Here is a 57,671-nt window from a genome sequence, read left to right as displayed (position 1 = left end):
AGACTTTGTACAATAATTACATCAAGACCAACTTGACAAAGCACATACAACAAACAATTAAAGCCCTTTTGATTTATGAAAATTAGCCCACTATTTGTCTTTGGGATTTTGTGTTGGGGAACTTCCACGGTAACCGCTCAAGAAAAAACACATCTTAAGCTAGAAGATGCGGTACAATTGGCTTGGACCAAGAGTAACGAAATTTCACTTGCTACGACCAAAGTAGCTACCAAAAAATACGAACTGCAAGCCAGTAAGAACAATCAATATCCTGATTTAAAAGTATCGGGACAATACCAGCACCTAACTAGTGCCAAAATTGATATGAAATCTAATTCAGGTGGAAGCGGCCTAGCAGCTGGTCCTGTAGATCGATTAATGCTTGGTCAAGTTACGGCCAGTGTTCCTGTTTTCGCAGGATTCAAAATTCAAAATAATATTGATTTACACGATAATTTATACTTAGCCGAAACAGCAAATTCAGTTCAATCTAAAGAAGAGATTGCTCTAAAAGTCGTTAATTATTATGCTAGTTTGTACAAAGCACAAAAGACGATAGAAATCCTCAAAGAAAATCAAAAACGTGCCAAACAACGCGTAGTTGATTTTATTGATTTGGAGAAAAACGGCATTATTCCTCGCAATGATTTATTGAAATCACAACTGCAAGTTTCTAAAATACAACTCGCCATAGACGAAGCAACCAACAATTTGAATATCGTTAATTTCTATTTGGTTAATCTTCTAAAATTGGATACCAATACACAAATTGAAATCGTTGAACAAGATTTTGTCAATTTTCAAATGAATAATGTGCCTACGAATGAACAACCTGCTTTGCAAAACAGGAAAGATTTAGAAGCCCTACGTTTTCAAGGAAAAGCCAGTCAATCGAGTATAAAAATTGCTAAAAGTGCCTACTTCCCTACTATTGCAATTTTGGGAGGTTATACCGCATTGGATTTGCATAACGTAGTAACAGTGCAAAACGCAATGAACATTGGTGTAGGCATTTCGTATGATTTAACCAGTATACTCAAAAACGGAGTTATGGTAAAAGTAGCCGAAAGCAAAGCCTTAGAGGTTCAAAATACTGAAGCGATTTTGACAGATTATATCAAAGTGCAAGTACAAAAAGCCATTGAGGATTATCAATTGGCCATCAAACAAGATATTGTATATGCAGAGGCAATAGATCAAGCCACTGAAAATTACCGAATAGTAAAAGATAAATACGATAACGGACTTTCTAACACCAACGATTTATTGGAAGCTGATGTGGATCAACTGACTGCCAAAATCAATAAAGCTTTAGGCAAAGCCAATATCATTCAAAAATATTACGAATTACTATCGGTAACCGGCCAATTAACCCAAACCTTCAACCCATCAAAAATATAAGTACCAGTCCCATGGAAAAGAAAAAAACAAATATAAAGTTCCTAATTATCTCAGTTTCATTGCTAGTACTAGGCAGCATTTATGGTATTTACAAATACAACCATGCACAATCTCATGAAGAAACTGATGATGCTCAAATAGAGAAAAACATGACACCTATTATTCCTAGAGTAGCAGGTTATATTAGCAAAGTATATGTAAAGGATAATGATTTTGTAAAAAAAGGAGATACTTTATTTACAATAGATAAAAAAGATTTTCAAGTTAAAATTGAAGAGGCCAAAGCAGCATTGATTGGTGCTGAAGGTGGTTTTGAAGTAGCCAAAGCGGATATCGGAAGCGCTTTAGCTAGTATTTCGGTTTCTGAAGCCAATGTGCTTTCTGCAGGGGGCAACATCGAATCGGCAAAAATTAGATTAGGAAGAGCTACAAGTGATTTTATTCGTTATGAAAATCTTTATAAAAATCATACAATTACCAAACAACAATATGAACAAGCTTTGGCTACTAAACAAGAAGCTGAAAGCCAATTGAGAGTATTACAACAACAACAACGCGCTAGTGCTTTTCAGAAATCAGTAATTGAAGCCAAATCTAAAGTTTCAAACAAGCAAACTGAAGTAGCTGCTGCCAACATCAAAAGAGCACAAGCCGTTCTAGATGCTGCCAAACTGAATTTAACTTATACTGTGGTTACTGCTGCCATCGATGGGCAAGTGTCTAAAATAGACATTCAACCCGGACAATTGGTACAAGCTGGACAATCCTTGTTTTATATTATCAATAACGATGAAGCATGGGTTGTAGCGAATTTTAAAGAAACTCAATTGAACAAAATGGTGATTGGTCAAAAAGTAACTATGAAAGTTGATGCTTACCCTGATTATGAATTTGTAGGGGCTATTACTTCATTTTCGCCTGCAACAGGTTCTCGATTCTCTTTGCTACCTCCAGACAATGCAACTGGAAATTTTGTAAAAACCATTCAACGTTTGCCTGTGAAAATTAGTTTAGACAAAACCAATGATGCCAATAAAATTAAACTATTGCGTCCAGGAATGAATGTCGAAGTTGATGTTCATTTGAAATAATTCAGTAAACAGTACTTAGTACCTAGTTGTTAGTACTTAGCAGTTAGCAGTTTGACTACTGAGGACTATTTACTAAGAACTATCTACTATGTACTAAGGACTAATCGCTAAGGACTAAGACTAAAAGCTAATCACTAAAAAAACTAAGAACTACAAAAATGGTACAAACAGAAGCGGACGATTTAGTTGAGTACGGTTTTAGACGCGTAATAATTACCATTACTTGTGTGCTATGTGCGATGCTTGAAGTAGTTGACACGACGATTGTCAACGTTGCGCTCAACAATATGCGAGGTAGTTTGGGAGCTACACTTACGGATGTGGCTTGGGTAATTACAGCTTATGCCATTGCCAACGTAATTATCATCCCAATGACCAGTTGGTTGTCGCAACAATTTGGGCGACGCAACTATTTTGCGGTATCCATTATTATATTTACTGTTTCCTCCTTTTTATGTGGAAATGCAACCAATATATGGGAATTGGTGGCTTTTCGTTTCATTCAAGGATTGGGTGGTGGAGCTCTTTTGGTAACCGCACAAACGATTGTTACTGAGAGTTACCCATTAGCCAAACGAGGTATGGCACAGGCTATTTATGGTATGGGCGTAATTGTGGGACCAACCTTAGGACCACCGCTAGGAGGTTATATTGTTGACCGATTCTCGTGGCCGTTTATCTTTTACATCAATATACCTATTGGGATTATTGCAGCATTGCTTACGCTTTCCTTTATAAAAAGTCCAAAATACGGTGTTAAATTAAAGGCGAATCAAGTCGATTGGTTAGGTATCTTTTTTCTATCGGCTTTTATAGGTTCCTTACAATTTGTTTTGGAACATGGACAACAAGACGATTGGTTCAACGACCCAGTAATTGTTACTTTGAGTGTCGTTTCTTTCTTTGGGTTATTATTTTTTATTTGGAGAGAACTCACCTACGAACATCCGATAGTTAATCTTAGAGTACTTAAAGACTCCAATTTAAGAATTGGAACCATTATGTGTTTTATTCTTGGATTTGGTTTATATGGTTCTACATTTATTATTCCTATTTATACCCAATCGATTTTAGGATGGAGTGCTACCGATGCGGGATTGTTATTAATTCCAAGTTCGATAACCACGGGTATTATGATGCCTTTTATTGGTAAAATGATTCAAAAAGGAATCCCACAAACGTATTTGGTTGCTGCAGGATTTTTTGTCTTTTTTGCTTTTACGTATTGGATGCACTTAGTCATCACCCCAGATTCTGGAGAAGAGCACATGTATTGGGCGTTAATTTTGAGAGGTGTCGGATTAGGACTTTTGTTTGTTCCTATCACTACCCTATCGCTTTCCACCTTAACAGGGAAACATATTGGCGAAGGAGCAGCCTTTACCGGAATGATGCGTCAATTGGGAGGTTCTTTTGGAATTGCTATCATCACCACTTATATCGCTCGTATCAATCAAGAACACCGAGTAAATATGATTGGTTATTTAGACAATACCTCCTTCGAAGTACAACAGCGAGTGCACCAATTGCAAATGGGTTTTATGTCTAAAGGATATGCTATGAACGAAGCCTTAGCAAAAGCCTATAAAACTCTTGAAATGATGGTAACACAACAAGCCGCGGTACTTACTTTTTCGGATATATTTTTGTATTTGGGGTATTTGTTCTTGTTTTGCATTCCGTTCATTCTTTTAGTCAAAAAAGGAAAAAACAAAATCAATCCCGCCGATGCGATGCATTAACAAAAAAGCCGATTTCTAGTACTGAAATCGGCTTTTTGGTTTATAAATCACGAGAACTTTCACAAGATTTTGTATTAGTGTTCTTTTTTTACTTTTCTAGTTAGCATATAAATAATGGTAAAACCGGCCAATCCTAAAACAAACCAAAGACTATACGTTGAAGTATCTTCTAAATAAGTGGAAATGCTATTTGATTTTCCAGTATATCGCTCAATCGCCCAAGCCATTGAAACAATTCCAGCAAATGTTGCTCCAAAAATTCGTATCCATTTGTAAATTCTATAAGTGCTCAAAATCAACAACCAAGGCATTACAATAACTATTACGAATAGTTGCATCATCTCAATTCCAATATTAAAACCTAATAAGCTTAGTATTAATTTATTGGTATCTAAATTCAAGTCAGTCAGTATGGTAGCAAAAGCTAGTCCGTGAATTAATCCAAAACCGGATGCTACAAATATTTCTTTATTAGGAAAAATTGGTTTTACCGCGTGAATAGCAGTAAATAAAATAGATAAAGCAATGCATACTTCAACGAGTTTTGCATTGAGATGAATTAAACCAAAAGCGCCAATAATTAGGGTTATAGAATGACCAATAGTAAATGCGGTTGCAATTTTTAAAATTCTGATTAAAGCATATTTTATACCTCCTGAACGAATCCAATTGTTATTTATTGAAAGTAAGGGAGCTGAAAGAAGCAAAACCAGCAAAAAAAGCAAATGATCGGTTCCCTCGCTAATATGTTTCATTCCTAAGTTTACCATACTTTTAAACCCATTCCAATTGGAGCCCTTTGCAAGGTTCACCTTAAAAGGACTTACTTTGAGTGTATTAATATCCACATTAATTGCCCCAATTTCAGTGTTGTCTTCTTCAATTTTACCATTCTCCCAATCTTGACGGATAATAACTAATGCGCGATGTGTAACAACTTGATGAAGTATGGCATCATAGTGTATGCTAAATTCTCTCAAATTGTTGGTCTTTTTGGGGGTAATAACCAATTGAACTATTAACTCTTCATATTTCCCAGTGGCTTCTTGCTCGGTTTTTAACACATTCATTTTATCAATGTGAACATCCCATTTATCACCCGATTTTCCTTGAATACTAAAATGTGACAGAATGTATTTTGATAATTCTCCTTCGTGATTTTTCAATAAATGAGTTGTGTTTATTGTAACATCAAAAGGCACCACAAATTGTAACTCTTTTAATGGAAGTTGCAACTCACAATGAATAGTCTTTGATTTTACATCAAGTAGCATAACAGAGCTTGGCATTGGATGAGAAAAAGCTATAGTACTCAATATAAACAACATAAAAAGTGAAAATATTTTTTTCATTGATTTTAAAAATTATATTTTACTAGTAACCTAGCATTAAAAGGTGTTCCTGGAGTGTAATGGATTTCTTCTACACTTTGGGTTTCGTTTTGCAAACGGCTCTCCGTAAGAAATTGGGTTTCTTTCCATTTTGTGTTGAAAATATTATCAATAGTAATCCCAATTACTATTTTTTTAAATTGATGATTAACCGAAAAATCGGTTACAACATATCCTTTTGCTAATACCGAATTATCTTCATTGGCTGGTCTGTCTCCTAAATAACGAGTCCGCAAACTCCCTGAGAAATTTTTCAAATTCTTTACAGAAATCCCGTTTACGAAGGTACTCACTGGTGCTAAGGGCAAATAATTATTTCCTCTCGGTTCATCAATCGCTCTTGCGTGGGTATAGGTAAAATCGGTGTTCCAAAACAACCAGTTGTTGATTTGATAACGTAGTCCAATATCAAAACCTTTTCTTGCAGTTTTACCACTAGGTTCTACCACGGCTTCGTCGCCAACATAAACAAATTCTTGTTGCAAATACAAGTACCAAAGTGCAGTATTAATCATCATTTTTGGAGAAGGTTTCCAAACCAATCCCAAATCTGCACCATAAGCATCTGGTAAAATTTCTTTGCCTTTTTGGGCAACTACAACTCGTGTATCGTTGCTATGAAAGCCTTTTCCCAACTTTAAAAAATAGCTTATGTTAGAATTTTGAGCATACAAAAAGTTCAGTTTTGGACTCATAATTGCTTTTGTTTCGCTTAAAGTCGCATAGTTTATAGCTAGTTTATCTACATAATTAAACTTAAAATAATCCAATCGCAAACCTGCGTTAATCAACCATTTTCCTTTAGAATAATCCAAACTTGAATAACCAAAAAAGTTGGTTTGATTGCTATCGCCCAAACTTAAATAATTTAAAACAGTTTGTCGGTTTACTGTATGCGACAATTCAACATCTTTATTGTTGTCATTTCGTAAACCTCCAGCCAATTTAAAAAGGAAACTTTCGTTCAATTTTTCATTGTATTCCGATTGAAATCCTACAATCGTTCTGTTTTCCTTTTGTTTAATTTGATCCCCATTTACAGGATCATTTAAGAAAAAAGTGAAGTTAGAAAACAATTCAAAATCATATTTATTAATGTAAGCAGAAGACTTTATAAACGAATTTTCATCTATTTTTTTATCGTATTGAATGTTAATATTGCTTCTGCTCGTGTTTCCTCCTTCGGTACTATCAATAGCTCCAAAGTGAGAAATCGTGCCATCTTTTACAGCTCTTTCAGGAATTTGTCCACTTGCGTCCCATTTACTGGTAAAATGCGATAGTGAAAAGGAAATTTTATCTTTTTCTGAAAATTTTGCGGTATATTTTCCAAATAAATTAATACGGTTGAAGTTTTGCGGAGCATCAAAATAGTTATCCGTAATCATGTATTCACTTGCAAAATAAGCCGATTGGTTTTCTTTATTTAATAAATTGAAGACTCCTGTTGTTCTGAGCGTATTAAATTGTCCCAACTCCAATGAAACCGCACTTTTGTCAAAAGTATCTTTGGTATGAAAAGCAACATAACCTGCGGTTGTAAAATCTCCTTTGTCGGCGAAATAAGGACCTTTGTCAAAATCTATTTTATCTACCGTTTCTGGAATTAAGAAATGTAAATCTGCGTAACCTTGTCCGTGAGCGTGGGAAACCATGTTTACAGGCATTCCATCCACAGATATATTGATGTCAGTTCCGTGATCAATATCGAAACCACGCAAGAAAATTTGCTCGGCTTTTCCTCCACCTGCATGTTGCCCAATGAATAATCCTGGAACTTTTCGCAATAAATCTTGCGAAGTAGCCACAGGTTGCAATTCTAAATCTACTTCTGAAAAAGAGCTGAGATGCTTAAAATCTTTTGTAATAACTACTTCTTCGAGTTGAAAAGATTTTTTGAGAAGCATAATTTTTATTTCATTTTCGTTCCCTAATTTAATTCTTTGTGAAATATAATTTGGGTGAGAAAAAATAATACTGTCATTCATTTTTACATTTTCAAATATAAAATTCCCTTGTATGTCTGAATGAACGTGATTTGCATTGGCTTCATTTTTTATCAATACATTATAAATAGGATAATTATCTTGATCAACAATTTTACCTTTTATGGTTTGAGAATAGACTATTGACGTTGTAAAAAAAACTAAAATGTAAAAAATGTTTCTCATAAATAGTAACGATAATAAAGTAAACAAATCCTATTTTGACGATATTTTGCTTCTTCGGATTTTATTTTTAAACATAAATAAAAAAAGCCAATAACCGTAAAAAATAGCAATTATTGGCTTTTCGTATATTGTTAATCTATTAACTTTTAGTTGTTGCGTAATCATTTATTCGATCTCTCCATATAGAGTGATAATGAACTCCGCTAACTATAACTCCACCTTGTGCACTGTATTCTATCCAAACGTGTGGTCCTGCTATTCTGAAATAATCTCCTCTAGCAGTCATAGCAGATGTTCCGCTGTATAAAATATAAGTATTATCAATTTCTGAGGTGTAAGTTGCCATAATGGCCGCAGCATTGGTATCATCTACATCATTTACATAGGTTTTTATGGCATTCAAAACCAATGTTTTTTGTGCAGAAGTTAATCCACTACAAACCAATCCCGAGTTTGTAGTAGGAAAGCTCCAATTGGCAGTTGGTCCGCAAACTAAATCAGAAAAAGTAGAGCTAGATTTTGCCATTGCCAATTCTGTAGAGCTTAATACTGCTAAAATAGCCACAAACGCATCTCTTTCTTGGTTAATTGGGGAATAAGAAGTTCCGTTTGCGGAGAATGTTGTAGGTTCTACTGCTGCAAAACTTGGAGTCGCAGAAACAAAAGTCCCATTGGTAAAAGTACTTTGAATGGTCTTGTGATGGCCTGTAAACATAATTTCAAATGTTCCCGTTGAAGAAGGTGTTCCAAAAAATGCTAAATAATAATTACCCGAACCATAAGTACTTCCTCCTCCATTAGCATACAAATAATCATCTGCCAATAGCAATTGCTGTACCTCATCATATCCTTCGTTTGAAGTAGTTCCGCTAATTTGTTTTACAATAGCCTTGGCGAGCGCTACTTGCGTGGTGGTTAAATCACCCAACCTTAAACCTATTCTTGCAGACATTGAAGCGGGAAGATTAGACCACGTTTTAATGTTAGCATACGTGTAACTTAATTGCAAAGCTGCTTGTTGAGTGGTAGTTAATGAGGCTTTAAATTGATCACACAAACATACCAATTTTGCTATTCCTGATAACGATGTACAAGTGCTAGGATCACTTGCCACTACAGCCGAAACCCCAATTGTTCCTACAGAAGAAGAACTTCCACTAGTTGTGCTTCCAGTAGTGCTACTATTTCCGTTACTAGTGCTGGTACTGCTACTGTTGTTACTGTCATTAGTACAAGAGTAAATTAAAAACCCTATTAGTAGTGCAAAAAGGATAACTGATAACTTTTTTGATTTTTCCATAATAATTGATTTAAATTAATTTTTGATTTTCTTTAAAGATGCTTTTTAGCTCATCAATTTTTAGGCAGGGCAAACAAATAATTTTACTTGAATTTTGTTTTCTAAGCCTTTTCTATCACTATTGATGAACTATATTCATAAGAAGCATCATTTAAATAATGGGCAATTATACAACTAATGAAAATCCTTGGGAGATATATGTGGCGAAACCATTTTTTTTGTAGGTCAAAATAGTATGTTTCAGCAAAAAACACTTCTATTAGGTTTCAATTTGATAGTAAGAGTTGTGAAACGAAAGAAATTTTCATCTATCCAAAACCCTTAATCGAAGGTATTTTTAAAGTTTAAAATAGAAGCAAATAGCAATATAGAACTCTTATTGACTTAACAGTTGTCTTTTATTGATAACCTATTCATCTTCGCTTTTGGGGTGGTACTTCAACTAAATTTTTCTAATTTTTGCATAAAATCATTCTCATAAGTAGTACCTATGGGTAGTGCAATGTCACCAAGTTTAACTATTTTGTTTCTATACGAAGTAATTCTCTTTAAGGAAATCACATTAGAGCGGTGAATTCTACAGAAATTCTTTTGAGGCAATTTTTCTAGTATATCTTTAATAGTAATTCTTATCATTAATGGCTTTTGATTTTCAAGATAGATTTTAACGTAATTGTCTTGCCCTTCTAGATAAATAATATCATCAAAGACAACTTTTACTAAACCATAATCGGTTTTAAAATAAATAAAGTTCCCATCATTTTCTTGAGATGTTTTTTTTCTGTCTACAACTCTATCAATAGATGTTTTAAATCGTTCAAAACTAAATGGCTTTAGTAAATAATCAAATGCCCCTATTTCGTAGCTCTCTACAGCATATTCTTTATAAGCAGTTGTAAAAATCACTAATGAGTCTTGCGGCAAATCTTTATAAAAATCAACGCCTGATTTAGCAGGCATATTGATGTCTAAAAAAATTAAATCGATTGGATTGTTTTCTAAAAAATATCTTGCTTCACTAGTTTTTAGGAAGACTTTTTTCAATTCTATAGTATCTAATTTAGAACAAAATACTTCAATTATTTCGAGAGATGGCAACTCGTCATCTATTGCAATTGCGGTAATCATTTGAGTACTATTTTAAGGTTTACTGTAAACGTTTCTTTGTTTTCAGTGATTTGTAATGAATGTTTTTGAGGATAAAAAAGAACCAACCTTTCTTTAGTGTTTTTAATACCAATATTACTAGATTCTATATTATTAGTAGCTACAATTCTATTAAAAACTAACAAATCTAATTCAGTATTGTTGAGTGCAATATTAATTTCAATTTCGGATTTTTCATCAGGATTTACGCCATATTTGAAGGCATTTTCTATAAAAGTGAATAAAATAAGTGGAGCTATTTTTTTATTAGAAAAGTCACCGCTTGAAGTAAATTTAATCAACACCGAATTTCTTAATCTCGATTTTTGCAATTCGATATAATTATCAATGTAATGAATCTCCTTTTCTAATAACACCTCATCTTGATACGAATCTTGGAGTAAATAACGCATAAAATCGGCAAGAATAAGCACTGTATCTGCGGTTTTGTCTTCTTTTTTTATTGCAGAAGCATAAATACTATTGAGTGTATTGAATAAAAAATGAGGATGAATCTGCAACTTTAGATGAGATAGTTCGGTTTGTAACTTTTCGTTTTTAATTTTTTGATTTTGTAGTTTTTCTCTCCAAAATGTGGAGAAAAAAATACTTCCTACAAATAAATAAACCAGATGGTCTACATCAGAAAAAAAATGCTGAAATTTTCTAAATACAGTTTCAGTATGAATGGGAGGTTTTGCTGGAAATAGTGGCGCTTTTGAAATATTAGGCCCCAATAATATCGCTGGCAAAAATAAAATCAATACTAATCCTAACCCAATTGTACAACCATACAGGACGTGTTTTTTTTGAAAAAGAAGCTTAGGAATGAGCAGCGAATAATTAATATAAAAAAAAATTAAAATTAGCGCATTACCCAACATACTATAGAACATTTCTCTAGTATTGCCGTTCTCTGAAAACTCTGTTGGTCTGGAGGGAAGCACAATAGGCAATAGTATAAAGCCCATACAAATTATAACAAGAAGTACTTTGTTTTTTTTAGTCATCATCAAACAACTTCATTTAATAAACTGCTATTTATTTTTAAATGTAAATATATCTCATAATGATTGATTTAAAATTAAAATGTTGTGGAATGCTGAAATTGTGTGGTGAAATTATTTTAACTATAAAATTGCCGATGCGATGTAGTAACGAAAAAGCCGATTTCTTGTACTGAAATCGACTTTTTGGTTTTGTCCCCAATAATTAATTTGAATTTACAGTTAATAATAACTCACTATCAAAAATTGCAGCTGGCGAAATTACTATTTCGTTCTTTGGAATCTTATCTCCATAACGTTCATTCATTTTTTTCTTAACTGCTTCGTGTGTCAAGTCAAAATTACTCAGTTTTTCTAATTTCCCAATTTCAATCCCTATAGCTCTTTGATAAACTTTCCAAATAAGTTCTGAACAATATATTTTATCATCTGACCATTCAAAAGTTAGATCATAATCTTTTCCTATAAACTGTTCCCCTTCTCTTTTCATTTTTTGAAGCGACTTATCTGTCAATATCTGGTCAGCATTTTTAAGTCGCTTGATTACATAATGTCCGTTTTCACCTCTAGCAATCCATTTGGTAAGTGGTGTTGTCGTAACTGGTTGAATTGCTTCAAAAACATAAAATTGTCCTTTGTCTCTGTAAACTATTCCACAATGCGAATATTTTGAGTTTGTAGCAAGTTGAATTGCCTTACTTTGTCCTGAAAGTGAAGTTTGAAAAATTATATCACCATTTTTTATACCGTCTTTGTCAACAATTTGTTGTACTTCCGCTTTCGTTGTGTCGAGTATATGTTTCGGATCGTAAAATTTTTGCTTGGTGTAAAGTCCACTGAAAATTAGCAGTCCTAAAAGTCCAAGAATGACTATTCGTTTTTTCATTTTCTTTTGCCTTTTCTGTACTGTCCGCTTCGTACTATCTAATTAGTGATGTTTTTTTATTCGCTCTTAACACGCGTGGAGTGCAGCATATCAAATTTCCAGCCTTTGTCGGTTAAAATGGCTGTGGTGCTTTCTAGCCAATGCAATTTTCGAATGATTTTATCATCAATGAAAATGGTTGCATAGTTGTGATAAGCCACCCAAGCGGTTTTTTTGGTTACTTTGACGTCTATGATTTCAATTTTGTTTACTCGTTTTGGAATGGGCAATTCGAGTTTGGCTTTATTCAAATAAGTTGCGATGGTATCGTTATTCCAAACTTCACCGTGTTCCAAAAGCAAGAAATCTTTGGTATAATATTGCTCAATGTTTTTAGCTTCTAATTTTGACCAGATTTCGTCAAACGATTCTTGTATTAAATTTTGAAACTGTTTTTTGTGGGCTTCCATTGCACCTTGAGCGAATGCTATCGTAGTAAAAAATAGCATCAAAAGTAGGGTAGTATCTTTTTTCATTGTTGTTGAGATTATAGTATTGCGTTTATTTTTAATGGAGTTAGAACTAAATTATGTCCTGTTTTAGTATTTGCAAAAATCTTCAAAATAAAAAACTATGTTTAAATTAAGCAATTACCCCAAATCATAGGAGTAGCTGTTAGCAATAATTATTTATACACTTTTAGACCTAATGACCTAGCATAATTATTCAAGCCTTCATCAAAGGATATTAAATAGTCAATTTTTTTAGATTCGGATGCTATAATTTCTTTTATGATTTCATCAACAAAACTCACATCATTATATTCATTAATAGTTTTCTCAAAGAAACTACTCAGAGCGATATCTTTATAAGGGTTATCATCATATTTTATAAAATTCGGTTTTGATAGTAATTTTTGAAAATGTAAAGCATCATTCTTTCTGGAAAACTTGGAATTTAAAAATTCATATAAACTTGGAAATGGTATTATAATTTCTTCATCCTCAACAAACTCAGTTATAAAAGTAATATCATCGTTAATCTCAATGTGCTTTTCAGGGTTGTATAAAGCAATCCAAAAACAAGTGTCAATTATAATTTTCATTATATGTCCAAGTCAAGATGATCGAATAGATTATTTTGAGCATAACCTGTCCATGGAGATTGTTTGCTTTTCCCAAATAAAAATCCAGCTTTTAGTTTATTCACTTCAAAACTATTCCAAATCATATAAATTCTATCATTTGAACCTACTTTTATTTTATCTTTTAGTTCATTTCTTACTGATTTAATAAAATCAATATCCGTTTTTATTGTTGGTTTACAAGGATACTCCTTAATAATTCCAATTCCGTATCCTCTTTCTTCGGCATTATTTTCATCCAGCCATTTGAATAATCCTTCATAATCACCCTTCATTCCAAAATCGTAGGATATAAAAATTGTCTTTTTCATTTTATGTTTTTTATTTTATTTATGTTTCTTTGATATAATTGAACCTATCGTTGATAGCAATAAAGCGGTTTTGGTACTAAATTAAGCCCTATTTTCGAATTTGCCAAATCATCCTAAATACAAAACCATCTTTCCATTAAGCTTATTGCCCACCCGAGGCTGCAAGCCGAAGAGACGAAGTAAATCAATTATTGTAGATTGTACTTGCTGGCTTTTATTCACTATTTTTTTTACTTTTAAACTTTAGGTAATCTTCTCTGAGGTATTCGTTACAGTCTTGTATTAGTACTTTTCCATTTTTCAAGAAATAATATGCCGAATCTTTTCCTATTTCTTTATAAACCGAATCACCCACATCTATTTGGTAATAAATCTCGTTTGGAATTCTAATCTCGTTGTAATCATTCAAAATCATAAATCTTGGAGCTCTTGTATAATCTCCATCTTCTTTTTTAGCAGTTATTTTACCTTTGAATTCTGTTTGTTTGCTTTCTAGGTATTTTTCTCTTTTATAGTCTAATGAGTTGTTTTGATATATAGTTATAATCACAAGAATTATAGCGATTGGAACAAAAACATAAGCTAAGTTTTTCCTAATTTCAGTTTCTTGCTTTTCTAATTCTTGCTCTGATTTATTCATAGTTTATTACACTTTCCAATCCTAGTTCTTTTGTGTCTATTTTTAAAGATAATGGAGATTTGATCATTTTCAAAATACTTTCATTAATGTTAGTACAAGAAATTACACCTAAGTTATTTTCGATAGCAATTTCTATGAACTTACAAAAATCTGTAAAGTATTTTTTTGTGTCTTCATTAGTAGAATATAAGTTTCCTTTCTCTAACCACAAAAGCTTCAAATCTTCATTTGTCACCAAATTTATGAGTCCCGTACAATTTGAACGAGAACTATAAAATATACTTCCCAAATTGCTATCCGTAAAATTAGATATAATTTCTCCTGCAACAGAATTTGGATTAGCACTAACACATCCTGTAAATATGGTTCTACCTAAAATTAAATGAGGATTAAAAGCAGCACATTCTGAAAAAATCATTAACGTTAAAATAAGGTTGATATCTTCTATTATTTGCCCATTTGCTTTTTGAAAATCTTCTTCGTCTTGATAACGTTTTTTTATAAAAACAGAATATTCTTCGCTTGTTCCCTTTTTCCGTGTCTGAATATTGTATAAGGTTTTGTGTGATTTAAAGTCTTCGTCTAAATGTTGGCTAAATTTTAATATTTCAGCAATTCGTTCATCATTTTTATCATTTCCGTAGGCTATATATTTTCCCAAATCTGAATTAAAATATTCCCTAATTAATTGTCCATTCCTTCTAAAGTCAGTAACAATTTTTGAATAGAATTTTTTATCGTCAAAGTGATGTAAAGTATTCCAATCGCCCATTTTAATGATTTTAGAGGTTTGTTTTGGTATCATTGCCACCAATGTCCCAGCGCTTGGCGAGTTTGCAAGCTTCGGAACCGATTATTTTCTGTTAAAGCTAAAATTTCTTGCGAAATATAAACGTAAATTTACTATAAAATTGGCAATATTGCTAAACGCAAGTTAGCAGTAATATTTTTTATATTTCCACACCTAATTCTATTCTTTCAAATTCAATCCAAAAATTGATAATATCTGCAAACGAAACTACTTCGAATATGTTTCGACTATTATAATCAATTAAATTTATGTTTTTCCAAATAGGTTGATTTTGAATGTTAATTGTAATATTAATTTTCGAATGTCCAAAGCTATTTCTTAACTGACGAGCAAATTGACACAAGTTATTGGCGTTATCTAAGCCTCCATATTTACTATGAATTATTTTTTTAACTTTCTTTTCCCACCAATTAAGAAACTGTTTTTCAATAACTGTGGCTAATTGCTCATGTTCATAAGTAAGATTAATGATTTTGTGTTTAACTTTTATTTCATCATCTTCATTCTCTACAATCTTTTGCCGTTGAATTTCATATGATTTATCATTATTTGAAAAATCTATTATGTTAGAATTTACAGCAACATTAAATTCAGAAATAGTACATTGTAAGAGTTGTATTCCATTAAATTCTTGATTGTTTTTTGAAAATATTTCAATACTTACCAATTCAGCTTGCTTTATTATTGTTTTAAGTTCTTTGTAGAATGTATTATCTTCTCTTACGAATATTTGTTCAATTGGATTTATATGGTTCAGCATAAGTTGAATTTATTGGATAGTTGTGTATGTATGTATGTATGTATGTATGTATGTATGTATGTATGTATGTATGTATGTATGTATGTATGTATGTATGTATGTATGTATGTATGTATGTATGTATGTATGTATGTATGTATGTATGTATGTATGACAGTAGCCTAACTTTTTCTTCTCCCAAATATATTCTTTTCCTTACTAAAAACATAAAAATTTTCTGAATATTGTCTGCTAAGCTTTGTGGATTTGATTCCTTGAACTCCTGTGATTGCTTGCGTGAGGGATAGGAATAAACTACCGAAGTAGTATGGATAGCCCGACCGCAGCCAGACAAAGGGGCGAATAACACGTTTGCTATTTGCCCCTTTGGGTGGATGGGGTCACGCCCTAATCATTAGAAAACAGATTATGAAACGCATTGTAATGCTGGATTGAAATCCAGCCCTACACTATCAGTCGAGTCTACGACTCTTTTTTACAGCAGTTGTAGTTCCATCGGAACGGATTGATTTTGTAGCAATGGATTTCAATCCGTTGATGGGATAAGATTATGAGCTATTTATTTACATCTGTGTTTAGCGATGCTTTTATCGGGTAAAAACTAGTTGGTTGCCTTTGGATAAATTGGCATCAAAGACATAGCCGTCGTAATTGAAGCCTTTCAAATCGTCGAGGGTTTCGGCTTGGGTGTCGAGGATGTAACGTACCATCATTCCGCGGGCTTTTTTGGCAAAAAAACTAATCATTTTTAGTTTTCCGTCTTTGTAATCTTTGAACTCGGGCGTGATTACGGGCACTTTGAGCGCCTTGGCATCTACGGCAGAAAAATATTCGTTGCTCGCCAAATTGACAAACAGTTCGTCTTTTTTGAGTTCCTTGTTCAACGCTTGGGTCAAGGTGGTTTTCCAGAATTGGTATAAATTTTGGCTCTCGCCTACTGGCATTTTGGTTCCCATTTCTAAACGATATGGTTGAATCAAATCTAAGGGTTTGAGCAATCCATACAAACCCGAAAGGATGCGCAGGCGGTCTTGCAACAAGGGCAATTGGCCTTCGGAGAGCGTGTAAGCGTCTAAACCGGTGTATACATCGCCATCGAAAGCGTACACCGCAGGACGGGCATTGCTGGGTTTGAATGGGGTTTTCCAGTCCTTGTTGCGTTGCCAATTCAAGTCGGCCAATTTATCCGAAATCGACATCAGGCTAGCTAGTTCTTTGGGTGTTTTGAGTTGCAATTCGGCGTGCACGATTTTGGATTGCTTTAAAAAAGCAGGCTGCGTAAAGGTTTCAACGGGTAATTCTTTCTCGAAATTTAAGGACTTGGCTGGCGATATAACAATTTTCATATATGACTTTTCTTTGTCTTCAAAAATACAATTTGCATTTTAGATTTCCGAAGCCTAGCATTGATTTGTTTAATAACCGTATAACATTTGCTAATCCACAGGATTGAAATCTAGTCATTGTAAAAAATGAATTCAAAACTTAGTAAAAGCAAAATCATCATTGAATGGAAAGGAATCGAACCGGACGATTTACTTTTCAAATAGTTAACATTGACTAGCCACGGATGTAACAGATTAAAACGGATTTTTAATCATCGAAATGGTAGAATCTGTATTTTTGGGGCATTCAATATAAAAGCTATGGATTATTTCTTGATTTGTTTGGTGGCGTTTTTGGGTTCGGGATTGACTTTGTTCTCGGGTTTTGGTTTGGGAACCTTGCTAGTGCCAGTTTTTGGGTTCTTTTTCCCAATCGAAATGGCCATCTTATTGACCGCTATCGTGCATTTTTTGAATAATATTTTCAAACTGTTTTTGTTGGGACAAAAAGCCAACAAACAAGCCTTGCTGGCTTTTGGAATTCCGGCTATTCTTTTTGCTTTTGTGGGGGCATATCTGCTTTCTTTTTTAAATACTATTCCGCCAATTGGCAGTTACACGCTCGGGAGCCATACGTTTACGCTTTTGCCAATCAAACTTTGCATTGGTCTTATTTTGCTGTTTTTTGCTTTGTTTGAAATTATTCCAAGTTGGTCGCAACTTACTTTTGATAAAAAATACTTGCCGTTGGGCGGAGTGTTGAGTGGCTTTTTTGGAGGATTATCGGGGATGCAAGGCGCTTTGCGTGCCGCTTTCTTGATTAGAGCGGGACTAACGAAAGAATCTTACATCGGAACAGGAGTTGTTATTGCTTGTTTGATTGACCTCTCTCGAATGGGTGTCTATGTACAAAACTGGTCACAAAACGCCCAAAATATTGCTTATCCCTTGGTGATTTGTGCCACGCTTTCGGCTTTTTTGGGGGCTTTTATTGGCAATAGACTGTTAGAAAAAGTGACCTTAAAGAGTATACAATTACTAGTTGCGCTGCTACTTATGGTGTTTGCTGTGCTGTTGGGCTTGGGAATTTTGTAGTTTGAAAAATGGCTTTGTCTACCCTTATTTTAGCCACGGATGAAACGGATTAGAACGGATTTTATATTTCAAAAAAACATCCCTAAAACAGCTATACTTTCTGCTAATTCGTGTACTTCGTATTTCCCTTTTCAAAAGTAAATCCTTGGTATTTTAACGAATACGGCTGAAAACTGAGCTTTTTTAACTACTTTTGCACCCCAAATCGACTAAATCTAAAAAGTATGAATAAATTTTCGCTCTTTTTACTTCTTTTAAGTACTGCATTTGGAACGGCTCAAAACGCTGAAACTTATTTTGATAAAATCCGAAATAACGAAGCCCAACTCACGGCTTTCTTTTCTCAAATGCCCAAAGGAGGCGATTTGCACCACCACTACTCTGGCTCTGTTTATGCTGAACCGCTGATAGCCTACGCCATCAAAAATAATTTTTACCTAAATTTAGAGACTTTAGAAGTACAACCCCAACGAGGTACCGATGGAATTTGGGAATCCTTTGAAATGATTCAGAAAAATGGAGCATTACCCCTATACCAACAAAAAATCATCGAAAAATGGTCTATCAAAGACTTTAACGGCATAAGTTACCCTTCTGACAAACAGTTTTTTGAATCCTTCGGAAAATTTGAAGCGACCATCAAAGGCACTTTTGAACAAGGACTTTTGGAGCTGAAAAATCGCGCCATCAAAGAACAAGTAAGTTATATCGAAACGCAATTATCAACGATTCCGTGTGATATGAATACCGAGGATTTGACTCCTTATAACGAAGAACTTCGAAGCTTGGTTGCGAAAAAAGACGAAAAAGCCGTTTTCAAAGCACTGGACCAATTGTTTGCTACTTTCAACAAAAGAGAGGCTGCAAAATACGCTGCTAATTTCAACACAAACTTTGTAGCCAAAATGCATAACGACCTCAAGATTGATGACGCTCAATTCACGATGCGTTATCAAAATTTTGTGTTGCGCTTTATGGAGCCGGTAGACTTGTTTAAGAATTTAGTAATCGCTTTTATTTCTGCTGATAACAGTTCGCTAATTGATGGCGTGAATATCGTTTCGCCAGAAGATGGCGCTACAGCAATGAAAGATTATGAATTGCACATGTTGCTATATAAATACTGTCACACCAAATTTCCAAAGGTAAAATACAGCATGCACGCAGGCGAATTAACGCTTGGATTGGTGCAACCCGAAGAACTAACTTGGCACATCAACTCTGCTGTATACACTGCTGGTGCGAACAGAATTGGTCACGGAGTAGATTTGGCTTACGAAAAAAACAACTACGAGTTATTGCGCTATATGGCGAAAAACAAAATCGCGATAGAAATCAATTTGACTAGCAACGAATTTATTCTGAAAGTAAAAGAGAACCGCCATCCGTTTAGTTTGTACAAAGAATTTGGTGTTCCCATCGTAATTAGTACGGACGATGCTGGTATTTTACGTACCAATCTTACTGAACAATATGTGCTTTTGGCCAAAAGATACCCACAAGTAAGCTACAAAGACATCAAGGAATATGTGTACAACAGCATCCGATTTGCCTTTATCGAAGAGTCTAAAGTAAAAGAACAATTACTAGACGATTTGGATCGCCGATTTAAAAAATTCGAAGCACAATTTACCCCGCAATAAACTCCCGTTATTAGAAGAGTTATGGTAAAGTAACTACTATACTTTTTTAAAAATCCATAAAGAAAATACAATAAATAGAAGATTTTATTTAATTTTAGAAACTATTACTTTCTAAAATCAAATAAATTTATGGAAAACCAAAAAACAATCTTTCGCTTAAGTGTGTTTCTTTTAAGCTTTTGTTTACTTCCCTCTCTTTCAATTGAAGCGCAAAATACTGCTAAGAAAATGGACAAAACAGCCGTTTCTTCTGGCAACACTGCATACTTCAATGGATTAAAATGGCGTAACATTGGTCCGTTTAGAGCAGGTCGCTCTTTGGCAGTTGCGGGTCATGCTGATCAACCTTTAACATATTACTTTGGGGCTACAGGTGGTGGCGTTTGGAAAACCACTGATGGAGGAAACGAATGGTTAGCCGTTTCTGATAGCACTTTTACTTCTTCCTCTGTAGGAGCAATTACAGTCGCACCTTCAGACCCAAATGTGGTGTATGTTGGGATGGGAGAAGCTGATATGCGTTCTAATATCTCCTTTGGCGACGGTATGTACAAATCTGTAAATGCCGGTAAAAACTGGAGTAAAATCGGACTCGACAAAGCCGATGCTATTGGAAACATCGAAGTGCATCCTAGCAATCCTGATATTGTTTTTGTAGCCGCTATGGGTAATCCATTTCATTCCAATCCAGAGCGTGGCATTTACCGCAGTACCGATGGTGGAAAAAACTGGAAACTAGTACTGTCCAAAAATGACAAAACTGGCGGAATGGTGGTCCGTATCGATGTGAACAATCCAAGAGTGATTTATGCGACACTTTGGGAAGCTTACAGAAATGGGCATTCCATGTCTTCTGGAGGAACCGAATCTGGTCTTTTCAAATCTACCGATGGAGGCGACACTTGGACCAACTTAAGTACCAAACCTGGAATGCCAGTAGGGCTTTTGGGTAAAATTGGAATCGCTGTCTCACCTGTAAACTCCAACCGATTGTATGCCTTGGTAGAAAACGACAAAGGTGGACTGTACCGTTCTGATGATGCAGGAGAACATTGGTCACTCATCAACGAAGACAAAAACTTATGGCAACGTCCATGGTACTATATGAATTTACAAGCCGACCCAAAAAATGAAGACGGTTTGATTGTGCTGAATGTAGACGCTTGGAAATCTTCCGATGGTGGTAAAAACTTCAAAAAAATCCCTGTTCAACATGGCGATACGCACGATGTGTGGATTAATCCGAAAAACCCAGAAAACTTTATTATTGGAGATGATGGAGGGGCTGAAATCACCTTTAACGGTGGTGTCAATTTTTCGGATATTGACATTCCAACGAGTCAATTTTACCACGTATCCTTAGATAATGATTTCCCGTATAACATTTATGGTGCTCAACAAGACAATTCCTCTGTTAGAATTCCTTCAAGAACCACTGGTTCTAGTATTGACAGAGAAGATTGGTTTCCAGTTGCGGGTGGAGAAGCAGGATACATTCAAGCCGATCCTACCAATTCCGACCTTACTTATGGCGGTGAATATGATGGACAGTTGAGTAAATACAATTCGAGAACCAAACAAGGACAAGATATTTCACCTTATCCAGAATCCAACATTGGTTCACCAGCAAAAGCCAAAAAACACCGTTTTCAATGGACTTACCCTATCGTTTTTTCTCCGCATAATCCCAAAAGAATGTATGTGACCTCACAATATGTATTGGTTACGGAAGACGAAGGCCATTCCTTTACTGCCATAAGTCCAGACTTAACTCGAAATGACCCAAAAACCACTGGAGACACTGGAGGTCCAATTACCAAAGACCAAACAGGAGCCGAAGTCTATGCTACTATTTTTACTTTTTCAGAAGCGCCAACGGAACAAGGGGTGCTTTGGACAGGCTCTGACGATGGTTACATTCATGTTTCTAAAAACAATGGAGCAAGCTGGGACAAAGTCAACATTCCGACTTCAATGTTACCTGAATTCTCTTTGATAAGCATCATTCACACTTCGGAACATACCAAAGGGAAAGCCTATGTCGCTGCCAACAAATACATGTATGGCGACCGTGCTCCTTACCTTTTCAAAACCACTGATTACGGAAAAACTTGGAAGAAAATCACCGCTGGAATTCCTGCTGATGAATATTGCAGAGTGCTACGCGAAGACCCTAACAAACCAGGACTTTTGTACGCTGGAACCGAGAGAGGTATTTATGTTTCCTTCAACGATGGGGATTCTTGGGAAAAACTGAACTTGAATTTACCGCTTACACCTATTCGTGATTTACAAATTCACAAACGCGATAAAGATTTGGTGGTGGCGACACACGGACGTGCTTTCTGGGTTTTGGATGACATTACGCCTTTACACGAAATAATGGACAAAAAGGTAACTAGCGAAAAACACCTTTTCCAACCCAGAACTGCCTACAGAACACAAGGGCGTCAAAGCAATACCCAATCATCTGGAACCAATGCTCCAAATGGGGTAATCGTACGTTTCTATCAAAAAACGAAAGCAGCCAAAGAATTAGAACTCGAATTCTTGAACGACAAAAACGAAAGCATCATCAAGTATTCTTCGGTTAAAAACACCAAAGGCGAACCACAAAAAGTAGCCAAAGAATTCCACCAAGACACTGAGAAAGAAAAAGCAGGTTACGTACCTAACAAAGCTGGAATGAATGTATTTGTTTGGAATATGCGCTATCCAAATGCTACCGAAGTGGAAGGCACGAATGTAATGTGGGCTGGTTCTGGCGTGGGTGCCAAAGTACTTCCGGGCACTTACAAAGTTCGTTTTATCGAAGACAAAAAAATCATCGGTGAGCAAACCTTTGAAATCAAAAAAGACCCAAGAGCAGAAGGAACCGATGCCGACTTGAAAGAACAATTCGAATTCCATCAAAAAGTCAACAAAAAAGTAAATGAAGCACATTTGGCTATCAATAAAATCCGCAAGATTAAAGGACAAATCAATAGTTATGTTGGCGCCGTGAAAGATTCGGTTATGGTCAAAGAAATGAAAAAAATGACCGAACCTACCATCAAATCTTTAGAAGAACTAGAAGCTACTTTGATGCAGCCCAAAGCCAAAGCCCCACAAGATGTTTTGGCCTACCCTATTATGCTAAACGATAAAATGGCGGGATTGGGTTCGAACGTTTCCTCGGGAGACACCAAACCAACCAAAGGTGCTTATGAAGTATACGACGATTTGGCTAAAAAAATTGATATAGCCGTAGCAAAAGTCAATGAAATTGCCACGGTCAAAGTACCCGAATTCAATGCCTTCATCCAACAAAAGCAGATTCCTGCCATAGTGATTGAGGATAAAAAATAAAGCATCCATAACAATGCAAGCCGTTTCTGAAAAGAAGCGGCTTTTTTTATTCCCAAAAAAAGCATCCAAAAAAAATACAACAAAGTTTGTTAATTGATTTTTAGTATAATCAATTGCATTCCTCTTTAGCGGGATGACATAATGATAAAAGATATAAAGGCTTTAGCCGAAACTAGGGTACTATTTTGGCTAAAGCCTATTACTAAACTCATTGTAAAGAATGGACTAAAGCCCATTCCTATTGAATATTTCAGCATTCCACTCTTTGCGCCTCTGCGGCTTTGCGAGACCAATTTCACTTTTTTATTCCCAAAAAAAGCATCCAAAAAAAATACAACAAAGTTTGTTAATTGATTTTTAGTATAACCAATTGCATCCCGCTAAAGCGGGATGACATAATGATAAAAAATATAAAGGCTTTAGCCGAAACTAGAATACTATTTTGGCTAAAGCCTATTACTAAACTCATTGTAAAGAATGGACTAAAGCCCATTCCCATTGAATTATTTACAATCCTGCTCTTTGCGCCTCTGCGCCTTCAATGTCATTAAGTTAAGAGGAAAAAGAAAAAATAGCACGCAGATTCAACAGATTTTAACTGATTTTTCTGCGTAAATCTGCGAAATCTGCGTGAAAACAAAAAGAGTAATTCCTTAACTTAAAGACATTGTCTGCGCCTTTGCGAGACCAATTTCAAACCGAGATACCGAGACACCAACTGTCTTTTCAAAACTTTACCTCTAACCCGCACTCAGCTATCAAATTGTCATAAAAAAAACAATTACTACAAAAATTCATAAATACTACAAATTAAGTCGATTCCGTTTCAAATTATCATCAAATTCACGGCTACTTTCTCGCTTAAATTTTATAGTTTTATAAAGACAAAAAACAAAGCTTTTTTACTTCTCTAAATGTGTTTTTTATGAAAATAGCCCTTTACAGTAATGAATTTCCTCCGCACATTTATGGTGGTGCGGGAGTACATATCGATTTTTTAAGCCAAGAACTGGCTAAACTCGCCCAAGTAGAAGTCCGTTGTTTTGGGGCACAATCCGAAACCACCCAAAATATGCACGTGCAAGGCATCACCTCCAGCTTGACCAAGATGGAAGACCCAAGCAATGCGCACATCAAAATGTTTCATAACCTGAGCAAAAATGTCGAGATGGCACAAGCCACGCCCGAGGCCGACATTGTGCACTGCCACACTTGGTACACCCATTTGGCGGGCGTATTTACACGCGAACTGCTACAAGTACCGCTCATTTTGACCACCCACAGTCTCGAAACCCACCGCCCTTGGAAGGTCGAGCAACTCGGCAATGGTTATTTCCTGTCGCGCTGGTTAGAGCAACACGCCTATACCTCTGCCGATGGAGTGATTGCGGTAAGCGAACAAATGAAAACCGATGTCATCGAAGCCTATGGCGTAGCGCCCGAAAAAGTTACGGTGATTCACAACGGCATCGACCCCGATTTTTACCAACCCACTTTTGACGACGCCTTGTTGACCGAATTAGGCATCGACCCCAACATTCCGTTTGTGCTGTTTGTGGGTCGTATCACACGTCAAAAAGGCATTTCGCAACTCATCGCTGCGGCACAACATTTCAATGCCAATTGCCAAATCGTATTGTGTGCAGGCGCCCCAGACACCCCCGAAATCGCCGCCGAAACCGAACAACTCATCGCCGAGCTAAAAGCCACCCGCGAAGGCGTCATCCTCATCTCCGAAATGCTCCCAAGAGAAAAAGTAAAAGTGCTCTACAGCCACGCCCGCGTTTTCGCCTGCCCCTCGCTATACGAACCCTTTGGTATCATCAATCTCGAGGCGATGTCCTGCGAAACACCCGTAGTAGGAAGCGCCGTAGGAGGCATACCCGAAATCATCGTCGAAGGACAAACCGGATTTTTGGTACCCCTCGCCCCCGTTTCCCGAACCGATTTTAACCCCGCCAATCCTCAAGCCTTCCAACAAGATTTTGCCACCAAAGTCAATCTCTTGCTCGACAACGAAGCCTTGGCCAACCAAATGGGAAAAGCCGGTCGCCAACGCGTACTTCAACAATTTAGTTGGGCATCTATCGCCAAAACCACCTTGGCCTATTACCAAGAAGTCATTGACCGTTTCGAAAAAGAAAAAGCATAATTGGGGCGTGACCCCAGCACCACAAAGGGGCAAATAGCAAAGGTGTTATTCGCCCCTTTGCGTTCCTGCGGTCGGGCTATCCATACTACTTCGGTAGTTTATTCCTATCCCTCACGCAAATCACAGGAGTTAACAGACCACCACAACAAACCGGAATCGAAAAATTAGCTATGAATATTTCAGAAAAAGTGTGTCTTTTTTGCAGGAAAAAGAATATATTTGAGAAATAAAAAAGTCTGATTATTGTTTGACATATGACTCTAATTTAGATGTGATTGGTATGATTTTATCAGACCTATATGCTAGTTATGCGTAATGCGACACAAAAAACGAAAAAACCAGTATGGAAATTACATTTTCGTATATAAGAAATAGAATTAGAGAACACCGAAAGGAAGATTTAATAGATAATTGTTACAGATTACTAAATCACTATCGAGATGAATTTGGGCCGATTTGGTTTATATTTCTTTTAATGAAATGGACATATTTATATGGTGGTGAAAAACATCCTTTAAAAGCTTTAACTGCTCAGAAATTCAATGTTATTCTACAAAATATCACAGACTTTAATTCTGAACATATAAGCAATTATATAAAGAGTGGCAGATTAGATATAGCAATGCATATATTTTATTCGCAACAATTCTATTTACAAAAAATAGTCCGAAAAGAGGTGTTTTCAATACAATTAAATCTTTATGAAACTTTAGGTGGAAAATATGATATAGGGAAATCTTTTAAAGAAAAAACTGGTCTTTCTATTTTTGATTTTCTGTACATAATGCAAATAATTTGGTTGTACGTAAATTCAAGAAAACACGATGACTTAAACTTGAATTTTGAAGATTATTTAGAAATAGATATTTTAAACGTTTGCGCAGAATTAACAAGCAATGAAAAAATATCAAATTTCCTTGAATTGGTTGTTCTTGACCCTATGCAATCTCAGAAGAAAATAAATGAATACAAACGAAATGTTAAGGTAGAAAATCTACAGCATTTAGAAACAACTTTTTTTACAATTTATCCTTTTCAACTATACAATGATAAAGTACGTTTGGTGCACGAAAGGGTCTTAAATCATAGTATAAACTATTTTATTTATGATTATCTAAAATCTAATGATGAAAATTTCACAACGGAGTTTGGAAATAGATTTGAAAAATATATTCAATTAGGAATAATGGAAAGTAAGTTTTCTTTCATCAATGAAAACCAATTGAAAAAAAAGTTAGGAATTAACTCTAATCTAATTGATTTTTATTTAGAAGATTTTAATGTTTTTATTGAATGTAAAGCTATTGAAATACAACCTACTCCTCTCGTAAATCCAACAGATGAGATAATATTTAATTCTTTGAAAGAATCCATATTAAAAGCATATTTTAAACAGCTTTTAAATGTTTCAAAAAAAATTAATTCTACTAAAGAAAATTGGGGATTAATAATTACCTATAAAGAATTGTATTGGAGTCAATTTAATGAGTTATTCGAAATTGGAAAAGATAAATTTGAGAACTCTATTGATAGTCATTTTTTACCTCCTGAGAACGTTTTTATACTTGATATATTTTCGTGGAATACATTACTACAAATAATTAAGGATAAAAAAATAACACTAATAGAAATATTAGAAAAAGCTAGATTTAATAATTCTAAGCCCGAAACTAAAAAACAAACATTTTCAATGCATTTGGATGAATACAAATCTAAACCTGTAACCTTTAAATTTCTTGAAAAAGAATTGAAAAAATTAGAAATCACCGCAAAGTAAACACTACGCACAAAGATGCTACAACGGATTTGAGCGATTAGCTTAATGGGAAAATAGTTTTGTATATGGAAGTTTAGTGACAACCGAAAAATGAATCTTAATTTAGAACCCAAACCCGCTTTAATATTAAGAACGCGAAGCGTAAGTTTAAACACCGAAATATGAAAAAAAAATTATTATTTATTATTTTATTGATTTTAACAAACAAATCATTTTCACAAAAAACAAAATTTAGTGCAGAACTAAATTATCCATTTCTATTTACTCATAATTTCATTGCTGACAATTACAGTGGCATTATTGATTTAGGCTTAAAATATAGGTTTATCAATGCAAAAAAAGTGAACTTAGGAATTTCAATAAATGCAGGAATCCTAAAAACAAATAATGAAATAAATAGTGTTACTCAAAATTATAAAATAACTATTTACGAATTAGACCCGAAAATATTCGCGGAATTCAATTATTCAAAAATCCATCCATTCGTAGGCATTGGCTATACGTCAATGATATTCAAGTCTTCTACTAGTAATATAAACATTATACCTATTGGTCAAAAAGATGGATATTACAGAGATGGCTTTAGCTTAAACAATACGCAAAGCGGTTTAAACTTGAATATTGGATTGAAATATGACTTCTACAAAAACCTATTTTCCCAAATTCAATATAATTATATTCTATTAGGGACTAAAGAACCAATAATAAATTCAAGATATAATTCAAACGTAAATATTATCAAAATTGGAATTGGGATTAATTTTTAATAAAATAAATAAATTTAATTCCCCGCTCCTCGAAGCATACAAACCATTAAAATTTACCGCGCAAACCTCTCCACTTTAGTGCTAAAACTTCAGCAGCAACCAAAAACTATACATAATAAAGACTATGACTGAAAAATTCTTAAAAGCAAAGCATTGGCAATTATTCTTACTAACTTTTGGAATACCAATGCTTTTTCAAATCGTGCTGATGATAACTATGTTTGCAAATATCGGCAGTGGTAATAATCCTGATGTTTCATTGCTATTTAATTACTTTATGTTTTTTCCAATAATTATGATTCTTATTGTGGCAACACAATTTGGTTGGTTTTGGTCTGTGGGCATTGGACTTCAGAGTAAAGTTCCCGAAAATGTAAAAATGAAAACCAAAAAATTTAAAATATTTTTTTTCATACCGTTGCTATATATCATCCTTATTTCAATAATTTTTAGTGTGTCTGCGAGCGGAATGATGGAAAACGAAACACCTCCAGCCGTTGGATTAATCATGAGCATTGTTGTAATTATTATACCCTTACATTTGTTTTCAATATTTTGTATTTTCTATTCATTATATTTTGTAGCAAAAACATACAAAACGGTTGAATTACAGCGTCAAGTGAGTTTTTCTGATTTTGCAGGAGAGTTTTTTATGATTTGGTTTTACCCAATTGGAATATGGATAATCCAGCCGAAACTCAACAAAATCATTGAAAATGAAAGTGCTGCTGCCAAACCGCTGTAGTGCCAGAACGTGTATGCCATTATAAACAGAATTCTATGAACAAAGAAACATTTTTACAGAATTATATCGACATAGAAATAAAAAACTTTATCAAGACAGACAAGAATAAAAAACTTGCTGACCTTCTTAAAGACTACGAAATCTATAAAGCTAAATTCACTTCGACTGATGTTTTAGAAATAATTGACTATTTGACAGCCAAAGATATCATAATTCGACAACCACTTTATAAACATTTAATTTATCCAGTTCTTTCGGAACAAGTAGAACAAAATAATGTAAATGCAATTAAAGGTCTTTTAAAACTTGACCAACATCTTGTAAGTTATCAGGGATATACAAAAGATACTAAATATTCAAGCAGGACACTTTTAGAAAAAGGATTTAATATTTCACCTGACGACAGAGAATTACTTGAATTATATGAAATTCAGACAAGAGAATATTTGAACTATACACTTCACGAAATACCGATAGGTGTTATATATAGAACAGATGGGGCCACAATTGAACAATGCGTAGAACTAATCAATAAAACTGAAAAATATGAGATATTATGCAAGAAATTAAAACTTGACAAAAGTGAGTTAATTCAAGAATGCAAATATTATTACTCAGCTTATAAAAATTATTTGTCAATTTACACAAACTATAAAAACTTTGCAGACTATTTGGACAAAGAATGTGAGCACTTAAAATAAAGGCACACAACAACTACAACGGATTTGGACAAATAAGCTTAATTGAAAATTGGTTCCCTGCTCTTCAAAGCATACAAACCGTTAGCGGTTAAAGTAAATAAACTAAAGGTGCAATGAAAAATACAATATTAGTTTTCTCTTTTTTACTCTTCTCTACTTTCTATCTATATGGACAGAAATACGTGCTAAAAAATGAAAAAATAATTTATTCCTTTCAAACTAACAAAGGAAAAATAATGACGCTTTGTAGTGACAAAAATGGCAAGTACATTATTTATCGATTTGGAACAAAAAACAACATTGAATTAGAATACCCAAATAACAAAGACAAATCCAGTTGGAATACATTTGAATACTCCTATTGGTTGCGAGGTGGCGGAATAGAAAATGAAGGAATTGACCTTAATTATGTTGCCTTTACAATAGACAAAAATAAGTACGTGATTTATAATACTTATTTTGCAAATGGAGAAAAATACGCAACGGGTATTAAAATTATTAACTTGCTTAATAAGAATGTAGTAAATATTGCAGGAAATTATAAAACTATAAAAGGAACTTTAATCGATTTCCGATTTGATAAATCAATAAAAGAAGGGGAAGAACTATATGATTAGAACTTCTCCACGCTCCTCGAAGAATACTAACCTTTGAAGTATGCTGCGCGAACGTCTCTGTTTAGTCCCAGAAGATTGCACATCAATTTAGAAGTACGTTGACAAAACATAAAAATATGGCACTAACTAAAGTTTCATTAACAGAAAACGATATAAAAATATTAAAAAGAAAAAAGAAAAGTAATGACAAGAGCAGACTTTATGTGTTGGTTTTTTCAATATTAATTTTACTAATTTCATATTTAATTGTTGGTTTTAACGTATCAAATGAAACATTTAAATTTATAAAAGTTATTGTAATTGTTATTATTTCAGTCTTGATTTTAGGATCTTTAATAGACACTAATTTTGAAAATGATTTTAAAGAAAAAATAAAATTCATTGGTAATGTTAGGGTTAAAAAGAAAGAATACATATATGATTCAGAAGACAATTCAGAAAATTACATTCTAACTTTTGATGATTGGAGAATTGGAGTCAAAAGTGTGCTGAAAGAATTTTGGAATGAAACAAATGAAGGAGATGAATTTTACATTGAACAAGCGTCTAATTCTGGATACATTTTAAAATTCGAAAAAGAAGATGTTGATATGCTAAATCATATACAATTACAATTTGGGAAGAATGATAAAAAAATAAATTAAAAAAAATCGAACGCAACCCCGCTGTTCGAAAAACATAAACCGTTAAAATATACAGCGCCCCACTGATTACCACTACATCAGATGTCATTTTAATACGGCCCGAAACCACCTATAAACTTCTAGGCATTTCACCCCGACAAAAAAATTATTGAAAATAAATTTGCGCAACCACATTGTTTCATATATATTTGCAACCATATTGTAGCATATAAACAAAAATGGAAACAAGAAGAGACGTATTTCAGGCAATAGCCGACCCGACAAGACGAGATATTATCGGGCTGATTGCTAAAAAACCAATGACACCAAATAATGTGTCGGACAGCTTTGATTTAAGTAGACAAGCGATTTCGAGACATATTAAAATATTAACAGAGTGCGGACTACTGACCTTGAACATTCAAGGAAGAGAATACTATTACTCTATACAACCCAAAAAGTTAAAAGAAGTAAACGAATGGCTTGAACCTTTCCGAAATATGTGGGAGGACAAATTCAACAGATTAGACGACGTATTAAATAACTTAAAAACACAACAAAATGGAAAATAATAACAAAACAAAAATCGTAGCTCAACCAAACAAACAAGATTTCTTTATCACAAGAGAATTTGAAGCACCGAAGGAAATTGTTTTTAAAGCTTTTACTACACCTGATTTATTTGTTCAATGGTTTCTACCTACTGAACTTAAAATGGAAATAGAAGTTATGGATTGTAAAACAGGTGGAAGTTACAGACATTTTCATAAGCATCAAAACGGAATGCAGTTTGGTTTTCGCGGCGTGTATCACGAAGTAACGCCTTTTGAAAAAATTGTAAAAACATCTGAATTTGAAGGACTACCACAAAAGATGGATGCTGTATTAGAAACAACAACTTTTGAAAATACTGACAACGGAACAACAATAGTTACCATACATACAATTTGCCCATCTTCACAATTTAGGGACGGAATGATAAGTAACGGAATGGAACAAGCTCTTGATACAGGACACAAACAGTTAGATAAGTTATTGCAAAGTTTAAAAAATTAAAATACCCGCTCACCAAAGAATATAAACTGTTAAAGTTTGCTGCGCGAACGTCTTCGACTTCGTGCCATTTATAATCAGGTTGCCTTCTATAAGTATGATAAAAGTCTCACAACTTTTTGGGCTATTTATCTTTAGGATGATAAGCTTACTAAAAGCTATAAAAGACACCAAAAATAACCTTTGAGCTTTTTTGGTGTGTTTTTTCAGTTAAGTAACAACTTAAGAATTAACAAACATAGTGAGAGAATTTGTAATACAATTACGAGAAAAGTCGACAGACTTTTAGTATGTTTATACCTTTCAAAAAAAATATAAAATCTCAAAGTAGAGAAGGTTTGCGCAACAAAGAGCCATTTCACATAAAATCGTTTTCAATGAAAAAAATTAGATTTGCACTACTATTTATTTTAATCACTATAAGTTTTCAGGCTCAAAAAATTTCAGGAAAAATTTTGGATGAAAATAACAATCCAATTTCTGAAGCAAGGATTGGAATTGAAAACAAAACAATTGGCGGTGTAACAGATAGTAATGGAAATTATACTATTAACGTAACAAACATTGACAAAACCGAAACCTTCAAAGTGATTGTAAATGAATATGAACCCTTTAAAATTTCTGTTGGTGACCTACTACAATCCCAAAACTACACGATTAAGCTAAAGAAAAAAATGATTACTCTTGAAACAGTAATCATCAATCCCAAAAAATATATCAATAAAAATTTCGGAACTGCTAATACCAAACAAGCCTATTGTGGAGTTGATTCAAATGACCCCTATGATGTTTTTATCGAACATGCCATAAAAATTAAAAACAAAAAAAAATTAAAAATTAAGAACATAAACATTAATCTTACTGATTTCAAATTCGAAAAAACGGCTACATTTATTTTCGACATACAAAGTGAAAAAAATGGCTTTCCAGATGATACCCAATCTTTAGTTACTGAAACTTTAAAATTGACAGTTACCGAAAATGACATAAAAAACAAAAGATTATCGATAGATGTTTCTGATCAAAACATTTGGACAAATAAAGATTTCTTTGTTTTAGTCAGAATAGCTGATGATTTTAAAGGAAAGCTTTCTTTTGCTGGAAATATTTTTGCCTTTTCTAAAGATACTTATTACAGAAACTATTTTGGAGAATGGAAAAAATATTCAGGAGCTGAACCCTCAATAAATGTTGATGTAATGATAGAAAAATAAAAAAGAAAAATAATTCAGTTTACAAATAGAGTAGATTTAGTCTTATTTTAAAGATCGTTTTGTGCTTGAAAAAGTAGCCATTAATCAAATGCTTTGAATTTATTAATCCTTTATATATCAAAACATTAACAAAACAAAACAAAAAAACTAAGCGATAAGAAAAACCAGAAAATCAAAAATCGCTGTAGAATCAGAATACTATCGGCCATTCTAACTCACGGAAATAATGAAAGACTACTTTATTTTACAATTCAAAATGCTAAACAGGCAATTAACCGAATGGGGAATCGAACCCGTAATTGGGTATGTTGTGGGTCTTTTTGTATTTATTGGTATTTCGGTAAAATTATTTGAAGAAACTCAATTTGCTGAATATATCTATATTGTATTGGCTTTAAGTTTAGTAATAAAATTGAATGAAATAAACAGAAACGATTTTTTGAAACTTTGGTATTCTAAAACGGAATATATTAAAATAAGAATAGTTGAAAACCTAATTGTTTCAATAGTATTCATAACCTTTTTACTATTTCAAGAAAAATATTTGAGCTCGATTTTACTTTTTATTTCAGCTTGCCTTTTTTCTCTACTAGATTTTAAAAACAAATCAAGCTTTACAATACCAACTCCTTTTTATAAGTATCCGTTTGAGTTTACAGTAGGTTTCAGGTCAAATTATTTCCTTTATTTCTTTGCTTATTTTTTGACCTTTATGTCGATTAGTGTTGATAATTTTAATTTAGGGATTTTTTCATTAATTCTGAGTTTACTTTCTTGTCTTACTTATTATACAAATTCAGAAAATGAATTTTATGTTTGGATATTTTCTTTGACTCCAAAAGAATTTATAAGATATAAATTAAAAAACATCATATTATATTCAACCATTTTGTGTTTACCAATACTTATAGCTTTATCTCTATTTTTCTATACAAAAATTGAAATAATAGTAGGCTTTCAATTTTTAGGATATTTATTTATTTTCACAACTATGTTAGCAAAATATTCCGTTTTTCCTGAAAAATTAAACATACGATTCGGAATTATTTTAGCAATAACATTGTGGCTTCCGCCATTATTATTGCTAATTATTCCTTATTTATACATCCAATCAATAAAAAAAACAAAAGAAATATTACAATGATTAGTATTGAAAACTTGTCAAAATCATACGGTTCTAAGGTAATTTTGAAAAATATCAACTTAACCTTTGAGAAAGGAAAAGTTTACGGTATTGTTGGCGAAAATGGAGCAGGAAAAACGACTTTGTTCAAATGTATTGCTGGATTAGAAAAATACAATGGAGTAATCCATTGTGAATATGGAAAACCTAAAGATTTTTTGGGCTATTTACAAACAGAAACCTTCTTTTTTTCAAAAATAACAGGTAATGAGTACATTCAATTATTATGCAATGCTAGAAATGTAACCTATCCAGATGTACAAGAAATAAACATTTTTGATTTACCATTACATGAATATGCAGTAAAATACTCCACTGGAATGCGAAAAAAACTAGCATTTACAGCAATATTATTGCAAGAAAATAAATTATTCATTCTAGATGAGCCATTTAATGGCGTTGATATACATAGTAATATAATAATTACCGAAATAATTCATAAATTGAAAGAAATGGGAAAATCAATTCTAATTTCTTCTCACATTTTTTCAACATTAAATGACACTTGCGATGAAATATTTTTATTGAAAAATGGGCAAATTATTAGAAGAGTGCTCAAAGAAGATTTTGGTAATTTAGAAAATGAAATGAAAGAGTTAACAATTGGAAATAAAATAAAAAAATTAAATTTAAAGTAAAAACTGCTGGTAACAGCTACAACGGATTTACGTTGTCTGTTCGGCTTGCTGCCTAGGGTGGACAATTGACTTTCGGAAAGCCTCGGGATGGTAAATCCGAAATTAAATCTTAAGTAAGTCCAAAACCGTTGAAGCACAAGAACCTTAGCAACAACCTCAAAAAAACAGACGACAAACAAATGAAAAAACTTTTAAAATACTCGATTTTTTTACATTGGATGACATTTTTATGCTTGTGTCTGCCTTTTTTTTATACAGGCTGTGAAAAAAAAACAGAAGCACCCGCTCACGAAGAAGTACAAATTCAAGTAGATTCAACACGTTTGAACCAGAAAAAAATTGATACCATAGCCCTAGATAAGAAAGTTGTAAAAGAGACAAAGAAATCTATCAACAAGGTAAAATCAAAGACAGAGAATAAGGAAGAAACACTATCTGAAACACTTTCACAAGAATATCCTTTTTTACAAGCTATTCTTGTTTCAAAGGAAAATACATTTTCAGGCTGGGCAATGATAATAGACTCTGGAAGCTATATTCTAGTTTTTAGTATCTTCATCTATTTCTTATTGTCAATTTTAAGTTTGACAATAAAATATCTTGAGTCCAACGCAATTAAAACAATTGTTCTATTAGATGTTCTAGCACTACTCTTTTTGATCCTTGCAGAGCCAATTGCAATTTTTAACAACAGACTTTGGGGAGTATGGGTTGCGATTATTATATTTTCAACTCTAACAATTCTTGATATTTATATTTTGATAAAAAATCAACAGTTTAAAAGAAAAGACATTTCATAACGGCTAGTATAAAAGATTTTGGGGTATACCATGCTAAACTTTGGTTCGAAATTTGAGCCACGAAGTCTCAGAATTGCTTTACCTATTGCTTATCGCTTATATGATAAACCCAAGAGCAAAACTTAATTTAAATACTACTAAAAACCTTAAACATCCCAACAAACTAGCCAATGGACTTACTAAAAAAAGGAGAGTTTTTCGGAACACATTACCAAAAGTCAACTTTTGATAATGTTATCATAACTGATACTGAATATACACATCCGAAAGTGGATTGGCATTACCACGAAAATCCATATTTCACCTATTTACTTCAAGGTAAACTCTTTGAAGCCAACAAAAAAGACGCCTATTATCTAGCTCCCGGAAGTTTGTTATTTCACAATTGGCAAGACGCTCATTACAACATAAAACCACCCGAATACACCAGAGGATTTCATATTGAATTGAATGAAAATTGGTTCTCCAATTATGATATCAAAACCACAGACTTTGAAGGAAGTATACACATCAAAAATCCTTTGACGAAAAATTTGATGAATAAAATCTATGTAGAATCCAAAATAAAAGACCAATATTCAACCACTAGTATTGAAACATTACTACTTGAAATTTTTAGCAACATCAAAGAAAACCAAAAAACAAATACCAAAAAACCAGAATGGGTCAATCAACTTGAGGAATTGTTGCACGAAGAACAAACTGATTTTTCTTTAAAAAACCTAAGCTCAGTTTTAGGAGTTCATCCCGTTCACCTGTCTAGAACTTTTAATCGATATTTTGGCACAAGCCTTGGAAACTACATTAGAATTTTAAAAATAAACAAGGCTTTCCGTTTAATGCTCTCTAATAAAATTTCGATGACTGAAATTTGTTACCAATGTGGATTCTATGACCAAAGCCATTTTATTGCAAGTTTCAAACAAATCTATCACACTACCCCAACAAGGTTGTTCGATGTTAATAGATAATGTTAATTTTATACAATTCTGATAGCATTAAAAATATAATCTTTGCTACTTATTTTTAAATCTATCCTACTAATGAAACTTCATAACATCATCTTCTGTTGCTATATGTTCCTTTCCTTGTCGGTCAATGCGCAAGACATGACCGATTACACCGACAACTGGGAAGGAAAAATTAAAAACAGTAAAACCTTCCATTTAAAAATAGAACTTCACAATGCTGGAACTGAAAAAGCTATTTTCAAAATCTACAACAATGAAAATAGCATTGATTTTCCTTATAAAAGCAGTAAGGAGTATCAAATAAAAATACCCCTTGCAGACAATTTGTTTTTTGAAGGTGTTCTTGCTAAAAATAAAAAAGAAATTAATGGCTTTATTAAATCAGGCTTACTCCTTTATCATTTGAAATTAACAAAGTCAAAAAAAAATTCTTATACCGGAAACTGGAACATTTTGATGGTAGATGAACTAAAATCGCTAGATTTTTATTTGAGTGTAGAAAACGGTTCGAAAGAGGCATATCAAGCCTATCCGATTTTAGGAGATAATCGATTTACAGGAACTTGGTGCGACAATTTTCAAAAAGAAAATGAAGTTATCTCTTTTGCTGATTTCAAAACAGGATTAGCATTCAAAGGAAAATTAGAACCTAACTCAATTCAACTAGGTATCTATTTAGCCAATCATTTACTCACAAAAATTGATTTAAAAAAATCCAAAACGGATTGGAAAATAGGAGGTTTTGGGACTACTAATTCAACTTCCATTCTTCAACTTCCTGAATTAGAAAATCGTATTTCAAAAGATTCGTTGCCCAATACACACGCTGTTTTAATCTCAACAAAAGGCAAACTGATTTATGAAAAGTATTTTGATGGTTATACCGAAAATATTCCACATGATATGCGTTCAGCAGCAAAGAGTATTTCATCCGCAATAGTTGGGATTGCTAAAGACAAATCATTATTTAAAAGTGTCAACCAGTCCATTTTTGATTTTTTACCCCCGAAATATCAAGTTCTAAAAGACAGTTTAAAGTCTAAAATAACTATTCAAAGCCTTTTAACCATGAGTTCGGGATTAGATGCCATTGATTATGGTATTAATACTAATCCAAAATCTCCAGCAACTGAAGAAAATTTTCAAAGAACTAAAGATTGGATTGAAAGCATTTTGGTAACTCCTATGATAAACAGTCCTAATACCAAAGCAAATTATGGTTCTGCAAATCCTTACTTACTTGGAATCGCGATGGATTCTTTAGTTTCTGAGCCTTTAGCATTATTTATGGACAATCATTTATTTCAAAAACTTGAAATTTCAAACTATATTATTCAGACCGATTTAAATGGAAGTCCTTATTTTGGTGGTGGAATGTACCTCACTTCTAAAGATATGCTGAAATTTGGAGAGCTTTATCTTAACGAAGGACAATGGAATTCAAAACGTATTTTATCTAAAAATTGGGTAAAAGATTCCTTTACAAATTATCGCGTACTAGAAAATACCAAAGACAAAAATGGATACGGATATTTATGGTGGCACAATACCTATGATGTTAATGGTAAAAGCATTGCCTCTATTGAAGCTAGAGGAGCTGGAGGTCAATATATTTTTGTTATTCCTAGTCTAAAAACGGTAGTCGTTATTACATCCGGAAATTTCAGAAACGGGAAAACACAGCAGCCCGAAATGATTTTGAAAAATTACATCTTACCCTACCTCAAATAAGTACAAACAACTAAAAACGACTGGCCGCTATCCTATCCCTTTTTCAAAAAAAATCACTTAAAACCCAACCTCGTTTCAACTCACAAACCATGAGGAAAAACGAGGTTCTTTTTTAGCTTAAACGACGGCATACAATAATTATTCAAGTCGTCAAAAAACGGTTGAATACACATCCTTCAACCATTCCTATCCTTGATTTTAGAAATAGATTTAAGCAATAGTTTTAATCTTACCGTTATTTTTAATTATTCCCTAACTGTTATATCTATTTTTATCTATAACTTGTCAATCTTAAATTAACCCCAAATTTATTATTAAAATGAAAACAAAATTAAAATTACTGTTGTTGCTAACCTATGTCTGGTATACAGTCCCTACTACTGTAAAAGCGCAAAATTTGAATGTGAAAATTATGTCCTTTAATGTACAACAACCTTTTGGTACAAACTGGGACGGAAGAAAAGCCGGTGCTGCTTCTATTTTTAATACAACACAAGCAGATGTGATTGGCACACAAGAAGCTGTAAATTACCAACGGGATTATCTAGCACAGCAAACAGGTTATGCTTGGTATGGTATTGGTCGTGACGGTGGTGACAGTGGCGAAGGCTCGTGGATCTTTTACAAAGCAAACAAATACACTTTAGATAACGCTAACTCTGGTAACTTTTGGCTATCGGATACACCAACGGTTCCCTCCCGTTTTGCTGGGGGCTACAACCGCATTTGCACCTATGTTCACCTCATAGAAAAAAGCTCTGGCAAAGGTTTTTATATCTTTAATTCGCACTTTCCAACCCCTGATTTACCAGATGCGAGATTAAAAAGCATGAAATTGCTAACACAACGTATGGCAAGTAGAGCTATTCCAGCAGACCCAATCTATGCCACTGGAGACTTTAATTCGAATGAAGTAGATGCAGTCACAATTTGGATGAAAACAGGCGCTGATAATCCTACAAAATACAGAGACACTTATAGAGATGTTAATCCTTCAGGTTCCGTAAATACGGGTTTTGGTACTAAGTTCGATTACATTTACTGTCCTAATGATGCAAAATATACCACTCAAACTTCATGGGTAATTACGACGCCTGTAGCCTCTGATCATTACCCCATAGTAGCTGAAGTTCAGTTTAAAAATGAAAATACACCTCCAATTCCTGTTACTCACAATATCCCTGGTAAAATCGAAGCTGAAAATTATGCCAATGCATTGGGTATAACACTAGAAAACACAACCGATGTTGGGGCAGGTAAAAATGTAGGCTATTTAGAAGTTAATGATTGGATAGAATACAAGGTAAATGTGGCGACTGCTGCCAATTATACGCTTGAATTACGCATTGCAAGTACAAGCGATAGTGGAAAGATAGCTGTTTTAGTTGATGGACAACAAAATCAAACAATCGCTTTGCCTTTGACCAACGGATGGCAAGCATGGCAAACTGTTACAAAAAACATCAACTTACCCGCTGGATTACACACCATAAAGTTTCAAGTTGCTGAAGCTGGTTTCAATATCAACTGGTTTAATTTCGTAGCACCAACACCATCAGCTTTAGCAATACCAGGCAAAATTGAAGCAGAGAACTATGCCACTACATTTGGTACTCAACTAGAAGATACAGCTGATGTTGGTGGAGGAAAAAATGTTGGCTACTTAGAAGTTAATGATTGGTTAGAATACAAGGTTAATGTAGCGGCAGCTGCCAACTATACACTTGATGTCCGTTATGCAAGTACAAGCGATAGCGGAAAAATCAATGTACTAATTGATGGGCAATACAATCAGACCATTGCCTTACCTTTGACCAATGGATGGCAGGCATGGCAAACCCTCACAAAAAATATTAGTCTGCCAGCTGGATTGCATACCATCAGATTTCAAGTCGTAACAGAAGGTTTTAACTTAAATTGGTTCAACTTCTCTTCTTCAACCCCATCAAATCCATCAAATCTAACTATTCCAGGAAAAATAGAAGCAGAAAACTATGCCATTACATTTGGTACTCAGCTAGAAGATACTGCCGATACAGGTGGAGGAAAAAATGTTGGCTTTTTGGATGTAAACGATATCTTAGAATATAATATTTCCGTAACAAACACGGCAACTTACACTTTTGAAATTAGAGTAGGAAGTCTTGATAGCAAAGGACGTATTAATGTTTTGGTAGACAATCAATTTATAAAATCAATCGATTTACCAGTCACTGGTGGATGGCAAAATTGGCAAACATTAAATTCAAGTATTAACCTATCACAAGGCAATCATCGCTTAAAATTAGAAGTTGTTAAAGGAGGTTTTAATCTAAACTGGTTTAATTTTGGAACTATTTCAGTAACTAAATCTATTGAGAATAAAACCATAGAAACCCTTGAGTCCACTTCCTTTTACCCAAATCCAACAAAAGACTTTATCAACTTTAACAGCGAATATGAGTGGACGATTTTCTCTATTTCTGGAGAAAAACTACTGTCAGGACAATCACAAAAAGCTGACGTAAGCAGTCTAAATTCAGGTATATATATACTTTATTTTAATGGACAAAAAAAGAAATTGATTATCAATTAAATTCCTTTTTTAAGTCTATTTACAAGAGATTCCTCTAGAAGCTGTCCTAAAAGACAGCTTCTTTTTTTATGACAAAAGCTAAATTGAAAACTGTATCAATTCCATTTGAGACTCCTAAAACTTCTAACGACTATCTTTTCGATAATTCAATCAATTGCGGTACTTTTGCGTTTTGTTTAGCTGTACCCTATGAATATCAAATTGATCGCCATTGGCAAAACCGACAATAAAGCACTACAAACCTTAATCGATGATTATACCAAACGATTGTCGTTTTACATCAAATTTGAATTGGAAATTATTCCTGATATCAAGAATGTAAAAAACTTGTCTGAAAGTCAGCAAAAAGAAAAAGAAGGCGAGTTGATTCTATCAAAGATTACACCTACCGATCAATTAATTTTACTGGACGAAAACGGCAAAACCTTCTCTAGTGTGGGTTTCTCAACCGAATTGCAGAAAAAAATGAACTCAGGAATCAAAACCTTAGTTTTTGTAATTGGTGGTCCTTATGGTTTTTCGGATACGGTTTACGCCAAAGCGCAAGGCAAAATTTCACTTTCGTTAATGACCTTTTCCCATCAAATGGTGCGTTTATTCTTTATTGAACAATTGTATCGTGGATTTACCATTTTGCGCAACGAACCTTATCATCATCAATAAACACTAAAAAGAAAGCGTTTTATTGATTCCTATAATTGTCGTTAAAAAATGAATTCTTGTCGAGGTGAATTGACATCAAATCCCACAAACTGCAAGCCACTTATAAAGATTTGAGCTTGTAAGTAAGAACCAAAACTACTTTCTTTGGCAAAACCAAAATACAGCGTTCTAGGCTTATCGCTTGGCAACTGATTCAAATAGTCTTGTAAGGCAACTTTGTCTAATTCTTTATCATCTATAATAACGCTATTGTTTTGGGTAAAAAGAATCAAAATTGCGAGCTTCGGTTTCTCCATTTTATAGGTCACATTCGTAAACGAAACAAAAGCCAAATTTTTGTGAAGACTATCAGCATACGAAAAATAGTTTTCGGAGGTTTCACTTTTGTGCATACTCTTCTCTTTTTTGGTTTGCATTTTCACCACTTGTGGTATAACTAAACGCAGAGGCAATCGTTTATCGATGTTAAACACCCAATGGGTCGAACTAATGGTATTGCTCCTATTCAAATCTGCAATAGTGTCTTTTCCCTTTAAGGCAAAGAAAATATAAACGGGTGAATGTTCGCCGATGGTAGTTAACAAAGATTGATTCGACTTAGGCAATTGAACTTCTTTTTTCCCTTCGCAAGCTACCAGAAATAAAACCAAAACACTTACAACAACTGATTTCTTCATTCTTATTGTATTGATACTTTTTCCCATAATTTGATGGTTTCTACTGCTTCTTTTACATCGTGAACTCTCAAAATTGTAGCTCCTTTTTCTAAGGCGAGAGTATTCAAAACGGTGGTGCCGTTTAAGGCTTCTTCGGGGCTAATTTGTAGTGTCTTGTGAATCATTGATTTTCTGGAAACTCCTACTAAAAATGGCAATTCCAATGATTTAAAAAGGTCCAAATGACGCAACAATTCAAAATTCTGATCGATGGTCTTAGCAAAACCAAAGCCTGGATCTACAATCAAATCTGATATTCCCAAGCTTCGTGCGGCAGCTATTCGTTCCGAAAAGTACAACAATATTTCTTTGACCAAATCATCATATTGCGTGAGTGTACTCATTGATTGTGGTGTTCCCTTCATGTGCATCATGATGTAAGGTACTTGGTAGTTGGCTACAATTTTAAACATCAACGGATCCAAAAGTCCAGCCGAAATGTCGTTAACTATAGCCGCACCTTGGTCCAAACATAACTGAGCCACATCGCTTCTAAACGTATCAATAGACACTATAGCTTCTGGAAAATGTTGCACTATCGAAGCCACCACAGGTATCGTTCTAGCCTTTTCTTCTTGAACAGAAACTGCCGCAGCATTGGGCTTACTCGAATAGCCTCCCACATCAATAAAAGTAGCGCCATCGGTAAGCATTTGTTCTACTCTAAGTAAAACTTCGCGATCATTGGTATAGCGACCTCCGTCAAAAAAAGAGTCGGGTGTCACATTCAAAATTCCCATCACTTTGGGTATCGATACATCTATTAATTGTCCGTTGCAGTTGATTGTCATGATTTTATTGATTGTTGTATAAATTTGGTAAACGATTCCAAAAAAATAGCTTATTTTTGGAGCAATCTGAATACAAATATACACCAATAATGAAGAATACTTCACAAGAATACGATGCGGTGATAGCCATCTGTCGGCAATTATTCATCAACAAAATGAAAGATTACAGTAGTGCCTGGCGCATACTAAGATTACCTTCGCTGACCGACCAAATATTTATCAAAGCACAACGCATTCGCAGTTTACAAGAAAACGACATCCGAAAAGTAGACGAAGACGAAACTGGTGAATTCATTGGTATTATCAATTATTCGATTATGGCGTTAATTCAGCTTGAATTGGGAGTAGTTGATCAACCCGACTTAGATCTAACTGCTGCAACCACTTGGTACGATAGTAAAATTGAACTTACCAAAACTTTAATGGAAGCCAAAAATCACGATTATGGCGAAGCTTGGCGAGAAATGCGAGTGAGTTCGCTTACCGATTTAATTTTACAAAAACTACTCCGAGTGAAACAAATTGAAGACAATAAAGGCAAAACATTAGTTTCTGAAGGCATTGATGCTAATTATCAAGACATGATAAACTATGCTGTTTTTGCGCTAATCTTAATGCAATTTCATTTGAAAAAATAAATTATCCTTACTATGAAAAACATTCTTACCCAATTCTCCCGACTTTTCGTTGGAATTTTATTTATTATTTCTGGATTAATAAAACTCAACGACCCCGTTGGTTTCTCCTACAAACTAGCTGAATATTTTAGTCAAGCCGTTTTCAATATCCCTTTTTTCGAGCCATTTGCTTTAGCCATTGCCTTATTTTTGGTAATACTTGAAGTAGTTTTGGGAGTCCTATTATTAATTGGCTACAAGACCAAATTCACCATTTGGAGTTTACTAATCCTGATTGTTTTATTTACCTTTTTGACTTTTTATTCCGCTTATTTTGATGTGGTTAAAGATTGTGGTTGTTTTGGCGATGCATTAAAATTAACGCCTTGGCAATCCTTTACAAAGGATGTTGTTTTATTATTCTTTATTTTAATATTATACTTCAATCAAAGATTAATACAACCTTTATTTGGATTAAAAACACAAAATCTTCTTGTCGTTATTGCCCTTGTACTTTGTTGTTTTATGGGATATTGGGTCTTGAACCATTTACCTATCAAAGACTTTAGACCATTTAAAGTAGGAAACAACATCTATGATGGGATGATGATTCCAGATAATGCTCCAAAAAGCGAAGTAGAAATGGTTTTCATCTACAAAGTAAATGGTGTTCAGAAAGAATATACCGAAAAAGAGTTAATGAACATTCCAGCAGGCGCCACATTTGTCGATCGAATTGACAAAGTGATTAAAGAAGGTTACATCCCGCCAATTCATGATTTCACCATGGAAAAAGATGGACAGGATTACAAAGATCGTTTTTTAAGACATGAACAATTAATGGTGATCGTTGCTTATGATTTGAATAAATCCAGTGCCGAAGGAATGGCTAAACTGGAAGCTTTGCATAAAAAAGCTTTGATTAAAGGCTATAAAGTAATCGGAATGACCGCTTCTTCTCCAGAGCAAATTGAGGCAGCAAAAAAACAATTTGGCCTGACTTTCGATTTTTATTTCTGTGATGCCATTGCTCTCAAAACTATTGAAAGAGCCAATCCTAGTGTCGTGATTATCTCGAAAGCAGTAGTCAAACAAAAAGTACATTACAACGATATTGAGGATTTAAAACTATAATTCCTTTAACCTCAAACAACAAAAAAGAGTGTCCTCGATAAAACGGAAGGCACTCTTTTTTATATCATAACTTTTTCCTTTTAAAAAAGTATCAAAATAATTTTACTTATTCGAGCTGTAGTATCAATTACAGTGAATTGCTAAGGAACGCTCTCATTTTACGACAAATCCCCTATTTTATTAACGATAACGTTATTGTTCTATTTTTTTAACAAAATAACAACTAAACTAACAATCCAAGCAATGCTTAGATGAAATAGTTTCTTTAAATTTGTAGACAATGAAAAAACCAACAATATGAAAAAAATAATCGCTCTTTTTATTGCTTTTGCTAGTTTTTCGTGCACTCAAGCTCAAAAAACAGCATTTTCGTCACTGGCTTTAAATGAAAAATTATTAGCAGCCAATGACAGTCAAGTAGCATTTAAAGATGTTTTAAAAAAACATAAAGGCAAAACAATAGTCATTGAAGTTTGGGCCTCTTGGTGTAGTGATTGTGTAAAAGCAATGCCTAAATTAAAAGAATTACAAGCCAATCATCCAAAGGTAGACTATGTATTCATCTCTATGGATAAAACCGCTGACAAATGGAAAGCGGGTATTGAGAAACACGAAATCAAAGGCGATCATTATATGGCCAATGACCAAATGAAAGGTGTTTTTGGAAAAGCCATCGACCTAGATTGGATTCCACGTTACATCATTATCGATAAAAAAGGGAAAATCGTGCGTTACCGTGCTATTGAAACCGATTTTGCAGCCATCGACGAAACATTAAAAAGTTTAAAATAAAATAATACAACCTTTAAATACAAAAAAAAATGAGAAAGAAGATTGTGGCAGGAAACTGGAAAATGCATAAAAATGCAGCACAAACCCAAGAATTATTGACTGACTTATTAGCAAAAATACCTACTGAAACTACTGTAGAAGTAATTGTAGCACCAACTTTTATAAACTTAGCAGCTGCGGTAACCAAATTAGAAGGAAGCGCTATTGAAGTTGCAGCACAAAACCTTCACCAAGCGGAAAGTGGCGCTTTTACAGGTGAAATTTCTGCTGATATGATCAAAAGCGTAGGTGTAAACTATGTTATCTTAGGACATTCTGAGCGTAGAGCTATTTTCCACGAAACAGATGGTTTGATTGCTTCAAAAGTTGATACGGCATTAGAACACGATATGACCGTAATTTTCTGTTTTGGTGAAGAATTAAAAGATCGCCAATCTGGAAATCACTTCAACATTGTAGAAAACCAATTGAAAGATGGTTTATTCCATATTACAGCTGCTGATTGGGAAAAAGTAGTTTTAGCTTACGAGCCAGTTTGGGCTATCGGAACGGGAGAAACTGCTTCACCAGAGCAAGCACAAGAAATGCACGAATTCATTAGAGAAACCGTTCGTAAAGCCTTCGGAAGCGATATTGCAGAAGACCTTACTATCTTATACGGTGGAAGTGTAAAACCAGACAACGCTAAAGAAATTTTCTCTAAACCAGATGTAGACGGAGGTCTAATTGGTGGAGCTGCCTTGAACGCTACTGATTTCTTAGCTATTGTTACTGCTATCTAATCAAATTATTAATTAGTAAAACCAAAATGGTTCAAACTAATACCATTGAATATAACCTGACTAATAAACGAGTCAGGTTTTTTTATGCCTTTAGCAAAAGAAAATGTATGCAACTGGAATCGGAAAGAAAGTAATGCTAACGAAAAAAAAAATATCTTTGAAAGAATAAAGAGGCTGTCCGAAAAGTAAGGACAGCCTCGTTCTAGTTTTTTTTTATAAAATCAAGGACAATTTTTACACATACTCAATGAGCACTCGATTTTGTATTTCCTCAATTTCTTCAAAGCGCATTCCAGTAAAACCATTGTCTAGGATAGCCTCTTTTAATCGCTCCGAGACATAATAACCCGCCATGCCGTTATGTGCACACCTAAAAAAATCGATCTCTTGATTGCTTGTGTTCAATGCAATTTTTACAGGTAGTAGTTTTGGCATACCATATAAACCAAGAAATTCTCTGCATTTATCCAAGAAGTCCAAATCGGAGGTAATTTTAATCTCTTTATCTAAATCTTTGTACTGAAACGCACCTAGGCTTTCAAATAATTTAAAAATAGATTTTTCATAGTTTATAAAATCACTTTTGTATTGATCTAGATAGAAAATGTAATACGTGTAATCGACTTCTTTTTTCGTTGCTTTTATCTTCCAAGTCTGAAAAGGGCTATTGCAAAAGGGCTTTAAAAATGCTAAAAATAACTCATCAAGGATTAGGTATTCTGTTATTGTTATTGGTCCTAAATGAATAAGCGAAGTACATTTGGCACTTTTGTAGAGTTCAACTATTGGTAAAGCTGGATTATTGTGTATAGGATTTAATAAATTGTTACCAAATGCGTTTTCTGTATAGGCTTGCCCAATCCATTTAATGTTTTTGTCTTGTGGGTAATTTCCAATTTCTTTTTTTTCAAGCGAATGTCTTAGTCTGTAATATTTCATTTTCGTTATTTTTAAGGAATTAGATTGGCTATTTCGCCTAAGGTTAAGTTAGGGTTGGCTTCAATTGTGGCTTTGATTTTTAGTTTAACCAAAGAACGAGACTGTCGTTTTAAACAGTCTCGTTCTAGTTTTTTTTAAAATCAAGGACAATTTTTACACATACTCAATGAGTACTCGATTTTGTATTTCCTCAATTTCTTCAAACCGCATTCCAGTGAAACCATTGTCTAAGATAGCCTGTTTTAATCGCTCCGAGACATAATAACCCACCATGCCATTATGTGCACACCTAAAAAAATCAACTTCTAACTTGCTTGTGTTTAATACAATTTTTGTAGGTAGTAGTTCAGGAATACCATATAAACCAAGAAATTCTCTGCATTTATCCAAGAAGTCCAAATCGGAGGTAATTTTAATCTCTTTATCTAAATCTTTGTACTGAAACGCACCTAAATCTTCAAATAATTTAAACGTGGATTTGTCATAGTTGATAAAATCACTTTTAGGATAATCTAGATGTAATATGTAGTATTCATAATTAATGTCTCCTTTTTTTATACCAATCTTCCAAGTTTGATAGCTAGTATTAAAATGAGGAATTAAAAACTCTAAAAACTTTTTTGTAATTATTAAATATTTTGGTAACATAGCAACTAAACCAATAAAATCGGTCATTTTGACACTTTTATGCATGATGGGCATTGGCAAAGCTGGATTTCCTACAACTGGCCCAAAAAGTCCTTGATTTGAAAAGGAATCTTCACTAAACCGGTATCCATCAAAAAGACAACTTTTCTCACCTTCTGCTCTACCAATGATCTTTTTATCTAATGAATAATCTAATTTAAAAAACTTCATAATCTTAAGGGATTAAATCGGCTATTTCGCCTAGAGTTAAGTTAGGGTTAGCTTTAATTATGGCTTTGATTTTTAGTTTAACCAAAGAACGAGGCTGTACTTTTAAATAGCCTCGTTCTAGATTTTTTTAAAATCAAGGACAATTTTTACACATACTCAATGAGTACTCGATTTTGTATTTCCTCAATTTCTTCAAAGCGCATTCCAGTAAAACTATTGTCTAGGATCGCCTGTTTTAACCGCTCCGAGACATAATAACCCGCCATGCCGTTATGTGCACACCTGAAAAAATCGATCTCTTGATTGCTTGTGTTCAATACAATTTTTGTAGGTTGAAGTTCACCAAAACCGTAATTTCTGCACTTATCTAGATAATCTATATCGGAGGTAATTTTAATCTCTTGATTCAATTCTTTGAATTCATGTCCATCTATAAGTTCAAATAATTTAAAAATGGATTTATCATAATTAATAAAATCACTTTTGTATTCATCTAAGTAGAAAATGTAATACGTGTAATCAACTTCTTTTTTTGTTGCTTTTATTTTCCAAGTCTGAAAAGGGCCATTGCAATAGGGCTTTAAAAATGCTAAAAACGGTTCGTTAATGATTAGGTAATGTTGAATTGGAATCTCAACCATATGTATTAATGAAGTGGTCTTTGTGCTTTTGTAAAACTCTAATGTTGGTATGGCTGGATTGCTATGAATAGGATTAAACAATCCTTGAGTGCCAAAGGCACCATCATCATAGGGTCTGCCGTCCCAAGTTGTTTTTTGCACTTGGTGATAATGACCGATTTCTTTATTCTCTATCGAGTTTCTTAAACGGTAATATTTCATTTTATAGATTTTAAGGGATTAAATCGGCTATTTCGCCCAGAGTTAAGTTAGGGTTAGCTTTAATTGTGGCTTTGATTTTTAGTTTAACCAAAGAACGAGACTGTCGTTTTAAACAGTCTCGTTCTAGTTTTTTATAAAATCAAGTAAAAATTTTACACATACTCAATGAGCACTCGATTTTGTATTTCCTCAATTTCTTCAAACCGCATTCCAGTAAAACCATTGTCTAGGATCGCCTGTTTTAATCGCTCTGAGACATAGTAACCCGCCATGTCATTATTTGCACACCTGAAAAAATCAACTTTTTGATTGCATGTATTTAAAACAATTTTTGTAGGCTGTATAGAAGGAATACCATATAGACCAATAAACTCTCTACATTTATCTAAATAATCCACATCAGAGGTTACTTTAATTTCTTGGTTTAAAGAAATAGTAGAGTAGTTTTTTTCAAACAACTCAAAAGTTGATTTTTCATAATTAACAAAATCACTTTTGTATTCATCTAGGTAGAAGATGTAATACGTATAATCAATCTCTTTTTTGCTTGCTTTTATCTTCCAAGTATGAAAAGCACCATTACAGTAAGGCTTAATAAACTCTAAAAAGAACTCATTAATGATAAGGTATTTACTAATTCCAATCTCAACCATTTGTATCAATGAAGTAGTCTTTGCGCTTTTGTAAAACTCCAATGTGGGTATGGCTGGATGTGTTGGGATGGGATCAAATAATAGGTGCATAGCAAAGGACCCTTTGTCAAAGGGTCTACCGTCCCAAATGGTTTTTTGTATCTGAGTGTAGTGTCCTAATTCTTTTTTTTCGAGCGAATGTCTAAGTCTGTAATATTTCATTTTATAGATTTTTATGGTATTAAATCAGCTATTTCGCCTAAGGATAAGTTAGGATTGGCTTCAATTAAGGCTTTGATTTTTAGCATAACCAAAGAACGAGGCTGTACTTTTAAATAGCCTCGTTCTAGTTTTTTTTATAAAATCAAGTACAATTCTTACACATATTCAATGACAACTCGATTTTGTATTTCCTCAATTTCTTCAAACCGGATTCCGGTGAATCCATTTTCTAGGATCGCCTGTTTTAACAGCTCCGAGACATAATAACCCGCCATGCCGTTATGTGCACACCTAAAAAAATCGACTTCTTGATTTTTTGTATTTAAAACAATTTTTGTGGGTTGCATGTGAGGAATACCATTTAATCCGTTATATTTTATACGTTTGTTTAAATTATCCACATCGGAGGTTACTTTAACTTCTTGATTTAAAGAAATAGTAGAGTACTTTTCTTCAAACAACTCAAAAGTTGATTTTTCATAATTAATAAAATCACTTTTGTATTCATTGAGGTAGAATATGTTATATGTATAATCGACCTCTTTGTGGGTTGCTTTTATCTTCCAAGTCTGAAAAGGGCTATTGCAATAGGGCTTTAAAAATTCTAAAAATGATTCGTTAATAATCAGGTATTCATCAATCCCAATCTCAACCATTTGTATTAATGAAGTGGTTTTTGCGCTTTTGTAAAACTCTAATGTGGGTATGGCTGGATTGTTATGAATAGGATTAAACAATCCTTGAGTACCAAAGGCACCATCATCATAGGGTCTGCCGTCCCAAGTCGTTTTTTGTATTTGGGGATTATGTCCAATTATTTTTTTGTCGATACAATAAGATATTCGGTAATATTTCATTTTTTATCTGTTTTAAGGAATTAGATTAGCGATTTCACCTAGTGTTAGATTAGGGTTGGCTTCAATTGTAGCTTTGATTTTTAGTTTAACCAAAGAACGAGACTGTCGTTTTAAACAGTCTCGTTCTAGTTTTTTATAAAATCAAGTAAAAATTTCACACATACTCAATGAGTACTCGATTTTGTATTTCCTCAATTTCTTCAAAGCGCATTCCAGTAAAACCATTGTCTAGGATCGCCTGTTTTAAACGCTCCGAGACATAATAACCCGTCATGCCATTATGTGCACACCTGAAAAAATCAATTTCTAACTTGCTTGTGTTTAACACAATTTTTACTGGTTGTAACTCAAAAAAACCGTAATTTCTTCGTTTATCCAAATAATCTACATCAGAAGTGATTTTAATTTCTTGATCTAAATCTTTGTACTGAAATGCGCCTAGGCTTTCAAATAATTTAAAAATGGATTTTTCATAGTTTATAAAATCGCTTTTGTATTCATCTAGGTAGAAGATGTAATACGTATAATCGACTTCTTTTTTCGTTGCTTTTATCTTCCAAGTATGAAAGGAACCATTGCAATAGGGTTTTAAAAATTCTAAAAAAGTATCATTAATCGTAAGATACAAAGTTAATCCAATCTCAACCATTTGTATCAATGAAGTAGTCTTTGCGCTTTTGTAAAACTCCAATGTGGGTATGGCTGGATGTGTTGGGATGGGATCAAATAATAGGTGCATAGCAAAGGACCCTTTGTCAAAGGGTCTACCGTCCCAAATGGTTTTTTGTATCTGAGTGTAGTGTCCTAATTCTTTTTTTTCGAGAGAATGTCTAAGTCTGTAATATTTCATTTTATAGATTTTTATGGTATTAAATCAGCTATTTCACCTAAGGTTAAGTTTGGATTGGCTTTAATTGTGTCTTTAATTAGTGCTGTGTAGGCGGTTAAATCATCATAGGCCTTCTCTATATTGCCATGAGCGTTGTCAAACAAGTTATTCATATATAAGAAAATTTTATCTGAATATTTTTTATGACCATTCAAATGGAAGTCAGCGGTCATAGCTATACCATTTGGGATGTCGTTAATATGCCATGCACTCTTGGTTTTTGAGCTGTACTTGGCTGCAAGTTGTACTAATTTATGATTTGCTAATCCATAAGGAATAATGTGATGTGCATGTATGGCTAAGCTTGTTATGCCTAATACTTTTCTTAATTGACTACGATTGCTAAATTTTATAGTTCCATCGGCTAATTTATAAGCTTTTAAGATAACTCTATTAGCACCATTGTTTATTTTATACACTTTTTTAGCGATTCTTGCCACAGTGGTCCAATCGCCAGCAAAGGGTACCACAGCGGTTATACTTAGCGCACTATTTTTATAATCACCACTAAAAGCATACCAAGCGGCATGGGTAACGTCAAAAATAGGGCCAATTACAGGAGCCATCCCCATAACATCTAAGCCTAAATGCAACGCTTCAGAGTTCGCTTTAAAAAGGATTTTTGTATAGTCCCAAGCGGTAAAAACATGACCTGGAGGATACTCACTAGTCATAATAATGACCATTTCCTGTAACACTAATGCATTATATCTGATCATAAAACCAGCTGTCCCAAAGCCAGGGTTGATTTTTACTAATTCATTTTGTAGTAAGGTGTCAACAGCAGGGGTGTCAATGTTAAAAATATTGTCTGTTTGGAGCAATCGTAAAACAATGTTTAATGCAGCTTTTGCTTCCAAGCTTTTATTATCTTCAGCATAGCTATCTTCAAAATTAGCTAGGTCAAGTAATTCTTTAATATTTTCTAGACTAACTTTGTTATTATCTAATAGACTTAGTAAGGTGTTAGGTAGGATATCCGAAGGGTTCTTCATACGATAACTAATAGTCCAGGATAAAAAGTTTTTAGCTTCCGTATTGTTAGATTGTATTTTTGAAAGATAGCTAATGATGGATTGCATAAATCTTTCTTGACCATGCAAAAACTGCCATTGTTGTAAGGTTAATGGTAGTTGTGACCTTATAATTGCAAGTCGCTCAGGCTCAGAAATAAATGTAGCAAAGCCCGCAGGGACGATAGTAGGACATGGGTCTGCAGTTGTTTTTTGAGTAGGACTGCAAGAGTTACAAGTAAAACTTCTTATCCATCGCCAAACGATGTGTAAAGCGTCGCCTATAGCTGTGCCAGTAGTCGTTATAAAACCCCCTATTGCTGTCCCAACACCCGTACCTGTGCCTGTTCCCGTTCCAGTACCTGATCCAGTGGAGTTGCTTGATGAGTCACCTATAACCTGTACAGATAAACCATACCCACTAGTAGCTGACCATGCAGCACTCCCATATGAGGAACTAAATCCTCCCGAGGGTGAAGAGCCACCAGAGGAACTATCGGGGTTACTCCCATCTACAAATGAACTTACTGACGGTATTGGGTCTCCGTTCGGATAATATTGAGGTAGGCAAGGATCTTTACTTGTTTTAGCGTTACTATCTGTTTTTGGTTGACCAAAAAAGGAGGTGTAATAAAACAGTTCAACTTTACCCTTGAAATTTTTGATATCATATTTACTGTTCCTGTATGCTAAATAATACTCAGGATTACAAGTATGTTTCTCCACAAAGGCATGTTTTTCGCCATTAGGCAAAAAATTGACTATAAGATTGTAAGTAATATTTTCTGGAGTGTCTTTGAAAGTAAAGCGAAGGTTGTAGTTTTTATTGTTGAGGGTGTCAATTGTTTCTACTATTTTTTCCACTTCAAATGTGGCATCGAGTGCAATTGTATTTGATTTATTGGTCTTTCCTTTTTGCGAAATATCACCAATGATTGATTTAATATAGTTATCGACCTCTGGAACATCTTTTAGTGCCATAGCCTTAGTTTCAAAAGGCAACGGATTAGTTGTATTAGCTTGACTTTCATGTAAATCATTTGTGTCGAATTCGCAGCTGCTTAATGACAAAAATAGGGTAAGAACAAATAATTTGGCTTTCAATAGATATTGATAGCAATCCTTTTTACTAAAGTTTTTCATAAATTTATTGAAGGTATAGTTTTAATAGATTGTAAATGTAGGTAAGTAAAATAAGTAAAAAAATACCCACTTTTAGTGATTTTTAAAAAAATGTATTACAAACCAATACTATGTGAGTTTAAACAACAAAGAGGCTATCCTTTTCGGACAGCCTCTTTTTGTGGACATTTGATTTAACTAGCCAAGAAAATGTTTTAATTAAACACGATACTATAATTCAATTTGACTCCTAATTCAAAATGTAAAGAAAAACCATTAAATTAGTATCTTTGAAATCTAAAATGTGTAATTATGAATGCTAACGAAGCCATTTTGAACCAAAAATTAGAATTGATCCAGTGGCTTTCAACTATTGAAGATTCTGCTATTATTCAAAAAATAATGGATTTAAGAAAAAAAGAAAGCACAGATTGGTGGAATTCTATTTCTGAAAATGAGAAACAATCCATAGAACTTGGTCTAGAAGATGCAGAATCAGGTAAACTAAACGAGCATTCAGAAGCAAGAGCATTATATAAAAAGTGGTTATAAAATTCTATGGACCGATAACGCACTTCAAGAATTAGAAGCTACACTAAATTATCTACAAGAAAAGTGGACTCTAAAAGAACTTAAAAATTTAGCAGTTGCTCTAGAGAAAACGCTACAACTTATCGCTCAAAACCCATATATTTTTCAAGCCTCAGTTGAGAAAAAAGAAATTCGAAGAGCTGTTGTTTTACATTTAAATACCTTGTACTATCGTATTTCTGAAAACCGAATTGAAATCTTATCTTTCTTTTCCAATCGACAAAGCCCAAAAAAAAGAAAATTAAAATAATCTTTTCAAAGGCTCAAATTATCTCGATGATAATCGACTTCTATCACGGAGATATTACATCCTATTTAACCTAAAAACGAATTTGATATTGTAATAAAATTTGGTTATAATCGTATTGTGCCGAATTAGGAATATTTTTGTTGTAATCTACAAAAAGCCCGACCAACGATAACTTTCCAATATAATCTTCTCCCAAAATATAACTCGCCATAGGTGTGTAAATTCGGAGTGGATTGCCAGCTTTCACCAGATTCTCGAGGTATTCATAACGAAAAGAAAACTCTACGCCTATTTTTTTGTCTGCATCTATAATTTTTCGAACCAAAGGAATCACATAAATACCTTGCATCTCATAATCGTTCAATTCTTTTGGAACAAGTTTAGAAGCAGTATACGCATTCAAATTCGAGCCTCGTTTATATTCTGTATCGAAAGCCAAGCACCAAGTGGGACTCATTTTTTTCTCAAACTGCAAATCGGCACCATATGCCTTGGCCGATTGCCCATCCCAACGCGAAAAACCAACATTGCCACCCAAATTAAGGTACTTGCCTAACTTGTATTCTAACCGAAACATATGATGCTTTGCATTATCGGAGTCCGCGACTTGATTTTTACCATTTCCGTTGACAAAACTATAATAGTACTTGAGTGGGATTTTTAAATCTGATAAGGAACCGAAAACGGCGGCACCTATCTGAAAACTTTGCCAACCATTGTTCCCAAAAAGAGTGTACTGATTGGACCAATTATAGGATTTTAAAATATCGGCTGGATACAAATCTTCTAAGCCGAAATAAGGACGAAATTGCCCAGCTTGAATCGACAAATAGTTATTGGCTTTGTATTTCAAATTAGCCAATTCTAAAACACGCGTTTGAGGGTTGCTTTTGAAATCAGCTAAATTAATCAGCACCTGAGCCGTAATTTTATTGATTTCGAACTTTGCTTGCAAGCGAACATAACGAAGGTAAAAACCATTGTCTGAGGCTTTATCATCTGTGGTGTGATTGCCGTTCATATCCACATTTGAAGAGAATGTTTTAGCATAATCCCCCACAAAAAGAACAGCATAACTGGCTTTTTTGGTTAAGAAATCAAGCTTTTTATCTGATGCCTTGGTTTCTTTGGGTGGATTTAAAAGTGGTAGTTGATTTTCGATTTTATTTTCTGATGTTTCAGTACTTTGGCTATAGCAAAGCGAGGTGAAGAATGCCAAGGGTACTAGCATCCATTTTTTGAATTCAATAAGCATTATTTTAGTATTTTGATAGAAGCTTTAGAGGTAATTAACCTAATTTATACAGAAGGAACTGCTTTAGTTTCTTGTAAAAGCTTCTGTATTAAAGAAACTCTAAAATTAAAGTAATTCCTTCTTTTATTCTATGATAAAAATCAGGAAATGGCTTTTTTGCTGTCCTTTAAACATAAAAATTAATGCAAGAAATATCCTCAATAAACTTGTGGTATTTACAGGCAATTGATACATTTGAAAGGACACTAAATACAGATTTCTTAAACTGTCAAAATGTGTTTTTGAACGAAAAATAAAAAATAGTTTATGGCAAAATGGACAACAGAAAACCCTGCTTTTGTAGACACTTGGTTTTCATTATTTCGATTAGGGCAGATAAAAAAACAATTCAATGCTGCGGATACCATCAAAATGTCGGAGCTTACATTTTTCAATCCGTTATCAAGTAAGGATAACCTAAAAATTGAAGCAACATTAATTGCCGATACCATTGATAAAGTTTTTTCGAGTTGGGGTGCCAAACTAGAAAATTCTATATCTAGAAATACCGCCATAAACGATATGATTCAGATTCTTTTAGATGAAGATAAAACGATAAAGGACTTGGCTGAAAAAAATGACGAAAACTATTTTTTTACAAACGAAATTAAACTCGAGAATGAATCGTAAACTACTATTTTTTGTCCTGATTGTATTTTCACATTTCGGGTTAAATGCACAATCGCTTACAACTGTTGTATCCAAAGACAAACTACTGCAAGAAAACAAAGTCATAGAAAAAGTTGATTCTCTAAAAAAGCAACCCGAAAATTGGGGGCTTCTATTGGATTTTATGGCCCTAAAAATCCAAAAAAAAGACACCTCATATTTGAAATGGTTGAATAACTTTGATTTGGATTTAAAAACCTTTCAAAACAAAGATTCTACTAAATCGGCTTTAGGATTTGCTTACAACCTCAACATCGAAAGAGCAAAAATCACTGAGAAAGGCCATATAAAAAGAGGAAAATCAATATCGTTAGAGACAAAAGGGAATGTATCTTTTAACAAAGAAGTCAATCCCTACAATTTTCTAAACACCAAATTGGCTTTTAATCTCTTCCGAATTGGTGGAGGCGTAACCGTAACCACTACCCCGAATGATTTAGTTTACTACGCTAATTTACGCAGAAAACTTGCCACCTACGAAAATTCAGAAGCCATACTAAATGCCCCAGAATGGCGTGAAATGAACGAAAAATTCAAACTCAAAAATAGTTGGATTCTCAAATATGATTTTAATGCGGGCTTAGAATCGAATCAAGATTTTTCCAAAAAACAAAGTACCTTAGGTATGCGATTAGGTGGTACTCTGAAATCTTGGAATAAAAACAGCCTAGCATCAAAACTCAATATTCTAGACTATCCTTTTGCTGCATTTAGAAAATTAACCCAATACAAAGGTACGCTCCATTCGGGTATCACCCTTCCCACGCTATTGTTCGGTTTTGATTATGTAAATCCAATAAAAGATACGTTACGAAAAAAAAGTGACCCCAATCTAAAGCCTTTCCCGCGTATGCATTTCGAAGCGGGTTTTAGAACCGTACTTACTGAGATTTCCTCACAAACACTCTTCTTCAATAGTTCTTTTAAATACTTCAAAGAAATTAATGCATCGAATGCGATAAAAAACAATAGCTTTGATTCGTTTTCATATTTCACAGCAGCTATCGCCTCTTCAAGTGGAGTCTATGTAAGCTACTCCAACGGAAAACTGCCTTTTGACAGACGAAAAGAAGCCGTATATGAAATTGGATTCAAATACCAATTGGACTAACAGAACAGCCGCAATTCTTTATTTGTAACTATTCAGCCTTTAATATAGCGATGGTTTTAAAAGCGGCCAATATGTTTTGACCGTTTTTAATACAGGTGTCGGTTACCGAACGAATAACCGCATAGATTTGAGCACCATTCTCAGTTTTG

At 33.8% G+C, this 57,671-nt stretch carries 55 protein-coding genes (1 of these 55 running past the window's edge); 32 read left to right on the top strand and 23 right to left on the bottom strand.

Annotated features, from left to right (window positions below; genetic code table 11):
• The 4 genes from WFZ86_RS17580 to WFZ86_RS17565 form a co-directional block, all read left to right on the top strand.
• A protein-coding gene (locus WFZ86_RS17580; RefSeq protein ID WP_342693145.1) for a TetR/AcrR family transcriptional regulator crosses the window boundary here: on the top strand, positions 1–86 show its end. Its footprint begins 565 nt before the window's first position; the window shows 86 of its 651 coding nt (coding positions 566–651); the start codon falls outside the window, past its left edge; the stop codon is at positions 84–86.
• Entirely contained in the window at positions 76–1,401 is a 1,326-nt protein-coding gene (locus WFZ86_RS17575; protein ID WP_342693144.1) for a TolC family protein, read from the top strand. Before WFZ86_RS17580 ends, WFZ86_RS17575 begins: the two co-directional genes overlap by 11 nt.
• 11 nt (positions 1,402–1,412) lie before the next feature.
• Positions 1,413–2,492 (top strand): HlyD family secretion protein, encoded by a 1,080-nt coding sequence (locus WFZ86_RS17570; protein ID WP_342693143.1) that lies wholly within the window; start codon positions 1,413–1,415, stop codon positions 2,490–2,492.
• A gap of 158 nt (positions 2,493–2,650) precedes the next feature.
• Positions 2,651–4,234: a DHA2 family efflux MFS transporter permease subunit gene (locus tag WFZ86_RS17565; RefSeq protein ID WP_342693142.1), complete on the top strand. Its 1,584-nt coding sequence runs from the start codon at positions 2,651–2,653 to the stop codon at positions 4,232–4,234.
• A gap of 74 nt (positions 4,235–4,308) precedes the next feature.
• Here WFZ86_RS17565 and WFZ86_RS17560 read toward each other — a convergent pair whose 3' ends face one another.
• From WFZ86_RS17560 to yaaA, 13 genes are all read right to left on the bottom strand, one after another.
• Complete coding sequence (locus WFZ86_RS17560) at positions 4,309–5,586, bottom strand: HupE/UreJ family protein (protein ID WP_342693141.1); 1,278 nt, start codon at positions 5,584–5,586, stop codon at positions 4,309–4,311.
• Between the two features lie 5 nt (positions 5,587–5,591).
• The gene (locus tag WFZ86_RS17555; protein WP_342693140.1) at positions 5,592–7,796 is read right to left on the bottom strand and encodes a TonB-dependent receptor; all 2,205 of its coding nucleotides are present in this window, start codon (positions 7,794–7,796) and stop codon (positions 5,592–5,594) included.
• A 139-nt stretch (positions 7,797–7,935) separates the two neighbouring features.
• Entirely contained in the window at positions 7,936–9,096 is a 1,161-nt protein-coding gene (locus tag WFZ86_RS17550) for a DUF3500 domain-containing protein (RefSeq protein ID WP_342693139.1), read from the bottom strand.
• Positions 9,097–9,534: 438 nt separating this feature from the next.
• On the bottom strand, positions 9,535–10,224 hold the full coding sequence (locus WFZ86_RS17545; protein WP_342693138.1) for a LytR/AlgR family response regulator transcription factor: 690 nt from the start codon (positions 10,222–10,224) through the stop codon (positions 9,535–9,537).
• Positions 10,221–11,213, bottom strand: a complete 993-nt coding sequence (locus WFZ86_RS17540) for a sensor histidine kinase (protein ID WP_342693137.1) — start codon at positions 11,211–11,213, stop codon at positions 10,221–10,223. Before WFZ86_RS17540 ends, WFZ86_RS17545 begins: the two co-directional genes overlap by 4 nt.
• Before the next feature lie 241 nt (positions 11,214–11,454).
• Complete coding sequence (locus tag WFZ86_RS17535; protein ID WP_342693136.1) at positions 11,455–12,135, bottom strand: YiiX family permuted papain-like enzyme; 681 nt, start codon at positions 12,133–12,135, stop codon at positions 11,455–11,457.
• Positions 12,136–12,191: 56 nt separating this feature from the next.
• Positions 12,192–12,650 carry a DUF4440 domain-containing protein gene (locus WFZ86_RS17530; RefSeq protein WP_342693135.1) on the bottom strand — a complete coding sequence of 153 codons (459 nt, stop codon included), beginning with the start codon at positions 12,648–12,650 and terminating at the stop codon, positions 12,192–12,194.
• A gap of 149 nt (positions 12,651–12,799) precedes the next feature.
• Positions 12,800–13,219: a type II toxin-antitoxin system VapC family toxin gene (locus WFZ86_RS17525; RefSeq protein WP_342693134.1), complete on the bottom strand. Its 420-nt coding sequence runs from the start codon at positions 13,217–13,219 to the stop codon at positions 12,800–12,802.
• A complete protein-coding gene (locus WFZ86_RS17520; protein ID WP_342693133.1) occupies positions 13,219–13,569 on the bottom strand; it encodes a hypothetical protein in 351 nt (116 codons plus the stop codon). Before WFZ86_RS17520 ends, WFZ86_RS17525 begins: the two co-directional genes overlap by 1 nt.
• A 214-nt stretch (positions 13,570–13,783) precedes the next feature.
• Complete coding sequence (locus WFZ86_RS17515; protein WP_342693132.1) at positions 13,784–14,209, bottom strand: hypothetical protein; 426 nt, start codon at positions 14,207–14,209, stop codon at positions 13,784–13,786.
• Entirely contained in the window at positions 14,202–14,981 is a 780-nt protein-coding gene (locus WFZ86_RS17510; RefSeq protein ID WP_342693131.1) for a hypothetical protein, read from the bottom strand. Before WFZ86_RS17510 ends, WFZ86_RS17515 begins: the two co-directional genes overlap by 8 nt.
• Before the next feature lie 178 nt (positions 14,982–15,159).
• Positions 15,160–15,780 (bottom strand): hypothetical protein, encoded by a 621-nt coding sequence (locus tag WFZ86_RS17505; RefSeq protein WP_342693130.1) that lies wholly within the window; start codon positions 15,778–15,780, stop codon positions 15,160–15,162.
• Between the two features lie 587 nt (positions 15,781–16,367).
• On the bottom strand, positions 16,368–17,126 hold the full coding sequence (gene yaaA / locus WFZ86_RS17500) for a peroxide stress protein YaaA (RefSeq protein WP_342693129.1): 759 nt from the start codon (positions 17,124–17,126) through the stop codon (positions 16,368–16,370).
• A 300-nt stretch (positions 17,127–17,426) separates the two neighbouring features.
• On the opposite strand from yaaA, the gene WFZ86_RS17495 reads away from it, so the two are divergent.
• The 20 genes from WFZ86_RS17495 to rlmH all read left to right on the top strand — a co-directional run bounded on the left by WFZ86_RS17495 (position 17,427) and on the right by rlmH (position 41,401).
• Positions 17,427–18,200: a TSUP family transporter gene (locus WFZ86_RS17495; protein ID WP_342693128.1), complete on the top strand. Its 774-nt coding sequence runs from the start codon at positions 17,427–17,429 to the stop codon at positions 18,198–18,200.
• Positions 18,201–18,424: 224 nt separating this feature from the next.
• Complete coding sequence (locus WFZ86_RS17490) at positions 18,425–19,843, top strand: adenosine deaminase (RefSeq protein ID WP_342693127.1); 1,419 nt, start codon at positions 18,425–18,427, stop codon at positions 19,841–19,843.
• Between the two features lie 129 nt (positions 19,844–19,972).
• Positions 19,973–23,191 carry a WD40/YVTN/BNR-like repeat-containing protein gene (locus tag WFZ86_RS17485; protein WP_342693126.1) on the top strand — a complete coding sequence of 1,073 codons (3,219 nt, stop codon included), beginning with the start codon at positions 19,973–19,975 and terminating at the stop codon, positions 23,189–23,191.
• A gap of 925 nt (positions 23,192–24,116) precedes the next feature.
• Positions 24,117–25,343 (top strand): glycogen synthase, encoded by a 1,227-nt coding sequence (gene glgA, locus WFZ86_RS17480; RefSeq protein ID WP_342693125.1) that lies wholly within the window; start codon positions 24,117–24,119, stop codon positions 25,341–25,343.
• Positions 25,344–25,686: 343 nt separating this feature from the next.
• Entirely contained in the window at positions 25,687–27,120 is a 1,434-nt protein-coding gene (gene gapS1, locus WFZ86_RS17475; protein ID WP_342693124.1) for a GapS1 family protein, read from the top strand.
• Between the two features lie 161 nt (positions 27,121–27,281).
• Entirely contained in the window at positions 27,282–27,887 is a 606-nt protein-coding gene (locus WFZ86_RS17470) for an outer membrane beta-barrel protein (protein WP_342693123.1), read from the top strand.
• 124 nt (positions 27,888–28,011) lie between these two features.
• Positions 28,012–28,632 carry a hypothetical protein gene (locus WFZ86_RS17465; RefSeq protein WP_342693122.1) on the top strand — a complete coding sequence of 207 codons (621 nt, stop codon included), beginning with the start codon at positions 28,012–28,014 and terminating at the stop codon, positions 28,630–28,632.
• Positions 28,633–28,667: 35 nt separating this feature from the next.
• Positions 28,668–29,333 (top strand): hypothetical protein, encoded by a 666-nt coding sequence (locus tag WFZ86_RS17460; RefSeq protein WP_342693121.1) that lies wholly within the window; start codon positions 28,668–28,670, stop codon positions 29,331–29,333.
• Between the two features lie 113 nt (positions 29,334–29,446).
• Complete coding sequence (locus tag WFZ86_RS17455; protein WP_342693120.1) at positions 29,447–29,950, top strand: hypothetical protein; 504 nt, start codon at positions 29,447–29,449, stop codon at positions 29,948–29,950.
• 116 nt (positions 29,951–30,066) lie between these two features.
• On the top strand, positions 30,067–30,594 hold the full coding sequence (locus WFZ86_RS17450) for a hypothetical protein (protein WP_315169687.1): 528 nt from the start codon (positions 30,067–30,069) through the stop codon (positions 30,592–30,594).
• 218 nt (positions 30,595–30,812) lie between these two features.
• Positions 30,813–31,145, top strand: coding sequence for an ArsR/SmtB family transcription factor (locus tag WFZ86_RS17445; RefSeq protein ID WP_315169688.1), 333 nt, complete (start codon positions 30,813–30,815; stop codon positions 31,143–31,145).
• Complete coding sequence (locus WFZ86_RS17440; RefSeq protein ID WP_342693119.1) at positions 31,135–31,629, top strand: SRPBCC family protein; 495 nt, start codon at positions 31,135–31,137, stop codon at positions 31,627–31,629. Before WFZ86_RS17445 ends, WFZ86_RS17440 begins: the two co-directional genes overlap by 11 nt.
• A gap of 374 nt (positions 31,630–32,003) precedes the next feature.
• Complete coding sequence (locus WFZ86_RS17435; protein WP_342693118.1) at positions 32,004–32,840, top strand: carboxypeptidase-like regulatory domain-containing protein; 837 nt, start codon at positions 32,004–32,006, stop codon at positions 32,838–32,840.
• A 226-nt stretch (positions 32,841–33,066) separates the two neighbouring features.
• Positions 33,067–33,984 (top strand): ABC transporter permease, encoded by a 918-nt coding sequence (locus WFZ86_RS17430; RefSeq protein ID WP_342693117.1) that lies wholly within the window; start codon positions 33,067–33,069, stop codon positions 33,982–33,984.
• Positions 33,981–34,661 (top strand): ABC transporter ATP-binding protein, encoded by a 681-nt coding sequence (locus WFZ86_RS17425; protein WP_342693116.1) that lies wholly within the window; start codon positions 33,981–33,983, stop codon positions 34,659–34,661. The genes WFZ86_RS17430 and WFZ86_RS17425 overlap by 4 nt, the downstream gene beginning before the upstream one ends.
• Before the next feature lie 179 nt (positions 34,662–34,840).
• Complete coding sequence (locus WFZ86_RS17420; RefSeq protein WP_342693115.1) at positions 34,841–35,461, top strand: hypothetical protein; 621 nt, start codon at positions 34,841–34,843, stop codon at positions 35,459–35,461.
• 170 nt (positions 35,462–35,631) lie between these two features.
• Complete coding sequence (locus tag WFZ86_RS17415) at positions 35,632–36,432, top strand: helix-turn-helix domain-containing protein (RefSeq protein ID WP_342693114.1); 801 nt, start codon at positions 35,632–35,634, stop codon at positions 36,430–36,432.
• A gap of 72 nt (positions 36,433–36,504) precedes the next feature.
• Positions 36,505–38,163 (top strand): serine hydrolase domain-containing protein, encoded by a 1,659-nt coding sequence (locus WFZ86_RS17410; protein WP_342693113.1) that lies wholly within the window; start codon positions 36,505–36,507, stop codon positions 38,161–38,163.
• Between the two features lie 319 nt (positions 38,164–38,482).
• Positions 38,483–40,738, top strand: a complete 2,256-nt coding sequence (locus tag WFZ86_RS17405; protein WP_342693112.1) for a carbohydrate-binding protein — start codon at positions 38,483–38,485, stop codon at positions 40,736–40,738.
• A gap of 189 nt (positions 40,739–40,927) precedes the next feature.
• Positions 40,928–41,401, top strand: a complete 474-nt coding sequence (rlmH, locus tag WFZ86_RS17400) for a 23S rRNA (pseudouridine(1915)-N(3))-methyltransferase RlmH (protein WP_064713919.1) — start codon at positions 40,928–40,930, stop codon at positions 41,399–41,401.
• 41 nt (positions 41,402–41,442) lie between these two features.
• Here rlmH and WFZ86_RS17395 read toward each other — a convergent pair whose 3' ends face one another.
• Positions 41,443–42,078 carry a hypothetical protein gene (locus tag WFZ86_RS17395; protein ID WP_342693111.1) on the bottom strand — a complete coding sequence of 212 codons (636 nt, stop codon included), beginning with the start codon at positions 42,076–42,078 and terminating at the stop codon, positions 41,443–41,445.
• A gap of 2 nt (positions 42,079–42,080) precedes the next feature.
• The gene (gene folP / locus WFZ86_RS17390; protein ID WP_342693110.1) at positions 42,081–42,908 is read right to left on the bottom strand and encodes a dihydropteroate synthase; all 828 of its coding nucleotides are present in this window, start codon (positions 42,906–42,908) and stop codon (positions 42,081–42,083) included.
• Positions 42,909–42,997: 89 nt separating this feature from the next.
• Here folP and WFZ86_RS17385 point away from each other — a divergent pair, with 89 nt between their 5' ends.
• The 4 genes from WFZ86_RS17385 (at position 42,998) to tpiA (ending at position 46,233) form a co-directional block, all read left to right on the top strand.
• Positions 42,998–43,546, top strand: a complete 549-nt coding sequence (locus tag WFZ86_RS17385) for a DUF1599 domain-containing protein (protein WP_342693109.1) — start codon at positions 42,998–43,000, stop codon at positions 43,544–43,546.
• A gap of 12 nt (positions 43,547–43,558) precedes the next feature.
• On the top strand, positions 43,559–44,659 hold the full coding sequence (locus tag WFZ86_RS17380; protein ID WP_342693108.1) for a BT_3928 family protein: 1,101 nt from the start codon (positions 43,559–43,561) through the stop codon (positions 44,657–44,659).
• A gap of 297 nt (positions 44,660–44,956) precedes the next feature.
• Positions 44,957–45,451, top strand: coding sequence for a TlpA family protein disulfide reductase (locus WFZ86_RS17375; RefSeq protein WP_342693107.1), 495 nt, complete (start codon positions 44,957–44,959; stop codon positions 45,449–45,451).
• Positions 45,452–45,480: 29 nt separating this feature from the next.
• On the top strand, positions 45,481–46,233 hold the full coding sequence (gene tpiA, locus WFZ86_RS17370; RefSeq protein WP_342693106.1) for a triose-phosphate isomerase: 753 nt from the start codon (positions 45,481–45,483) through the stop codon (positions 46,231–46,233).
• 234 nt (positions 46,234–46,467) lie between these two features.
• Here tpiA and WFZ86_RS17365 read toward each other — a convergent pair whose 3' ends face one another.
• The 7 genes from WFZ86_RS17365 to WFZ86_RS17335 form a co-directional block, all read right to left on the bottom strand.
• On the bottom strand, positions 46,468–47,172 hold the full coding sequence (locus WFZ86_RS17365) for a hypothetical protein (protein WP_342693105.1): 705 nt from the start codon (positions 47,170–47,172) through the stop codon (positions 46,468–46,470).
• 153 nt (positions 47,173–47,325) lie between these two features.
• Positions 47,326–48,030: a hypothetical protein gene (locus tag WFZ86_RS17360; RefSeq protein WP_342693104.1), complete on the bottom strand. Its 705-nt coding sequence runs from the start codon at positions 48,028–48,030 to the stop codon at positions 47,326–47,328.
• A gap of 146 nt (positions 48,031–48,176) precedes the next feature.
• A complete protein-coding gene (locus WFZ86_RS17355) occupies positions 48,177–48,872 on the bottom strand; it encodes a hypothetical protein (RefSeq protein WP_342693103.1) in 696 nt (231 codons plus the stop codon).
• Positions 48,873–49,024: 152 nt separating this feature from the next.
• On the bottom strand, positions 49,025–49,726 hold the full coding sequence (locus WFZ86_RS17350) for a hypothetical protein (protein ID WP_342693102.1): 702 nt from the start codon (positions 49,724–49,726) through the stop codon (positions 49,025–49,027).
• Positions 49,727–49,881: 155 nt separating this feature from the next.
• Complete coding sequence (locus tag WFZ86_RS17345; protein ID WP_342693101.1) at positions 49,882–50,583, bottom strand: hypothetical protein; 702 nt, start codon at positions 50,581–50,583, stop codon at positions 49,882–49,884.
• A 154-nt stretch (positions 50,584–50,737) separates the two neighbouring features.
• Positions 50,738–51,433, bottom strand: a complete 696-nt coding sequence (locus WFZ86_RS17340) for a hypothetical protein (protein WP_342693100.1) — start codon at positions 51,431–51,433, stop codon at positions 50,738–50,740.
• An 11-nt stretch (positions 51,434–51,444) separates the two neighbouring features.
• Complete coding sequence (locus WFZ86_RS17335) at positions 51,445–53,628, bottom strand: hypothetical protein (protein WP_342693099.1); 2,184 nt, start codon at positions 53,626–53,628, stop codon at positions 51,445–51,447.
• Between the two features lie 291 nt (positions 53,629–53,919).
• On the opposite strand from WFZ86_RS17335, the gene WFZ86_RS17330 reads away from it, so the two are divergent.
• Together WFZ86_RS17330 and WFZ86_RS17325 are read left to right on the top strand one after the other, a co-directional pair.
• Positions 53,920–54,159, top strand: a complete 240-nt coding sequence (locus tag WFZ86_RS17330) for a hypothetical protein (protein WP_342693098.1) — start codon at positions 53,920–53,922, stop codon at positions 54,157–54,159.
• Positions 54,122–54,448: a type II toxin-antitoxin system RelE/ParE family toxin gene (locus WFZ86_RS17325; RefSeq protein WP_342693154.1), complete on the top strand. Its 327-nt coding sequence runs from the start codon at positions 54,122–54,124 to the stop codon at positions 54,446–54,448. Before WFZ86_RS17330 ends, WFZ86_RS17325 begins: the two co-directional genes overlap by 38 nt.
• A 70-nt stretch (positions 54,449–54,518) precedes the next feature.
• Here the strand turns inward: WFZ86_RS17325 and WFZ86_RS17320 are convergent, their stop codons facing one another.
• A complete protein-coding gene (locus WFZ86_RS17320; RefSeq protein WP_342693097.1) occupies positions 54,519–55,703 on the bottom strand; it encodes a porin in 1,185 nt (394 codons plus the stop codon).
• A gap of 306 nt (positions 55,704–56,009) precedes the next feature.
• Between WFZ86_RS17320 and WFZ86_RS17315 the strand changes: the two genes are divergently transcribed.
• Positions 56,010–56,372 carry a hypothetical protein gene (locus WFZ86_RS17315; RefSeq protein WP_315169708.1) on the top strand — a complete coding sequence of 121 codons (363 nt, stop codon included), beginning with the start codon at positions 56,010–56,012 and terminating at the stop codon, positions 56,370–56,372.
• Positions 56,362–57,522, top strand: a complete 1,161-nt coding sequence (locus WFZ86_RS17310) for a hypothetical protein (protein ID WP_342693096.1) — start codon at positions 56,362–56,364, stop codon at positions 57,520–57,522. Before WFZ86_RS17315 ends, WFZ86_RS17310 begins: the two co-directional genes overlap by 11 nt.
• The last annotated feature ends 149 nt before the right edge of the window (positions 57,523–57,671 follow it).

This window comes from Flavobacterium polysaccharolyticum (assembly GCF_038739875.1).
GTDB classification, from domain to species: Bacteria; Bacteroidota; Bacteroidia; order Flavobacteriales; family Flavobacteriaceae; genus Flavobacterium; species Flavobacterium polysaccharolyticum.
Note: the sequence above shows the minus strand (reverse complement) of the source record. Positions and strands in the feature narration are given on the sequence as shown.

Excerpts from the sequence above, each read along its gene's own strand:
- WFZ86_RS17575 (WP_342693144.1), top strand. The coding sequence starts at position 76 with ATGAAAATTAGCCCACTATTTGTCTTTGGGATTTTGTGTTGGGGAACT.
- WFZ86_RS17570 (WP_342693143.1), top strand. The coding sequence starts at position 1,413 with ATGGAAAAGAAAAAAACAAATATAAAGTTCCTAATTATCTCAGTTTCA.
- WFZ86_RS17565 (WP_342693142.1), top strand. The coding sequence starts at position 2,651 with ATGGTACAAACAGAAGCGGACGATTTAGTTGAGTACGGTTTTAGACGC.
- WFZ86_RS17560 (WP_342693141.1), bottom strand. The coding sequence starts at position 5,586 with ATGAAAAAAATATTTTCACTTTTTATGTTGTTTATATTGAGTACTATA.
- WFZ86_RS17555 (WP_342693140.1), bottom strand. The coding sequence starts at position 7,796 with ATGAGAAACATTTTTTACATTTTAGTTTTTTTTACAACGTCAATAGTC.
- WFZ86_RS17550 (WP_342693139.1), bottom strand. The coding sequence starts at position 9,096 with ATGGAAAAATCAAAAAAGTTATCAGTTATCCTTTTTGCACTACTAATA.
- WFZ86_RS17545 (WP_342693138.1), bottom strand. The coding sequence starts at position 10,224 with ATGATTACCGCAATTGCAATAGATGACGAGTTGCCATCTCTCGAAATA.
- WFZ86_RS17540 (WP_342693137.1), bottom strand. The coding sequence starts at position 11,213 with ATGGGCTTTATACTATTGCCTATTGTGCTTCCCTCCAGACCAACAGAG.
- WFZ86_RS17535 (WP_342693136.1), bottom strand. The coding sequence starts at position 12,135 with ATGAAAAAACGAATAGTCATTCTTGGACTTTTAGGACTGCTAATTTTC.
- WFZ86_RS17530 (WP_342693135.1), bottom strand. The coding sequence starts at position 12,650 with ATGAAAAAAGATACTACCCTACTTTTGATGCTATTTTTTACTACGATA.
- WFZ86_RS17525 (WP_342693134.1), bottom strand. The coding sequence starts at position 13,219 with ATGAAAATTATAATTGACACTTGTTTTTGGATTGCTTTATACAACCCT.
- WFZ86_RS17520 (WP_342693133.1), bottom strand. The coding sequence starts at position 13,569 with ATGAAAAAGACAATTTTTATATCCTACGATTTTGGAATGAAGGGTGAT.
- WFZ86_RS17515 (WP_342693132.1), bottom strand. The coding sequence starts at position 14,209 with ATGAATAAATCAGAGCAAGAATTAGAAAAGCAAGAAACTGAAATTAGG.
- WFZ86_RS17510 (WP_342693131.1), bottom strand. The coding sequence starts at position 14,981 with ATGGGCGATTGGAATACTTTACATCACTTTGACGATAAAAAATTCTAT.
- WFZ86_RS17505 (WP_342693130.1), bottom strand. The coding sequence starts at position 15,780 with ATGCTGAACCATATAAATCCAATTGAACAAATATTCGTAAGAGAAGAT.
- yaaA (WP_342693129.1), bottom strand. The coding sequence starts at position 17,126 with ATGAAAATTGTTATATCGCCAGCCAAGTCCTTAAATTTCGAGAAAGAA.
- WFZ86_RS17495 (WP_342693128.1), top strand. The coding sequence starts at position 17,427 with ATGGATTATTTCTTGATTTGTTTGGTGGCGTTTTTGGGTTCGGGATTG.
- WFZ86_RS17490 (WP_342693127.1), top strand. The coding sequence starts at position 18,425 with ATGAATAAATTTTCGCTCTTTTTACTTCTTTTAAGTACTGCATTTGGA.
- WFZ86_RS17485 (WP_342693126.1), top strand. The coding sequence starts at position 19,973 with ATGGAAAACCAAAAAACAATCTTTCGCTTAAGTGTGTTTCTTTTAAGC.
- glgA (WP_342693125.1), top strand. The coding sequence starts at position 24,117 with ATGAAAATAGCCCTTTACAGTAATGAATTTCCTCCGCACATTTATGGT.
- gapS1 (WP_342693124.1), top strand. The coding sequence starts at position 25,687 with ATGGAAATTACATTTTCGTATATAAGAAATAGAATTAGAGAACACCGA.
- WFZ86_RS17470 (WP_342693123.1), top strand. The coding sequence starts at position 27,282 with ATGAAAAAAAAATTATTATTTATTATTTTATTGATTTTAACAAACAAA.
- WFZ86_RS17465 (WP_342693122.1), top strand. The coding sequence starts at position 28,012 with ATGACTGAAAAATTCTTAAAAGCAAAGCATTGGCAATTATTCTTACTA.
- WFZ86_RS17460 (WP_342693121.1), top strand. The coding sequence starts at position 28,668 with ATGAACAAAGAAACATTTTTACAGAATTATATCGACATAGAAATAAAA.
- WFZ86_RS17455 (WP_342693120.1), top strand. The coding sequence starts at position 29,447 with ATGAAAAATACAATATTAGTTTTCTCTTTTTTACTCTTCTCTACTTTC.
- WFZ86_RS17450 (WP_315169687.1), top strand. The coding sequence starts at position 30,067 with ATGGCACTAACTAAAGTTTCATTAACAGAAAACGATATAAAAATATTA.
- WFZ86_RS17445 (WP_315169688.1), top strand. The coding sequence starts at position 30,813 with ATGGAAACAAGAAGAGACGTATTTCAGGCAATAGCCGACCCGACAAGA.
- WFZ86_RS17440 (WP_342693119.1), top strand. The coding sequence starts at position 31,135 with ATGGAAAATAATAACAAAACAAAAATCGTAGCTCAACCAAACAAACAA.
- WFZ86_RS17435 (WP_342693118.1), top strand. The coding sequence starts at position 32,004 with ATGAAAAAAATTAGATTTGCACTACTATTTATTTTAATCACTATAAGT.
- WFZ86_RS17430 (WP_342693117.1), top strand. The coding sequence starts at position 33,067 with ATGAAAGACTACTTTATTTTACAATTCAAAATGCTAAACAGGCAATTA.
- WFZ86_RS17425 (WP_342693116.1), top strand. The coding sequence starts at position 33,981 with ATGATTAGTATTGAAAACTTGTCAAAATCATACGGTTCTAAGGTAATT.
- WFZ86_RS17420 (WP_342693115.1), top strand. The coding sequence starts at position 34,841 with ATGAAAAAACTTTTAAAATACTCGATTTTTTTACATTGGATGACATTT.
- WFZ86_RS17415 (WP_342693114.1), top strand. The coding sequence starts at position 35,632 with ATGGACTTACTAAAAAAAGGAGAGTTTTTCGGAACACATTACCAAAAG.
- WFZ86_RS17410 (WP_342693113.1), top strand. The coding sequence starts at position 36,505 with ATGAAACTTCATAACATCATCTTCTGTTGCTATATGTTCCTTTCCTTG.
- WFZ86_RS17405 (WP_342693112.1), top strand. The coding sequence starts at position 38,483 with ATGAAAACAAAATTAAAATTACTGTTGTTGCTAACCTATGTCTGGTAT.
- rlmH (WP_064713919.1), top strand. The coding sequence starts at position 40,928 with ATGAATATCAAATTGATCGCCATTGGCAAAACCGACAATAAAGCACTA.
- WFZ86_RS17395 (WP_342693111.1), bottom strand. The coding sequence starts at position 42,078 with ATGAAGAAATCAGTTGTTGTAAGTGTTTTGGTTTTATTTCTGGTAGCT.
- folP (WP_342693110.1), bottom strand. The coding sequence starts at position 42,908 with ATGACAATCAACTGCAACGGACAATTAATAGATGTATCGATACCCAAA.
- WFZ86_RS17385 (WP_342693109.1), top strand. The coding sequence starts at position 42,998 with ATGAAGAATACTTCACAAGAATACGATGCGGTGATAGCCATCTGTCGG.
- WFZ86_RS17380 (WP_342693108.1), top strand. The coding sequence starts at position 43,559 with ATGAAAAACATTCTTACCCAATTCTCCCGACTTTTCGTTGGAATTTTA.
- WFZ86_RS17375 (WP_342693107.1), top strand. The coding sequence starts at position 44,957 with ATGAAAAAAATAATCGCTCTTTTTATTGCTTTTGCTAGTTTTTCGTGC.
- tpiA (WP_342693106.1), top strand. The coding sequence starts at position 45,481 with ATGAGAAAGAAGATTGTGGCAGGAAACTGGAAAATGCATAAAAATGCA.
- WFZ86_RS17365 (WP_342693105.1), bottom strand. The coding sequence starts at position 47,172 with ATGAAATATTACAGACTAAGACATTCGCTTGAAAAAAAAGAAATTGGA.
- WFZ86_RS17360 (WP_342693104.1), bottom strand. The coding sequence starts at position 48,030 with ATGAAGTTTTTTAAATTAGATTATTCATTAGATAAAAAGATCATTGGT.
- WFZ86_RS17355 (WP_342693103.1), bottom strand. The coding sequence starts at position 48,872 with ATGAAATATTACCGTTTAAGAAACTCGATAGAGAATAAAGAAATCGGT.
- WFZ86_RS17350 (WP_342693102.1), bottom strand. The coding sequence starts at position 49,726 with ATGAAATATTACAGACTTAGACATTCGCTCGAAAAAAAAGAATTAGGA.
- WFZ86_RS17345 (WP_342693101.1), bottom strand. The coding sequence starts at position 50,583 with ATGAAATATTACCGAATATCTTATTGTATCGACAAAAAAATAATTGGA.
- WFZ86_RS17340 (WP_342693100.1), bottom strand. The coding sequence starts at position 51,433 with ATGAAATATTACAGACTTAGACATTCTCTCGAAAAAAAAGAATTAGGA.
- WFZ86_RS17335 (WP_342693099.1), bottom strand. The coding sequence starts at position 53,628 with ATGAAAAACTTTAGTAAAAAGGATTGCTATCAATATCTATTGAAAGCC.
- WFZ86_RS17330 (WP_342693098.1), top strand. The coding sequence starts at position 53,920 with ATGAATGCTAACGAAGCCATTTTGAACCAAAAATTAGAATTGATCCAG.
- WFZ86_RS17320 (WP_342693097.1), bottom strand. The coding sequence starts at position 55,703 with ATGCTTATTGAATTCAAAAAATGGATGCTAGTACCCTTGGCATTCTTC.
- WFZ86_RS17315 (WP_315169708.1), top strand. The coding sequence starts at position 56,010 with ATGGCAAAATGGACAACAGAAAACCCTGCTTTTGTAGACACTTGGTTT.
- WFZ86_RS17310 (WP_342693096.1), top strand. The coding sequence starts at position 56,362 with ATGAATCGTAAACTACTATTTTTTGTCCTGATTGTATTTTCACATTTC.